A 57,671-nucleotide genomic window follows, 5' to 3' on the forward strand; every position below is an offset into this window, starting at 1 on the left:
TCTCGGAATGTGATAGGCAATCGCTTTCCGTCAGAACGACGGCCGGGGCGAACGCAGACGGGTGCCGCGGGCCTCGGTTGCCCGCTCCGTCTGCGGGCGGCGGGAAAGAGGGCAGCCGCAGCTCACCGCGCGACCCCAGGCGAATGTCCGCGACGCCCCTGACGGGCGAGCCGGCGCGCGAGCCGACGCGAACGGCGCTCTACCCGACGCCGAGACGACGATTCGCGTCGGGTCGTCGTTCGTCGACGACGGCGCGATCCGCACGCTCCCCACAGCCTCGGGTGCGCGCGACGCGCTCGCCCGGGCACGGGCGAGCTGAGACGTCGACGAGAGAAGAGCAGTCTTCGGTCCGTTCGCCGCGATGACGGCATGCGCAAGCGCCGCCAGGTGAGCGATATTCGCGTCGTCGCCGGGTAACCGTCGAGGTTGTCTCGCCTTGTGGGTCTCGGACTCAGCGAATGGTCTCGGTGACGGTGTCGGTCGACACGGCCTCCCCCGCGCCCGCCGCGACCGGCCGGGGCGCCGCGACGGTCTCGGACTCGACGAGCGGCATCTGCACCGTGACGGCGCGACCGGCCTGCACGAAGATCCCGCGGCCCTCGGGGAAGTCGCTGCGCTTGACCTTCGGGAACGGCACCTTGAACACGGCGTCGCCGTCGAAGGCCTCCGGTTTGAGGATGATGCCCTTGCGGCCGCCCTTGAAGTCGCCCACGAGGCCGAAGCCGCTCGTGACCTGCGTGACGTCGGCATCGCCGATGAGCAGGTGGTCGCTGCGGTTGACCGCCTGGAACAGGGCCTTCAGCGGGCGCTCCGCCGGCGAGTCGGCGAACTGCGGCACGTCTTCGACGACGATGAGGATGCGGCGTCCCAGCGTCTCGTCGGCGACGAGTTCGGCGAGCTCGGTGGCGAGTTCCTTCGCATCGTCGGGCGTCGTGGCGCTGCGCACCCACGGCGCGAAGTCGCGCAGCTGCGAGCGCCGGCCGCCGAAGTGGAACAGCGTCACCTCGGGGTCGAGGCGCGTCATCGACGTGATGATGGCCTTCATCGCGGTGGTCTTGCCCGCCATCGGCGGGCCGGCCACGACGAACGTTCCCACGGGGTCGAACTCGCGCGCGGCCAGGGTGTCTTCCGCGACGCCGAGCACCGGGAACTCGCCGATGCGGTCGGGAAGGTCCGCGGGCGCGAGACGCGTCGGCAGCGAACCGATCTCGGCGACCTCGCGCACGCCGCGCGAACGCAGCTCGTCGGCGAGCTGACCGAGCAGCTTCGTCTGCTCCGCGACGTTCGGCGTTCCGCCGAGGACGGCGATCTGCGTCTCGAAGCCGTCGACGATGGCGCGTCCGGGCGCGGATCGCTCGTCGAGCACGTCCTTCGGCGCGTTCAGCAGCGCGTAGGCGTTCTCGTCCGAGAGGCGCAGCACGACGCGGCGCGAGATGTTCGAGCTGACCGCCGTCGGCACCGACCCCGAGCGATCGGCGGTCGCCACGACGTGGACGCCGAGCGGGCGGCCCTCGCCGAGGATCCGCATGAACGCCTGGTAGAACGGCATCCGTGCCGTGGTGGACTCCCACTCGGCCCGGAACTGCGGCAGCCCGTCGAGGAGCAGCACGATGCGCGCCTCGTCCCGGCCGGTGAGCTCGCGGTACTCGGCGATCGTCGACGCGTTGGCGGCGCTGAAGCGCTTGCCGCGGTCGTCGAGCACCTTCCCGAGCGAACGCATGATGCGCTGCACGCGCTCGGCGTCGTCGCCGGGGATCACCGAACCGACATGCGGCAGGGTCTCGAGGCTCTTGAGCGAGCCCGATCCGAAGTCGAGGCCGTAGACCTCGATGTTCTCGGCTCGGCGGCCGGTCGTCGCGGCGGCGATGGCTATCGTGCGGAGCACCGTCGATTTGCCCGAGCCGCTGGTGCCGTACACGAGGAGCGAGCCGTCGCGGTCGGGCTCGAAGTACACGGCCTCCTGAAGCTGGCGTTCGGGGATGTCGCTCTTACCGATGAGGATCGACCCGGCGCGGCCCGCGGGCAGCGAGCGGATGTCGACGGTCGTCTCCAGGTCGTCGAGCCACGGCCGTCGGGGAGCCGGAATGGCCGCGCGGTTGGCCGCGGCGACGAGGGTGGCGACGATGCGCTTCTGGTCGTTGGGACCGGGATCGACCTCGGCGGCCGGGTCTTCGGGCTTCTCGTCGACCTCCCAGCGCTGCACGGATCCGAACCGCAGCTCGGCGACGCTCACATCCGCGGCGACGACCTCGTCGGTGCTCCAGCCACCGGCGTAGGCGGACTGGAAGGGAACGAGACGTCCGGGGCCGGTCTTGGCGATACCGCGGCCGGGGATGCTGGGATCGAATCGGGCCGCCACCGGGTCGTCCACGACATCCTTCGAATCCGACTCGTCGGCCATGCGGAGCGCGACGCGGAGGTTGGTGTTGGCGCGGAGGTTGTCCTTGATGACGCCGGCGGGGCGCTGCGTCGCCATGATGAGGTGGATGCCGAGGGAGCGACCGCGCTGGGCGATGTCGACGACGCCGTCGACGAACTCGGGCACCTCGCCGGCGAGCGCGGCGAACTCGTCGATGACGAGGACGAGCGCGGGCGGGGTCTCGGGGTCTCGGCGCTTCTCGAGCTCGAGCAGGTCCTTCGCCTTCTTGCGATTGAACAGGTGCTCGCGGTGGTGCAGCTCGGCCCGGAGGCTCGTGAGCGCGCGCCGCACGAGGTGCGGGCTCAGGTCGGTGACGAGGCCGACGGTGTGCGGCAGTTCGACGCAGTCGGCGAAAGCCGATCCGCCCTTGTAGTCGACGAAGAGGAAGGTGACACGGTCGGGGCTGTGGGCCGCAGCCATGCCGAGCACCCACGCCTGCAGGAACTCCGACTTGCCGGCACCCGTCGTACCGCCGACGAGGGCGTGCGGGCCCTGCGTCCGCAGGTCGAGCGTCATGGCGTCGGTGGCCCCCTGGCCCACGATCGCGCGGAGGTTGCCGGCTTTCTTCAGGCGGGGCATCGCGGCGCCCGACCGGTCGAGGATCGTGTTGTTCTCGCGCCAGCGCTCGACCGCGAACGTGGGGTCGGTCGCGAGCTCCGAGCCGACGAGCGAGAGGAACATCACCGAGTTCGGGATGTCGGAGGAGTCCTCGACGATCGTGCTCGCGTCGGTGACCGGTGCGAGCCGCTTCGCGAGCACCGTCATGAGCTCGTTCGAGACGCCCTCGACCTCGGTGACGGGATACTCGACACCGCTGCGCACCGTGCCGACGCGCGCCGCACCCAGGCCGGCCGAGACGTCGACGAACGTGCGGCAGACCGCCGGCAGAGCGTCGACGACGGGCGCGACGAAGATGCCGTAGACGCCGACGTCGGCGCCGCGCTCGAGCACCTGGATGAGTCGCGCGCGGTCGACCGGCGCATCGGAGGTCACGATGACGAGCACCGCGGTCTGCCCCGGGAAGGTCGCCTCCTCGGCGGCGCGCCGGACATCGGTGCCGTAGCGCATCGGGTCCCAGTCGTCGTCGAACGGCAGGCGCGGGGCGGCTGCCGCCTTCGACCGGCGCATCACGAGCTCCTCGAGCCCCGAGAGCAGGGCGGCACCGGTGGAGGCCGAGTCCGACAGCGGCATGTCGCGGAAGGGGCTGCGCTCGCTCGAGGTGTGAGGCAGCCATTTGAGCCACTCGAGCTCCTTCGCCCACTCGGGCTCGGTCAGCGCGACGGCGGCCAGGTCGTTCGGGGAGTGCAGACCGAACAGCTGCACGGCCAGTCCTCGAAGGGCGTCGGCCGCCTCACGAGCACCGCCGGCGACGCCCAGGACACCGACGCTCTGCAGTGACTCGAGCACCGGGACGCCGTCGATCAGGCGGTAGCGCTCACGCAGCCGATCGACGCGTTCGACGTACTCCTGAAGCGCGTCGGGGTTCTCGGCCCGCTTGACGCTCGTGCGCGACGGGGCCTCGGAGGTGCCCATGCGCACCGAGAGGAAATTCCAGTGCTCGGGGCGCCGAGTCCACAGCATCGGGCCGAGCTGCATCGCTTCCTCGAACACGACCGCCACCGGCGGCACCTCGGTGTTGCGCACCTCGCGCTCGCGCGGGCGCAGCCGGTACAGCTTCTCCTCGAGCTCCTCGAAGGTGCGCTCGAAGATCTCCACCTCCTTGCGCTGACGCTGACCGAGCTGCGTGCGCTGCGAGACGAAGTTGCCGAGCAGCATCATCGGCGTCATGAAGATGATCAGCAGCGTGCGGGGCTGATTGGTGATCGAGAACATCGCGATGCCGAGGATCAGCGGGGCGATGAGCATCGGCCACGGGAAGAGCCGCGAGACCGGGTCCTTCGGCATGCGAGGCTCTTCGAGCTCCTCGCCGACGTAGCGCGCCTCGACCCGGGGGCTGCGGTTGAACAGCAGGCTGCCGCCGCGCTCGAGGACCGGGTCCTGCTCGACCGGAGCGAAGGTCTCGGCCATCGAGACCACGAGCTCGGTGTCGCCCAGCTGGAAGCGCTGACCGGGGATGACGCGCAGACGCTGCACGAGACCGCCGTCGATCACGATGCCGTTGGCCGAGTTCAGGTCGACCAGCTCGACGGAGGCACCGATCTCGATACGGGCGTGGCGCTTGGACACCAGCCGGTCGTCGAGCACGATGTCGTTGCCCTGCGAGCGGCCGATCGTGAAATGGCCCTGAGGCAGCGAGAACTCGCGTCCTGCGAGCGGTCCGCCGACGACGTGGAGGATGGCGGCCACGGGGCCGCCGGCTCCGCGAGTGGCGACGTAGTCCGCGCCGAGGTTCGTCACGGAGGCGACGAAGCCCGAGCCGATCGGCGCGTCGCTGACCAGCATGTGCGGGTCGAGCATGACGAAGTCGGGCGACGTGGGCGGGGCCACCGTCAGCGTCAGGACATCGGAGTCGCCCGCGGCGACCTCGCGCCGCGGGTCGCTGTCGACGATCCGGCGCGCGACGTCGTGGACGGTCGCCGTCGAGTCGGACGTGACGACGATGTCGGTGCCGGTGTGATCGCGGCGCTGGAGCGTCAGCTTGAGTCTCATCGAGGATTCCTGTCAGCCGTGCGACGTCGGTCGGCGGGGAGGTCAGCGGATGGCGACGACCGCGGAGCGATCGCCGAAGCGGATGGTGTCGCCGTCGTGCAGCTCGACGGGCTGGCCCGGGACGAGCGCCTGCTCTCTTGAGCCTCGGACGAGCACGCTGCCGTTCGTCGAGCCGCGTTCGACGGCGACCACTCGGGCATCGACGCGCAGCAGCGCCCAGTGCGTCTTCGAGATCGATCGGGTGTGGTCGACGACGGGCACCGGTGCGACGTCGCGGTCGTCGGGGCCGGTCGCCGGGGCACGCCCGAGCACCACCCCGCCCCCGGGCACCGCGATCGTGTCGCCCGAGTCGAGCGTCAGCTCGACGACCGCCGGGGATGCGGATGCCGGTCGAGCCGGTGACTCAGCGGCCGGTGCCGCGGGTGCGGGCGGCGCGGCCGCGGGTGCGGCCGGCGCAGCCGCGGGTGCGGGTCCTTCGAGGAGGGGCGGCGGCGTCCACGGGGCCGACCCGGCCCCGGGCGGGACGATGGCTCCGGGGGCGACGGCGGCGGGCATGGGTGCGGAAGCGGCCGGGACCGCGGGCGCCGGGGCCGGCGACGCCGGGGGCAGACCCGGCGCAGGCGCCGCGAACGGCGCGGGGGCCACGGTGGTGGGGATGCCGGGGCGCGCTTCCTCCTCGGCGGCATCCGTCTCGCCGATGATGCCGCTGCCGGGGGCGGACCGCACCGCGCCGAGGACACCGCCCTTGTTGCGCGCGAGGGGCACGTAGGCCTCCGCTCCGCCTGAGGCGACCGGCGTGGCCAGCGAGGGGAGCTCGGCCTTGACGTCGAGCAGATCCGTCGCGACGGTCTTCCGAGCGATGCGCATGCGCTTGTCGTCGTAGGGGTTGAGCCCGCGCTTGACGTCGACGAGCCAGACGGCGGCGGCGAAGTCGGGCCAGCTGCGACCCCGGCGGTCGGGGTCGAACAACGGCGACAGTGCGATGACGAGCAGGGGGCCGAGGACCGGAACGATCATGCTCGCGCAGAGGACGAGGTAGCGCACGACCGCTCCGCGCCAGAATCCCGGCCGCTCGAGGGTGCGGACGTTGACGGCCCGCAGTCCCGTGAGCGCCTTGCCCAGGGTGACCCCGCGACGGCCGAGCAGGATGAGCTGGGTCAGGAGGAACGCGGTCGAGAGGCCGGAGCTGACGGCGGCGAGGATGATCAGCAGCACGACGTCATCGCGTGCCGTGAGCGCCTCGACGGGGTCCGTCGCCAGAGCGACGGTGGTCAGCGCCGGGACCACGACGATCAGCATGGGCGACTGGATCAGCAGCAGGACCAGGGCTTCGATGACGGTGGCCAGCGTGCGTCTGCCGAACGGAGCGCGGCGCAGCCCGAGTGACGCGGCGTACTCCGGCCTCGGGCGACCGTCGGCATCGAGCCCCTCGATCGTCCGAGCGCGCTCATCGATCTCCCAGATCACTCGTTCCTCCCCGAAACGCTCCACACCCGAAGCGACCCTATCGCCCGTTGCGGGGCCGCCGATCACCTGTTGACTCGACGGGCCCGCAACGGTCAGCGGAAGACGCCGGCGTGTCAGTGGAAGAAGTGGCGCTCGCCCGTGAAGAACATGGTCACTCCCGCCGCGCGAGCCGCGTCGACGACCTCCTGGTCGCGCACCGAGCCGCCGGGCTGGATGATCGTCTTGATCCCGGCGTCGATGAGCACCTGGGGGCCGTCGGCGAAGGGGAAGAAGGCGTCGGATGCCGCGACCGAGCCGGCCGCACGGTCGCCCGCGCGCTCGACCGCCAGACGGCACGAGTCCACGCGATTGACCTGGCCCATTCCGATCCCGACCGTCGCCGAGCCCTGGGCGAGCACGATCGCGTTCGACTTGACGGCCCGGCACGCCTTCCACGCGAAGATCATGCCCTCGAGCTCGGAGGGGTCGGGGCGCTCGCCAGAGACCAGCTGCCAGTCCTTCGCGACCGACTCGATGTCGTCGGGGAACCGGTCGGCGTCCTGCAGCAGCAGCCCGCCCGAGACGAGGCGGACGTCCATGCGCTCCTGCCGCCAGTCGGCGGGCAGGCGCAGCACCCGCAGGTTCTTCTTCAGCTTGAACACCTCGAGCGCCTCGGGCTCGAAGTCGGGGGCGACGATCACCTCGGTGAAGATGTCGCGGAGGTTCTCGGCCATCTTCAGCGTGACGGTGCGGTTGGCGGCGATCACACCGCCGAAGGCCGACACCGGGTCGCACTCGTGCGCGCGCAGGTGCGCGGACGCGATGGGGTCGAGCGCCTGCGGGGCGGTGACGGCGATGCCGCAGGGGTTGGCGTGCTTGATGATCGCGACGGCCGGCTTGACCATGTCGAAGGCGGCGCGCAGGGCGGCATCGGCGTCGACGTAGTTGTTGTACGACATCTCCTTGCCCTGCAGCTGCTCGGCCTGGGCGATGCCGTGGCCGCCCGCGCGCGTGTAGATCGCGGCGCGCTGGTGCGAGTTCTCGCCGTAGCGCAGCGTGGCCAGGCGCTCGGCGCGGATCGTCAGGTGCTGCGGCAGCTCGTCGCCCTCGAGCGTCGACTCGGCGAACCACGTCGCGACGGCCCGGTCGTACTCGGCCGTGTGCGCGAAGGCGCGGGCGGCGAGGTCGCGACGCTGCGCGAGGCTCGTGCCACCGGCAGCGACCGACTCGATGATCGCGGGGTACGACGAGGGTGAGACGACGATCGCGACGTTGGCGAAGTTCTTGGCCGAGGCGCGCACCATGGCGGGTCCGCCGATGTCGATCTGCTCGACGACGTCGTCGGGCGCAGCCCCCGACGCCACGGTCTCCACGAACGGGTACAGGTTCACGACCACGAGATCGAACGCCGAGATGCCGAGTTCTCCGAGCTGGGTCTCGTGGCTCTCGAGACGCAGGTCGGCCAGAAGCCCGGCGTGCACGCCGGGGTGCAGCGTCTTGACGCGTCCGTCGAGCGACTCGGGGAACCCGGTGACCTCGGCGACATCGGTCACCGCCAGACCGGCGTCGCGCAGGAGCGCCGCCGAACCGCCGGTCGAGACGATCTCGACACCGGCGTCGGCGAGGGCCTGCGCGAGCGGCAGGAGGTCGGTCTTGTCGCTCACCGAGATGAGCGCGCGGCGGACGGCGACGAGGTCGCGCGCGCGGTAGAGGGCGGGGTCGTGGCTCGGTCCGGCCATGGCGGTTCTCCTCGGGTGCGGTGTGGGGCCTGCGGTGCGTCAGGCCGTCGGAGCGGTCGGGTTCGGGGAAGCGGGCGCGGCGAGGTCGATCTCGCCGGTCGCGATGCGGCGGACGACATCGATCAGCAGACGGCGCTCGACGGGCTTGATGCGTTCGTGGAGCGTCGTCTCATCGTCGCCGGGCAGGACGGGAACGCGCTCCTGCGCCAGGATCGGTCCGGTGTCGACGCCGGCGTCGACGACGATGACGCTCGCGCCGGTCCGATCGGCGCCTGCGGCCAGAGCATCGCGAACACCGTGGGCGCCCGGGAACTCGGGGAGGTACGCCGGGTGGGTGTTGATGATGCGGGGCGACCACGCGTCGACGACGGCGGCCGGCAGCAGACGCATGAGACCGCTGAGCACGATGAGGTCGGGAGCCCAGGCCTCGAGCTGGCGGAGGAGCTCGTCGCCCCACTCCTCCCGCGTCGCGTACTCCCGGAACGGAACCGCGAAGGTCGGGATGTTGAAGGCGTCGGCATGAGCCAGGCCGTCGGCGGGCCGGTCGGCTCCGACGACCACCACACGGGCCGGGAAGCCGGGCTCGGCCGCGGCATCCAGGAGGGCCCGCAGATTCGACCCGCCACCGGAGATGAGGACCGCGACCGTCAGCACCGTCCTACTCTACCCGCGCCGTTCCGGCCAGCCGTGCGGCGTCGTCATCCCCCGCTGCGGCGCCCTCGTCGCGCGTGTCGACGCGGTGCGACGAGCGCGGGCCGAGGAGCGCGATCGTCGCACCGATGCCGATCTCGACGGCGAACGCGAGGCCGACCGCACCGGCCGACGGGCCGATCTGGTCGAGTCGTCCGGGCCCGAAAGCACCGGAAGCCAGGAGAGAGAGCGCGGCCGCGGCGACGCCGGCCCCGACTGCCACGATCGCCGCGGCGGCCAGGCGGGGCAGGACGGGGTCGGCGGCAAGAGCGGATGCCGGCGCGGGCAGACGGCGGCGCGCCGCAGCACCGGCGACGAATCCGACCGCGACGAAGAGCAAGGCGACGAGCAGGAGCACGGGCGGCGTCGTCGGCGGTATCGCTCCGAGCACCGGAATCCCCGGCACGACGCCCAGCTGGGTGCCGGAAGCCGCCACCGTCGAGCCGGCGCCGAGCGAGAACCCGGGGCCTGCGGCGAACGCTCCACCCCACACGAAGAACGTCGGCAGATACGCCGTCTGGCCGAGGGTGACGACCGTCGCACCGATGGCATCGACGTTGGCCGCCTGGAACAGCGAGACGATCTCTCCGCCGCGCACGAGCACAGCGACCCCGACGAGGAATGCTCCGACGCCGACGAAGCCGGTGACGGCGATCGCCAGCCCGCGGGCGCCGGCCGACACCGCTGCCGCATAGCCGGTGCGGTCGAGCCGGACGAACAGCGAGTCGACGGGCCCGTCGTCACCGTCGCGCCACGCGCGGGTCACGGCTCCGAGCAGGGCGGGAACGGCGAAGACGAGCGTGGGCAGCAGAACGGCCTGCCAGGTCTCGACGACGGCGTACGGGGTTGCGGCGGTGGCGGCCACGACGGCCGAGGCGACAGCGACCGTCAGCGTTCCCGCGAGCACCCCGGTGAATCCGGCGCCGGCTCCGGCGGCGCGCGCGCCCGAGCGTGCGGCGAACAGGGCGATGAGCAGCGCGACCGCGAGCGGCGGCAGCGAGAGCGAGAACGAGACGGCGTCCGTGCCGATCCCGGTTCCGACCGTGTACTCCTGCGGGAGGGTCACCTGCAGCGGCACGAGATTGCCGAACTGCCACAGACGCACCGATGCGGGCCAGAGCGACGACCAGTCGGCTCCCCCGCCGAAGGCGACCGCCCACAGGACGGTCAGCGGCGCCAGGGCCGCGGCAACGCCGACGGCCACCGCGACGAGGGCGTCGAAGGCGGAGAGGAGGGCGACGAGCAGGCGATTCATGCCTGATCGACCCTACCCAGCGAGTCTGTGCGTGTCGGGCTGACGCGCGCGGGGGCGCTACCGTCTTCTCGGAGGATTTTGTGAACACTACGCAATCGCGCGCGCCCCAGGGTGCCATCGACCGCTTCTTCGACATCAGCCGACGCGGCTCGACGATCGGCACGGAGGTCCGCGGCGGCCTCGTGACCTTCGTCACGATGGCCTACATCGTCATCCTGAACCCGATCATCCTGTCGGGCAAGCCGGATGTGGCGGGGACGAGCCTCGACTTCGCGGCGGTCAGCGCCGCGACCGCGCTGACCGCGGGCGTCATGACGATCCTGTTCGGTCTCATCACCCGCCTCCCCTTCGCATTCGCGGCCGGGCTCGGGATCAACGCCTTCGTCGCGTTCGGCGTCGTCGGCGAGGTCACGTGGGCCGAGGCGATGGCGCTCGTCATGATCAACGGCGTCATCATCGTGCTACTGGCTGCCACCGGCCTGCGCAAGCTCATCTTCGATGCCGTCCCCGTGCAGCTCAAGCTCGCGATCACGGTGGCCATCGGCCTGTTCATCGCGTTCATCGGCTTCGTCAACTCTGGTTTCGTGACCTCGACCGGACAGGCCTCTCCCCCGGTCGGTCTCGGTGTCGGCGGCTCTGTCGCATCGGTGCCGACCCTGATGTTCGTCATCACCCTCCTGCTGACCGGCGTCCTCGTCGCTCGCAAGGTCAAGGGCGGCATGCTCATCGGCATCGTCACGGGCACGGTCCTGTCGATCGTCGTCGAGGCGATCTGGCACCTCGGCGCGGCGACCGAGAACCCCGGCGGGTGGGGACTGACCGTCCCGGCGCTCTCCGGCTCTCCCGTCAGCGTCCCCGATCTGAGCCTCATCGGCGCCGTCGACTTCGGCTTCGACCTCGGCAAGGTCAGCATCGTGACCCTCGTGATGCTCGTCTTCACGCTCGTCTTCTCGAACTTCTTCGACGCGATGGGCACCATGACGGGACTCGCGAAGGAGGCGAACCTCGCCGACGCGAAGGGGGACTTCCCGCGCATCAAGTCGGCGCTGATCGTCGAGGGTGTCGGGGCGATCGCGGGTGGCGCGACGAGCTCGTCGTCGGCCACGGTCTTCGTCGAGTCCGGCTCGGGCATCGGCGAGGGGGCGCGCACGGGACTCGCGAACGTCGTGACGGGCCTCGTCTTCCTGCTCGCGATGTTCTTCACCCCGCTGACCTCGATCGTCCCGACCGAGGTCGCCGCCGCAGCGCTCGTCATCGTCGGAGCGATGATGCTGTCGCAGATCGCGCACATCGACCTGACCGACTTCCGCGTCCTGCTGCCGGTGTTCCTCACGGCGACCGTCATGCCGCTGACCTACTCGATCGCCAACGGCATCGGCGCGGGGTTCATCTCGTGGGTGCTCGTCAACGCGCTGTCGGGACGCGTCAAGCAGATCAGCCCGCTGCTGTGGGTCGTCGCCGGCGGCTTCGTGATCTTCTTCGCCCGCGGCCCCCTCGAGGCGCTGCTCGGGGTCTGATAGCCGCCGAAGGCCGCTTCGGAGAACAGCGAAGGGGCGGATGCCGCAGCATCCGCCCCTTCGTCGTGTCCGGGAAGCGTCAGAGCTTCTCGATGATCTCCCGCATGAGCGCGGCGGTCTCGGACGGCGTCTTGCCGACCTTGACACCGGCGGCCTCGAGGGCCTCCTTCTTCGCCTGTGCGGTTCCCGCCGAGCCGGAGACGATGGCGCCGGCGTGGCCCATCGTCTTGCCCTCGGGGGCGGTGAAGCCCGCGACGTAGCCGACGACCGGCTTGGTGACGTGCGCCTTGATGTACTCAGCCGCGCGCTCTTCGGCGTCGCCGCCGATCTCGCCGATCATGACGATGGCCTTCGTCTCGGGGTCGGCCTCGAACGCCGCGAGAGCGTCGATGTGCGTCGTGCCGATGATCGGGTCGCCGCCGATGCCGATGGCGGTCGAGAACCCGAGGTCGCGCAGCTCGAACATCATCTGGTAGGTCAGGGTGCCCGACTTCGACACGAGGCCGATCGGGCCCTTGCCCGTGATGTTCGCCGGCGTGATGCCCGCGAGAGCCTCGCCGGGCGTGATGATGCCGGGGCAGTTCGGCCCGATGATGCGGGTCTTGTTGCCCTTCGACTTCGCGTAGGCCCAGGCCTCGGCCGACTCGCCGACGGGAACGCCCTCGGTGATGACGACCAGCAGCGGGATCTCGGCGTCGATGGCCTCGACCATGGCGTCCTTGGTGAACGCGGGCGGCACGAACGCGACCGAGACGTCGGCCCCGGTCTTCTCGATCGCCTCGGCGACCGAGCCGAACACGGGCAGCTCGACGGCGTTGCCGTCGGCGTCGGTGTGCGAGACCGTGGTGCCGGCCTTGCGCGCGTTGACGCCGCCGACGATGTTGGTGCCCGCCCTGAGCATCAGCGCGGTGTGCTTGGTGCCCTCACCGCCCGTGATGCCCTGGACGATGACCTTGGAGTCCTTGTTGAGGTAGATAGACATGTCGTTGGTCCTTTTCGCGTCCGGAGCTCAGGCGTTGGCCAGCTCGGCGGCCTTGTCGGCGCCCTCGTCCATACCGGCGGCGAGGGTCACGAGCGGGTGGTTCGCGTCGGCGAGGATCGCGCGGCCCTCGTCGACCTGGTTGCCGTCGAGACGCACCACGAGCGGCTTGGTCGCCGAATCGCCGAGGATCTCGAGCGCCTTGACGATGCCCTCCGCCACGGCGACGCACGAGGTGATGCCGCCGAAGACGTTGACGAAGACGCTCTTGACCTGCTCGTCGCCGAGGATGACGTCCAGACCCGAGGCCATGACCTGGGCGTTGGCGCCACCACCGATGTCGAGGAAGTTGGCGGGCTTGACGCCGCCGTGCTTCTCGCCGGCGTAGGCGACGACGTCGAGGGTGGACATGACCAGGCCCGCGCCGTTGCCGATGACGCCGACCTGACCGTCGAGCTTGACGTAGTTCAGGCCCGACTCCTTGGCCTTGGCCTCGAGCGGGTCGGCGGCGCCCTTGTCCTCGAGCTCCTCGTGCTCGGGGTGGCGGACCTCGCTGGCGTTCTCGTCGAGCGAGACCTTGCCGTCGAGGGCGACGATGTCACCGGCGCCCGTGCGGACGAGCGGGTTCACCTCGACGAGGGTCGCGCCCTCGCCCGTGTAGACGGCGTAGAGCTTGACGAACACGTCCGAGACCTTCTCGACGAGGTCCTCGGGGAAGTTCGCGGCGCGGGCGATCTCGACGGCCTTGGCCTTGTCGATGCCCTGCAGAGGGTCGACCTCGACGCGCGCGAGCGCCTCGGGACGCTCGACGGCGAGCTCCTCGATCTCCATGCCGCCCTCGACCGAGCACAGGCTCAGGTACGAGCGGTTGGCGCGGTCGAGCAGCACCGAGAAGTAGAACTCCTCGGCGATGTCGGCGCCCTGCGCGACCATGACGCGCTGGACCACGTGGCCCTTGATGTCGAGGCCGAGGATGGCCTCGGCCGCGGCGAACGCCTCGTCGGGGGTCTTGGCGACCTTGACGCCGCCGGCCTTGCCGCGACCTCCGGTCTTGACCTGAGCCTTGACGACCACGACGCCGCCGATCTTCTCGGCCGCCGCCTTCGCCTCCTCAGGGGTGTCGGCGATGATGCCGGCGAGCACCGGCACCTCGTACTTCTCGAACAGGTCTCGGGCCTGGTACTCGTAAAGGTCCACTGCAATCCTTCGCTGGGCGACGGTGGGTGATGGGGCGTGAGAAATCTCGATGTCGAGATATCGCCCGATCGGAAAGCCTACTACCCGTGTCTGACGGCCCCGTGCCCGATCCCCGCCGAACGGAGGGGACGGCGTCAGATCCAGCCGCGCTCGCGCGCCATGATCGCCGCCTGCTGCCGGGTGGCGAGATGGAGCTTGCCCAGCACCGACGAGACGTGGTTGCGGACCGTGCCCGCCGACAGATGCAGCGTCGCCGCGATCTCGGCGATCGTCTCGCCTCGGGCACCCGCCCGCAGCACGTCCAGTTCCCGGTCGGTGAGGGGGCTGCGCTCGTCGCTCAGCGCATCAGCGGCGATCTCGGGGTCGACGTAGCGCCGCCCGGCGGCAACCTCGCGGATGACGGCGGCGACGTCGTCGGCGCGGCGCGACTTCGGCACGAAGCCGTCGACGCCGGCGCTCAGCGCGCGGCGGAGAACGCCGGGCCGCGCGTGCCGGGTGACGACGACGCAGCGCGCCGGCACCCGCTGCCGGATGCGGGCGGCCGCCTCGACCCCGTCGATGCCCGGCATCTCGAGGTCGAGCAGGCAGACGTCGGGACGCAGCTCGAGCGCTCGCTCCACCGCGCTCTCGCCGTCGCGGCACTCGGCGATCACCTCGAGGTCGTCCTCGAGACGCAGCAGCGCGGCGAGCGCCGAACGGATCATGTCCTCGTCATCGGCGATGAGCACGCGGATCATCCCGGCATCCCCTCGCCCGCCGGCTCCCGGGTCGCGCCAGCGGCAGTGCCGGGCGCTCCCGCGGGGACCGAGACGACGACCTCGAACCGCCCGTCTTCACGGCGGGATCGCAGGTCGCCGCCGGCCACCCCGACCCGGTGCGCGATGCCGGCGAGGCCAGAGCCCGCCCCCAGCGCGGAATCCGGGCCCGGGTCGTTGGCGAAGGCGACGCGCCAGTACCCGCCCTCGCGATCGAGCCTCAGCTCCGCCCATCGACCGCCGCCGTGCTTGAGCACGTTGGTCGTGCACTCCCGGATCACGGGGCCGAGGATGTCGGCGGGCGCGAGCACCGCGTCGGCCGCGACCTCGAGCCGCACCGCGAGTCCGGCCGCGCGCAGCAGGTCGGCGGCGTTGGCCAGTTCGTCGGGCAGCGGCACGCCGCGGAAGCGCCCGGCGAGCTCGCGCGTGCCCGTGCGGGCTGCGTCGACGGAGGCGCGGGCCAGGCGGATCTGCTCGCCCGCGGCATCCGGGTCGCGCCCCAGCATCCGCTCCGCGAGCTCCAGCTGCAGCGCGATCACCTGCAGATGGTGCCCCTGCAGGTCGTGCAGCTCGCCCGCCAGGCGCAGCCGCTCCTGCGTCGCGGCGAGGCGCGACTCGGTCGCGCGCGCACGGTCGAGCTCGAGCACGACATCCCACGACCACAGCGACAGGGCGATGGACGCCGGCAGCGCGACCGCGAAGACGAGCAGCGCGAACGTCAGCGATCCCACGCCCGCGAGGGCGCCCTCGATGCGTGCCCGCTCCGCGAACCACAGCGCGACGAGCGCTGCCTCGACGAGGATCACGCCCCGCCAGCGGATGCCGGGCCCCCAGCGCACCAGGCACAGGATCGTCGCGAGGACCGAGGCCCCGAACAGCACCGTCATCGTCGTCGCGCCGAGGAGCAGCGACCCCGCCACGCCCAGAAGAACCGGCCACGACAGGAAGCGGCGCAGGCGCGGCGGACGATCGGCCTCCCCCACGTCGCCGTCGGTGCGGTATCGAACGAGCAGCACGACCGTCGAGACCAGGACGGCGACCGAGCCGGCCGCGTACCCGACGATCACCGCCGGGTCCTCCAGGCGGGTGCGGACCTGCAGCGCCCACAGGCTCCAGATGCCGAGCGCCGAGATCATGAAGAAGACGATGGATACGGCGATGTACCACGAGGTGGCCGCGACCTCACGGGCCAGTGCCGTGCGGCGCGGCGCGGATGCCGTGCGGGGGTCGCGGTCGTTCACGAGGCCCACAGTACGGCCATGACGTTTGTCACGGTCCGGGTCGCGGAACCTCCCGGGCACCGGTGACGCCCCGACACTGCCGCGGACTTCCGGGCGCCGCTGGGATGGATCCATGACCAACCCCCTCGCAGACCTCATCCTCGGCTTCCAGGACCTCGTGGCCCGGATGCCCGACATCCTTCAGCCCGTCATCGTCGCCCTCGCCGGCGCGGTGCCGTTCATCGAGGGCGAAGGCGCGGCCGGCATCGGCATCATCGGCGGCATCCACCCCGTCGTCGCCGCCCTGGCCGGCGCCATCGGCAACTTCGTCTGCGTCGCCGTCGTCGTGCTCGTGGCCGCCCGCGTGCGCACCGCCGTCACCACGCGCGGCGGGGCCCCCGAGAAGCCGAAGTCGGCCCGCAGCGAGAAGTTCCAGAAGGCGTACCACCGCTACGGCACCCCGGGCGTGAGCCTGCTCGGTCCGCTTCTGCTGCCCACGCAGTTCACCGCGGCCGCCCTGACCGCCACCGGAGTGCCCCCTCGCACCGTCCTGCTGTGGCAGGGAGCGGCGATCGTCATGTGGACGACGATCATCACGCTGTTCATCACCGGTGTGCTCTACGTCGCGACCTGACGCGGCGGAGCACGCCCGATAGGCTCCGCTCGGCGACACCGACACCGACACCGAGGAGACGACGATGACCACGCTCGAAGAACGCCTCGACGCCCTCGTGGCCAATGCTGTCGTCCCGGTGCTCAAGCCTCGCGGGTACCGCAAGAAGCGTCTGGTCTGGACTCGGGAGACGCCGGGGGTGCTCCACGAGGTGACGTTGCAGCGCAGCCAGGGGAACGCCGCTGGCCACCTCCGCGTATACGTCGAGGGCGCCGTGTACGTCGCAGGCTTCGACGAGGCGATCGGCAGGACAGCGCCCTCACCCCTCTCGCGCGCCACGCCGCAGTACCGCCGTCGATTCGAGGACATCGTCGGATGGCCGGCGCAATGGATCGACCTCGAGACGTGGTCCGACGACGAGCTCGTGCCGCGTCTGCACGAGGCGATCGGCACGCTTGCGGACCACCTCGAGCGCATCGACTCCGCCGAGGGACTCGCCCTGGCGAAGCAGGAGTCGGGCGCGGGCCTCGACCTCGATCTGTTCGCTTGGTGGTGCGCCGCCGGCGACGACGCGGCACGCAAGGCCCAGCTGGCGCAGGCGCACGCGGGTTTCGGGCACGAGGAGCGCTGGCCCCGCCTCCTCGCCGGGTTCGTGCGGGTGGGCGAGCGCTACGGCGTCACCGTCGCGGTCTGACCCGCGCGGACGCGGCGCCACGGGACCGCCCCTCTCGCGGACCGGCCGATCGGCGCGAAACCGGCGCCGTATTCAGCGGCGGGCATGTCGCGGAATGCAGGATGGGGACATGACCGCCCTCGAGTCCCGCCCGTGGCTGTCGGCCTACGCCGACGGTGTCCCCGCCGAGATCGACGAGGTGACGCAGACCCTGCCGGAGATGCTCGCCGCGACCGTCGCCCGACACGGCAACCGGACCGCCCTGGAGTTCTTCGGCGCCACCACGACGTATCGCGAGCTCGACGAGAGCGTCGACCGCGCCGCGGAAGGCCTGCGCAGGCTGGGGGTGACCGCGGGCGACCGGGTGGCGATCGTGCTCCCGAACTGCCCGCAGCACGTCATCGCGTTCTACGCGGCATTGCGCCTCGGCGCGATCGTCGTAGAGCACAACCCCCTCTACACCGCGCGTGAACTGCGCCACCAGTTCGAGGACCACGGCGCACGGTTCGCGATCGTGTGGGACAAGACCGTCGACACCATCGCCGACTTCCCGACCGACCTGCGGGTCGAGCGCATCATCAGCGTCGACGTCACCGAGGCGCTTCCGCGCGGCAAGCGGATGCTGCTCCGCCTGCCGCTCGCGAAAGCGCGGGAGTCGCGCGCCCAGCTGACGGCGAAGCCGCGAGCGAAGGATGCGCTGCCGTGGTCGAAGCTCGTCCGACACCGCCCCCTGTCGCGTCGTGCGGCGGGACCGACGCTCGACGACACGGCACTGCTGCAGTACACCAGCGGTACGACCGGCATCCCCAAGGGCGCCGTCCTGAGCCACCGCAACCTGCGGGCGAACGCCATGCAGGGTCGCGCATGGGTTCCCGGTCTCGTCGAGGGCGAGGAGACGTTCTACGGCGTCCTGCCGCTCTTCCACGCCTACGGCATGACGCTCTGCCTGACCTTCGCGATGAGCATCGGGGCGAAGCTCGTGCTGTTTCCGAAGTTCGACGTCGGCCTCATGGCGGACGCCGCCAAGAAGAGCCCGCCGACGTTCCTCCCCGCGGTGCCGCCGATCTACGACCAGCTCGCGCGTGCGGCATCGCGTGGCGCGATCGACCTGTCACGCGTGCGGTTCGCGATCTCGGGAGCGATGAGCCTGCCGGTCGCCACCGTCCGCCGGTGGGAGGACACCACGGGCGGGCTCCTCGTCGAGGGTTACGGCATGACGGAGTCCTCCCCCGTCGCGCTCGGCAATCCCATGGGCCCCTCCCGCCGTCCGGGCACGGTGGGAGTGCCGTTCCCGAGCACCGACATCCGCATCGTCGACCCCGACGACCCCTCGGTCGACCGCGAACCGGGCGAGGAGGGCGAGCTGCTGCTGCGCGGCCCCCAGGTCTTCTCGGGCTACTGGCGCCGCCCCGCCGAGACCGCGGACGCACTGCTTCCCGGCGGCTGGCTGCGCACGGGAGACATCGCCGTCGTCTCGCCCGACGGCTTCGTCACGATCGTCGACCGGCTCAAGGAGCTCATCATCACGGGCGGGTTCAACGTCTCACCCAGCGAGGTCGAGGACACCCTGCACGCGCACCCCGACGTCGAGGCCGCGGCCGTCGTCGCCGCTCCCCGTTCCTCGGGCGGAGAGGAAGTCGTCGCCGCGGTCGTGCTGCGCGATGGGGCCGAGCTCGACGTCGAGGGTCTGCGCGACTTCTGCCGGACGCGCCTGGCCGCGTACAAGGTCCCGCGCCGGATCGTCGCGGTCGACGACCTTCCCCGGTCGCTCATCGGCAAGGTGCTGCGACGTCAGGTGCGCGAACAGCTGCTCGCGCGGGACTGACCGCTCGGGTCAGCGCAGACGCCGCAGGCCCGTCGAGGCGGGACCCTCGATGCGCTCGCCGTCCGGGGTGAACCGCGACGCGTGCAGGGGACAGTCCCACGTGCACTCGAGGTCGTTCCACTCCAGCACGCCGCCCAGGTGGGGGCAGATCGCGCTGACCGCCCGCGTCTGACCGTCGATCGTCGAGACGCCCACCGGCCGGGCATGGTGCTGCGCGACGGTTCCTTCGCCCTCCGCGGGCTGCGCCACCGGGGTGGACCGCCTCGCGGCCGAGGCCCAGCCGCGCGCCGCGACGGCGCCGATCTTGGCGTTCTCGGCCGCGCCGCGGGCGAGATCCGCGGGCACCGTCAGCCGCGTGCCGATCACCGTCATCCACGTCGGGCGCTCGCGCATCCTCTCCCCGCGGAGTTCGCTCGCGATCCGCAGCGCCGCCGCGGGCGCGTTCGTGAGCCCCCATTTGGCGTATCCGGTCGCGAACCGAACGCGACCGAGCGAGCGGGGCATCGCGCCGATGAACGGCACGAGGTTGTGCGAGGTGTAGTCCTGCGCCGACCAGCGGTGGGTCTCCGCGCCCACGGGGAACGTGTCCCGAGCCCACGCGACGAGCTCCTCGAGCTTCGCGAGCTCGCTGTCGGTCCGGCCGACGGGGTGTCCGGCGCCGCCGACGACGAGCTGCGGCGACCGCTCGGGGCCGCCCGCACCGTCTGCCGCCGTCACGGTGCGCACTGACCGGGTGGGGCTGTCGGCCGACAGGTACATGCCCTCAGGCACTTCGCCCTCGAGGTCGAACGAGACGCACGCCGACCGCATGCCGCTCACCTTGGCGAAGTACAGCCCGCGGTCGGTGATGGGCGCGCCCGTGGCGAGCACGATCTTCTCGGCGAACAGCGGCCCCGCCTCGGTGTCGATCCGCGGCCGCGGCACGACCCGCACCCGTCGCACGGCCGTGCCCAGGTGGAGCCGGCCTCCGGCCGCGACGAAAGCGGTCGCCAGTGCCGTCAACAGGCTCATCGGGTCGATCGCGCGCTGCTCGTCCAGAGCGACGGCGCTGGTCATGCGGACGGGGCCGGCGGCGAGCTCGTCGGCACCCGCGAGTCGCACGTCGAGGCCCGCCTCTCGAGCCGCCCGGTACTCGTCGGTCACGGCCGCGACACCCTCGGCGCCCTGGGCGTGCGTGTACGCGGTGCGGGTGGTGGTCGAGACCCCGAGCTCGTCGGCGGCCCGGGTGATCCACTCGAAGCCGTCGCGGTTCGCGTCGACGTAGGCACGGACGAGGGATGCCGGGTGGTGCCGGCGCAGCGACGACAGCGTCGTGCCCTGCAACAGCGAGATCTTGCCGGTGTTCGAGCCCGAGGCGAGCTCGCCGATGCCGCCGCGCTCGACGATCGCGACGTCCATCCCGCTGCGCACGAGCTCGAGCGCCGTCGCGAGGCCGGTCAGCCCTGCCCCCACGATGACCACGTCGTGGCGCCGTCCCGGCTCGAACGGCGCTCCGGCGGGCACGGCGACGTCGGACTTCCACAGCGCGGTCATTCCCGCAGTCAACGCCGCGCACCGGACGGCGGCAAGCGACTTGACACTAGGCTCGGTGCCCATGACCGAGGCCTCCCGCACCCCCGGCGACCCTCTCGTGGCCGCGGCGGTCGCGCTGTTCGACGAGCAGGGGTACGAGCGCACCTCGGTCGACGACATCGCGCGGGCCGGCGGCCTGTCGCGCTCGACGTTCTTCCGGCAGTACGGCGGCAAGGACGATGTGGTCTTCGCCGACCACGACGTCGCGATCGCGGCTCTGCGCGAGCTGCTCGAGAGGCCGAACGAGAGCCCGTGGCGGGCCGTATGCGACGCCGCCCTCGCGGCCTTCGACCACTTCGCCGCCGACGTCGAGCTGGCGCGGCGCCGCTATCGCGTGGTCCGCGGAGTCCCGGCGTTGCGCGAGCGCGAGATCGTGATGGTCTTCCGGTACGAGCGGCTCTTCGGCGATCATCTGCGCGGGCGTCTGCCCGACCTCGATCCCGCCGAGGCCGTCGCCTTCAGCGCCGCGGTGACCGCCGTACACAACCATGTCCTGCGCCGGCTCCTCCGCGGCGAGGACGCCGTCGCGCGGGCCACGGTGGAAGCGGCGCTCGACGATCTGCTGCGTCGGTTCGGCGTGCATCCCGACGGCGGGACACCCGCCGACGACGACGTCGTGGTGGCCGTCTTCCCGCGCCGGATGCCGCTCGCCGAGGTGACCCGCCGCCTCCGCGCCGACCTCTCCTGAGCAGACGCGGTGACACCCAGTGTCATTCGGGGTGATACTGGATGCCATGAGCGATGAAGCCGACCGTGACCTCGACGCGCTCCCCGGCGAGCGCGTCGCGTCCTACGCCCTCACGAGCCGCCGCGACACCGATTACTACGGCGTCTTCGCCGACGTCGACGACGAAGACCGCGCCGCCTGGGATCGCGCCGGGGCCTTCGTCGATGAGGTGGGCGAGCGGATGCAGCACGCCTGGGACACCGCGACCTACCCCCTCGACCTCGTCCGCCGGATGGGCGAGCTCGATCTCTTCGTCGACGGCATCGACCACCCCGAGCTCACGCGCATCACGCCACTCGGCGCGGGCCTGGTGACGATGGAGATCTCCCGCGGCGACGGTTCGCTCGGCACGGCGCACGCGGTGCAGGGCGGGCTCGCGTTGCGCACCCTCGCCCTCTTCGGCTCCCCCGCTCAGCAGGAGCGCTGGCTGCGGCCGCTCGCCGCGGGCGAAGTGCTGGGCGCCTTCGCGCTCACCGAGCCCGACCACGGCTCCGATTCGGTCTCGCTCGAGACGGTCGCCCGCCGCGAGGGCGACGAGTGGGTGCTGCGCGGGGCCAAGAAGTGGATCGGGAACGGGGCATCGGGCGGCATCACGTTCGTGTGGGCTCGGGTCGACGATGAGGGCGACGAGCTGCACGGTGCGGTGCGCTGCTTCCTCGTCGAGCAGGACCGCCCGGGCTACACCGGCACCGTCATCGCGGGCAAGGCGTCGCTGCGCGGCATTCATCAGGCTCACGTGGCGCTGCGCGATGTGAGGCTGCCGGCCGATGCTGTCCTCGAGGGGACTCGTTCGTTCCGGGATGCCTCGACCGTGCTCTACGCCACGCGTTCCGGGGTCGCGTGGTCGGCGCTGGGTCACGCGACCGCGTGCTACGAGGCTGCCGTCACCTACGCCGGCGAGCGCATCCAGTTCGGGCGTCCGCTGGCCCGCTCGCAGATGGTGCAGGAGCGGCTGGCTCAGATGCTCGACGAGCTCACCGCGATGCAGCTCTACTGCCGCCGCCTCGCCGACCTCGAGACCTCGGGCGGCCTGCGTCCCACCCAGGCCTCGCTGGCGAAGTACCACAACACCCGGGCCGCGCGACGGATCGCGCAGATCGCGCGCGATCTGCTCGGGGGCAACGGCATCCTGCTCGAGAACGGCGTCATGCAGCACATGACCGACATCGAGGCCATCCACACCTACGAGGGCACGGAGAGCGTCCAAGCCCTCCTGCTCGGCCGCGACATCACGGGCGTCGGCGCGTTCGCCTGAGCCGCCGGCCGGCGAACTGCGACTCAGCGCGCGCGCCGGCGCACCACGATGACCGCCGCGAGCGCGATGATCCCCACACCCGCCGCGAGGACGGCGATCGACGACCACGGCACGGCCGGTGATGAGAACCCCGAGGATGCCGCTTCGGGGAGCGGCACCCGATCGTCGCCGAGCGAGATCGGGGTCACGGTGACCTCGCCGGCGGCGAGGAGCAGCGGCGCGAGCGGCAGCTCGATGCGCTGCGTCGCCGTGCCGCCGGGCAGCACCTCGAACGCCTCGGCGACGCCACCGCCGGGAAAAAGCCCCAGCGGGCCCGCAGCCTCGGCGGCACCGCTGGCCCCGAAGCGGACGTTGCCGATGTTGGTCACCTGGTACTCCACCGTCAGGGTGCCGGGAGCGAAGGGGATCCACGAGGGCGTGAAGCTCGCGGTGGCCGCGTCGATGCGGAGCGCCGGAGCGATGTCACCGGCGACCTGCAGGTGCACGCGCACCCCGACGCGGTGCGTCACCGTCACCTCCGATCCCTCGGCGCTGAGCCCCACGACGATCCCCGCGGGGTGATCTCCCGGCGTCGCATCCGCCGGCACCGTGATCGTGACCGGGAGCACACGGGTCTCGCCCGCAGCGAGCGCGAGGCCGTCGCCGTCGAGCCCGCCGACGTCGATCCACGCTCCGCCCGCTTCCGGATCGTCGGCACGGACGTCGTACGCGCCGTCCGCGCCCACCACGCCGTCACCGGCGGCGACGGTGAACACCGCGGGCTCGACGGAATGGTTGGTGACCGCGATGGCATCGGTGATCGCGGCGCCCGGGTCGATCGTGTGGCGCAGCGACACGCGGCCGTCGGGGCCGGCGGCGTCGGCGGGGACGACGCCCCACTCGATCGCGGGCGGCTCCGGCGCCGCGGCCGATGCCGGGACGACGGCGAGCGACGCGGATGCCGTGAGCGCGGCGAGCACGCCGACCGCCAGCAGCACGGCACGGACGGGAAGGATGCGGGGCATGAGGTCTCCGGTGAGCTGGGGGCGGGGACGGGCCGAAGCCCGCCCCCGCCGATGCATCGCTGTCGCGCGGACCGGTCAGTCCTGGGCGAACAGGGTGAGCGTGATCTCGCTGCCGTACCGGCCGCCCGCGGCGTCGGCCGGTACCGTCAGATCCAGATCGGCCCCGATCACCGTCGAGCCCAGGCGCGACGTCCGGTCGGCGGTGGCGAGCGTCGCGGGCGCGGCGAGCGTCGCCCGGCCGCCCGCGGCGGCACCCGCCTCGGATCGGACGATGCGCGGCGCCCACGCGAGGTTCTCAGCCGACAGCGTGCGGTTGCCGGCCACGAAGTCCGTCGCCGTTCCCGCGAGCGTCCAGCCACGCCCCTGGGCGCGGACCTCGTTGCGCGTGTCGGCGACGGTCACGAGCGGCAGCGTGGCATCCAGATCCGCCCCGGAACCGCCGAACGAGACGCGCTCCCCGTGTCCGGCCACGCTCAGGCTGAGCGCGCCGTCCGCCGGCTGGCCGGCGATCGTGGCCTCGAGCGCGACCGCGTCCGCCGAGCTGCGTTCGCCGTGGCCGAGGACGTCGAAGATCGTCTCGCCGATCGCGGTGTTGTCGAGGTAGGCGCCGCGGACGAGATCCCACTGGTCGGCCCGGGCTTCGAGCACGTCGGCCCCGGCACCCTTGGCGAAGAGCGGGACGAGCGCGTTCGTGTGGCCGCCCGAGTGCCACGTCAGGTCGGGGAGCTGCCCCGCTGCCCCCGTCATCGGCGTCCATCCGGTCTCGGCACCGGCACCCGCGCCGGCGAGGTAGCCGGTCTCGTGGTCGGCGGTGACGATGACGAGCGTCTCGTCCCAGCTGCTGTTCTCCTCGACCCACGACTCGACGGCCTCGACGGCGTCGTTGAAGGCGATCTGCTCCTCGACGAGGCGCGTGGTCTGATTCGCGTGGCCGGCCCAGTCGACCGCGCCGCCCTCGACCATGAGGAAGAAGCCCTCGTCGCCCGTGTCGAGCACGTTCAGCGCTCCCCGGGCGAGAGTGTCGAGGTCGGCGACGTCATTCGCCGGATCGGTGTACGGCAGCGCGGTGTCGTTCGCCAGCCCGGGGCGGTTGTACTGCAGGGTCTCGGCGACCTGCGCGAGACCGAACACCTTGTCGGGGACGGCGGTGCCGGCGGCGAGAGCGTCGAAGTCGGCTTTGTCCTCGATGAAGGTGAACGGCGTCGCTCCGGTCGAGACGCGCTCGTAGTCGCGCTGCGCGATCCACGTCCAGTCGGCGGGGCGGGGCTCGTGTGCGTCGGTGTACATCGGGTGCCCGCCGCCCATCAGGACGTCCACGCCGCTGTCGATCATCTCGGCAGCCAGGCCCTGGTAGTCGTTTCGGTCGGCGTTGTGGGCGATGAAGCCCGCGGGGGTGGCGTGGTTGAACGGTACGGAGGTGACGAGCCCGACCTTCTTCCCGACCTCCTGTGCCTGCTCGCCCACGGTGAGCAGGCGATCACCGCCCGGTGCGAAGCCGAGCGTCCCGTTGTTCGTCTTCACGCCGGTTCCGAGTGCCGTGCCCGCCGCAGCGGAGTCGGTGGCGCCCGAGGCGACCCAGCCGAAGTCTCCCCACGCCTTCTCGGTGACGTACTCCGCCCGGCCCGACGCCGAGTAGTGAGACTGGGCCACCTGGACGGGCCAGGTCTCGTAGACCTGACCGGGCGTGGCCGCCTCATGCGCGATCGCGCCGGTCGCGGGATCGACGGCGACCTGGTGCGCGCTCGTCCCGTGCTCGTAGAGGCTCGCGGCGTCGAACTGGTTGTAGCCTGCGCCGTCCGAGATCATCAGGATGACGTTCTTCGGAACGGATGCCGCGTCGGCATCGGCCGCGCTCGCGGCGACGGCCGGGACCGACGCGAGGACGAGACCGGCGGCGACGCTCGTCGCGGTCAGGGTGCAGGCGCGCGTATGCGCTCTCCGGTGCATGGAGATCCTCTTTCGTATCTGGGGGGAGGTGCGAAAGCCGCCGCGTGCGGGCGGCACCTCCACCGTCCTCGGCGGGGGTGGCCGCGCGGCGACCTCGAGGCGACGCGAGGGTGAACGGGAGCAACCGCGGAGGTGACCACGATGAATCGCGCCCTGCCCCGCGCGCGGCTCGAGCGCAACCCCGCGTCCGGGGCGGCGCGGTCCGCTAGCGTCGTCGTCATGAGCCTGTTCCGACGCAGACCGCGGCCCGAGATCGTGCTGGCGGATGCCATCGACCGCGACGCCGAACGCCCCCCCGCGGGCCTGTGGGCCGACGGCTTCGGCCGGCTCGCGATCCGCGGCGTGCAGATCATCGTCCTCGTGATCATCGCGATCGGCGTCGTCTACGTGCTGCGGCAGGTGTCCGTCGTGGCCATCCCGCTCATCCTCGCGCTCATCTTCGCGTGCGCGTTCGCCCCCGCCATGGGCTGGATGCGCCGCCACGGCGTACCGTCGCTGCTCGCGACGATCATCACCCTCCTCACGATCGTGGTGCTGCTGAGCGGCCTGTCGTGGCTCATCGTCTGGGCCGTCCGCGACCAGTGGGACGACCTGTACTCGCAGGCGGAAGAGGGCTTCCAGCAGCTCGTCGCGTGGGCGCAGACGCTTCCCTTCTCGATCGATCAGGAGCAGATCGACGAGTGGCTGGGCGCTCTCGGCGATTTCGTCACCAGCGCTCAGTTCGGTTCGGGCGCCATCGCGGGTGTCAGCGCCGTGGCGACCTTCATCACCGGAGCCGTGCTGCTGGTGGTGATCCTGTTCTTCTTCCTCAAGGACGGACCCCGCATGTGGGAGTTCCTGCTGCGCCCGTTCCGCGGGGCGAACGAGATGCGCGCCCGTCGCATCGGCGACAAGACGGTGGTCGTGCTCGGCTCCTACATCCGCGGCACCGCGGCTGTCGCCTTCGTCGACGCGGTCGGCATCTTCATCGCGCTGCTCGTGCTCCAGGTGCCCCTCGCCATCCCCCTCGCCGTGCTCGTCTTCCTCCTGGCCTTCATCCCGATCGTGGGTGCGACCCTGGCCGGCATCCTGGCCGCACTCGTCGCCCTCGTCGCGAACGGCCCGCTCAACGCCGTCCTCGTCGTCGGCGCCGTCGTGCTCGTCAACCAGCTCGAGGGCAACTTCCTCCAGCCGGTCCTCATGGGCCGCACCATGAAGCTGCACTCGTTCGTCGTGCTCGTCGCTCTGACCGCCGGCACCGCGATCGGCGGCATCCTGGGCACCCTGCTCGCCGTCCCGATCACCGCCGTCGTGTGGGGCATCGTGCAGGTGTGGGACGGCCCGAACCTTCCGGCCCGCTGGGCCCGGCCCAAGCCCCGCGAACAGCTGCAGGCCTGAGGGATCGCGATGACGTACGACATCCCCGCCCCGATGCTCGCGAAGGCGGTGCCCGCGATCCCGGATCCGGGCCGCTATGAGGCGGGGCTGTCGTTCGAGCCCAAGTGGGACGGATTCCGTGCGATCGTCTCGTGGGACGGCGAGAGCGTCGAGATCGGCAGCCGAGGGGCGAAGCCTCTCACCCGCTACTTCCCCGAGCTCGTCGACGCGTTCGCGCGGCTGCTTCCCGAGCCGTGCCTCATCGACGGCGAGATCGTCGTGGCGACCGACACGGGGGCCGGCCGGCGGCTGCAGTGGGAGGCACTGTCGCAGCGGATCCACCCCGCGGCCTCGCGCGTGGTTCTGCTCAGCCGGCAGACCCCGGCGATGTTCATCGCGTTCGATCTCCTGGCCCGCGGCGAGCACGATCTCCAGGGCGATCCCTTCTCGCGGCGACGCAGCGAGCTCGTCGATCTGCTTCGCACCGTGCCCGATCCGATCCACGTGACGCGCGCGACGGACGACGTGGACACCGCCCGCCGCTGGCTCGCCGAGTTCGAGGGCGCGGGGCTCGACGGCGTCGTCGCCAAGCCCAACGATCAGCCGTACGCCCCGGGCAAGCGCACGATGCTCAAGATCAAGCATGCCCGCACCGCGGACGTCGTCGCGATCGGATACCGCATCCACAAGTCCGGCACAGGCGTCGGCTCGCTCCTCGTCGGTCTCTACGGCGACGACGGCGAGCTGCACGGCGTCGGCGGCGTTTCGGCCTGGAGCGACAAACGGCGCCGCGAGCTGATCGACGAGCTCGAGCCGCTGGTCGAGCGGGATGCCGCAGGGGAAGCGGTCACCGGTGAGTCCGACCGCTCGCGCTTCGCGTCGTCGAAAGACGTCTCGTTCGTCCGGCTGCGTCCCGAGCTCGTGCTCGAGGTGCGCTACGACCAGCTCGAGGGACGGCGGTTCCGGCACACGGTACAGTTCGAGCGCTGGCGCCACGACCGGGACGCCCGCTCGTGCACGTTCGACCAGCTCGAGACGGTCGCGGCCTACGACCTGGCCGACGTCTTGGACTGACCGCGCGGCCGACACCGCCCGTTCACTCCGCGGCCACCGGTCGTTGCGCGCCCCTTCCTAGCGTGCGGGAGTCGCTCTCCCCCGCACCCGAAGGACCGCCGCATGCCTCCCGCTCCCTCCCGTCCGCAGTCGCGCCCGCGTCGCACCGCCGTCCCTGCTGCAGCCGTTGCCGCGTTCACCGCCGCGTGTCTCACCCTCGGCACCGCGGCGCCGGCCGGCGCCGCCGACGGAGAACTCCTCGACGACGGTGCGATCGCGCCGCACGCAGCCCCCTACGGCACGTTCGTCGACACCTACACGGCGAACAGCTCCGCCAACGCGACCCCCGAGACGAACCCCGCGATCGGCGTGCTCTCGGGCATGCTCGACCTCTGGCAGCCGGGCGCCACATGGGACAGCGGGCGGGCGACGGATGCCGGCGCACCGGTGCTCGACGCCAACATCGCGCGCAACGTCGAGGTGGCGCGCACGCGCACGGCAGCGCAGGAGTCCGCCGCCTGGGTGTTCGACCGCCGCCACCAGAGCTACAGCGCCGTCGATGGGCTCGGTTCCGCCGCGGCCGCCTTCCGCGAGGCGATGAACGCCGGCACCACGATCGCGGGCACCGTTCCCGGCGATGCCACGACCGTGCGCTACGACGACGGCGGCAACTCCGCGGGACGCTGGGCCGACCCCGACTCCGAGCTCGGTTCGGTCGTGTCCCTCGTCGACACGGTCCGCGGGCCCGCGGCATCGTCGAACCCGTCGAAGAACTTCTTCGGCTACAAGCGGCCGTTCCGGTGGGTCGACGACTCGATCATCGTCCCCGCGCTGCTGCCGGTGCGCAAGCCCGACAGCGAGGCGGCGAGCGACGGCGGCTTCCCGAGCGGTCACACCAACGCCGCGTACCTCGCGTCGTTCGCCCTCGCCGACGCGGCGCCGCAATATCAGGACCAGCTCATCGCGAACGCCGCCGAGATCGGCGACAGCCGGATCGTGGCGGGGATGCACTCGTCGCTCGATGTCATCGGCGGCCGCGTGCTGGCGACCGCCCTCGCCGCCGCCAGCCTCAACGATCCGGCCAACGCCGAGCTGCGTGCCGCCGCGTCGGCCGAGGCGCAGGGGCTGCTGGCGACGCTCCCCGCCGCGGCATCCCCGTCCGTGCTCGACGACGCCGGGTACGACGCCCTCGCGCAGGAGTACCGCGAGCGCATGACGTACGGGTTGCCGACGACGGGCGACACCGGCCGAGCGGCGCGCGTGCCGGCCGGTGCGGAGGTGCTTCTCGAGCACCGGCTGCCCTACCTCGACGCCGAGCAGCGCCGCTGGGTGCTCTTCTCCACGGCCATCGACTCCGGCCACGCCGTGCTCGACGACCCCGAGGGCTGGGGGCGGCTCAACCTGTTCGAGGCGTCGAACGGATACGGTGCCTTCGACACCGATGTCACGGTGACGATGGACGCCGACGCCGGCGGCTTCGCGGCGGCGGACGAGTGGCGCAACGACATCGACGGTGCCGGGTCGCTGACGAAGGACGGCTCGGGCGCCCTCATCCTGTCGGGCGAGAACTCCTACGCGGGCGGCACCGTCGTCGCCGCCGGAACCCTCCGGGCCGCGGCGCCCACCGCGCTCGGTGCGGGAGACCTCACGGTGGCCGGCGGCTCGCTCGTGGAGACGACGTCGGAGCTGACCGTGGGCGGCGACTTCGCGCAGGCGGAGGCCGCCACGCTCGAGCTGTCGGTCGACGACGCAGGCCCCGCTCTCGCGATCTCCGGTACGGCCAGGCTCGGGGGGACCCTCCGCGTCGATCTCGCCGGGGCCGCCCCGGTCTCGCCCCTGCGGCTGATCTCCTACGGCTCCCGTGCCGCCGACACCAGCTTCGACGCGGTCGAGCTCACCGGCGCCGGGGCGGGCTTCGACGCCACGCTGGAATACCGCGCCGACGGCGTCTACCTGGTCGAGGCCGCGGCCCCCGGCGAGGTGCCGGGTGAGACGCCCGGCGAGATCCCGGGACAGACCCCGGGCGTCCCGGCGCCCGCCGACCCGGATGCCGACGGAAGCGGCTCGGCCGCTGCCGTCGGCGACGGCGACGCAGCAGGGCCCGCCGCCGACCGCATCGCTCGAACCGGCGGCGAGGGGGCGCCGATCGGCTTGATGATCGGGGGCGTCCTCCTGGCAGCGGGCGGCGGGGCCGTGCTGCTCTCGCGCGGCCGACGTCCGGCGCGGCGCTGACCGGACCGCGACCGGATTGGTCCGGCTGATCCTCCCACCCGAGCCCACGCCGCGGGTGGGAGGATCGAACCATGCGGGATGACCAGCGCGACGACGTCCCCGACGGCACCGCCGAACTGCACCTCGAGCCGCTGCGATTCATCGCACGGACGGATGCGGTGCTGCGCCTCGGGACGCTCATGCTCGGCGCCGGAGCCTCGTCGGCGCGCGTGCGCGACACGATGGACCGCACCGCCCACGGGCTCGGTCTCGAACGCCTGGAATCCCGCGTCGGGATGACCGACATCGTCATCACCGCCCAGCGGGGACAGCTGTTCCGAACGCGCGTGGCCGAGGTGCGGCATCCGGTCGTCAACTCCGAGCGCATCGCCGAGGTCATGCACCTCTCGCACCGGGTCGCGGGAGGTGTCACCGCCGACGAGCTGCAGCGTGAGCTCGACCGGATCGAACGGATGCCGCCGCGCTACCCGGCCGCGGTGCGGGTGCTCGCCGCGGCCGCGGCCTGCACGGCCTTCGCGTTCCTGAACAACGGCGGCTGGGCGGAGTGCCTCAGCGTCGCGCTGGCCGTCGCGCTCGGCCAGTACGTGCGCATCCGCGGAGCCCGGCTGCAGGTCAACGAGTTCCTCCTCGTGTTCCTGTCGGCCTCGGCCGCGCTCCTGGCCTTCCTCGGCGTCTCGCACCTGATCGAACTGCTCGGCGCGCCGTCGCCGCAGTACGGCGCTGCCCTGACGAGCGCCGTGCTCTACCTCGTCCCCGGCTTCCCCCTCGTCACGGGCGCGCTCGACCTCGCCCGACTCGACCTCAACGCGGGGGTGAACCGCGTCGTGTACGCGTGCCTGGTGCTGCTGTCGACGGGGTGCGCGGTGTGGGCGGTGGCCGCCGTCTTCCAGACGAGTGCCGTCGCCGTCGCCGCCCCGGAACTGGGCGAGCCGCTGCTGTCGCTGGGACGCCTCGTCGCGGGGTTCGTCGGCGTCATGGGCTTCGCGCTGCTGTTCTCGACGCCGTGGCGCATCGCTCTCGCCGCGGCGGCGATCGGCACGATCGCCAACGTGGGCCGTCTGCTCATGATCGACCACGGCGCGATGCAGCCTGTCGCGGCAGCGGCCGCCGGCGTCGCCGTCGGATTCGGGGCCTTCGCCGTCTCGCGCTTCGTGCGGGCGCCGCGCATCACGCTGACCGTGCCGGCCGTCCTCATCATGGTGCCGGGAGCGTCGGCCTACCGCGCGATCGTCGGCACCATCGAGGGCGACACGATCAGCGCCGTGCAGTACGGGGTCACCGCCGTGTTCGTCGTCGTCGCTCTGGCGGTGGGTCTCACCGTCGCCCGTGTCGTCACCGAGCGCGAATGGCAGCGCCCCTCCGCACGGTGACGCGAGCGGTTCGCGCCGCCGCTGCGCCGGCGCCGGCGCCGCTGTGGCTACTCGGGCTGCCGAGCGCGGCTGGGCTGCACGCGCGGCGGCTCGCCCGGCATCTTGGGGAACTCCGGCGGGAACGGCAGCTCGCCGAGTCCGGCATCCAGATCGCGCTGCCACCACTCCAGGAGGGTGTCGATGCGGCCGGGCGCGGCCTGCAGCTCGGCCCAGGGATCGACGATCTCGGCCAGCCGCTGCGGCACCGAGCGGACCGTGAACGATGACGGGTCGACTCCGGCCTCGAGCTCGTCCCAGGTGATCGGGGTGGCGACGGTCGCCGCCGGCAGCGCCCGCGCACTGTAGGCACCGGCCATCGTGCGGTCGCGGTTGGCCTGGTTGAAGTCGACGAAGATGCGCTCGCCCCGCTCCTCCTTCCACCAGTTCGTCGTGACGCGGTCGGGCATCCGGCGCTCCAGCTCGCGTCCGGCGGCGATGACCGCGTGACGGACGTCGAGGAACTCGTGCGTCGGCTCGACGGGGCAGAACACGTGCAGCCCGCGGTTGCCGCTGGTCTTGAGGAACGCCGTCAGCCCCGCCTCGGCGAGGACCTCGCGCAGGGCGGGTGCGACGGTCGCGGCATCCCCGAAGTCGGTCCCCGGCTGCGGGTCGAGGTCGATCCGCAGCTCGACGGGGTTGTCGGTGTCCGCGGCGAGCGACGCCCACGGGTGGAAGACGACGGTGTTCATCTGCACCGCCCAGACGACGGCGGCGGTCTCGCTCAGAACGACCTGCGGATGCCGCCGCCCGCTGTTGTAGGTGCACACGACCTGATCGACGTAGCCCGGAGCGCCCTTCGGCGGATTCTTCGAGAAGAACCGCTCGCCGTCGATGGTGTCGGGGAAGCGCTCGAGCGAGACGGGGCGATGGCCGTTCGCGCGGAGGAACGGCTCGGAGACGACGATCGCATACTCGGCGTACTCGTGCTTGGTGATCCCCAGCTCAGGCCACAGCACGCGATTGGGGCTCGACAGGCCGACCTCTCGGTCACCGTCAGGGCCCGGCACGGTCAGGGTGATGCGCTCGCTCGCCATGGCCCGACCCTAGGCCGTCGGGCTCGGATGACGTACCCCCTGGACAATCCCCTCGGCGGAATGCTCGGCGACGGAGCCGACGTATCGATACACCTGTCGGATCGGCGGTGCTGGTTGTGCCTCGAGCCGGGAGCCAGGGCTCACGAGCCCCGCCGGCCCGACGGATGTATCAGCGCGACGGCGTCGTCAGGATGCCGGTGGCTCGGTGGCCGGCTCGGGAGCCGGCTCGGCCGGCGCAGGCGCGGGGTCGGGCTCGTCGGCGCGCGCGAGGACGGGGCCGAGATCGGCCCGATCGACGTGGATCCACGGCCCACCCGGGTCGACGATGACGCCGCTCAGTGCGGGGTTCGACTGCAGAGCCCGTCCGAGCTGCGCGGCGGTGACCGGCACCGGACGGTCGCCGCGCTGAAGCACGAGCACCTCGAGCGGGTGCGAGTAGACCTCGAGGCGCCGCTCGCCCGACGCGGTGCGCGACTCGGCGAGGCCGAGCTGACCGCTGTCGCCCGCGGGACCCGCGGCGACCCACAGCGGCGCCTGCGCGAGGGCCTCGCCCACGGCGGCAGCGGTCTCGGCGCTGCGCGGTCCGGCGAGCAGGTTCTTGATCGTGAAGGCGGGATCGCCCTCCTCGAACGCCTTCGTGATGAGCTGCACGGGAAGCACGATGCGCGAGCCTGCGACCGCGTGATCGATAATGAGCCCCTCGTACGGCCCCTCGATGGCGTTGCGGAAGACGTTCGCGACCGGAAGCCCGAGCGCCGAGGTGTCACGATCGCCGTCGGCCTCGACGCTCGCGCGAAGCGACGCGCCGCCGGTGAAGGCGAGGAGGAAGCGGGCGCCGTCGATCTGCGAGACGGCCAGGGTGATCGGCTTGCCCTCGGCCGTGAGTGCGCGCGCATCGCCGCGCACGCGGACGTACATCGTGCCCTGCATGCTCTGGCGCATGACATTCATGACGTCGACGTTGCCGGGCTTCTCGGGCAACGAGGCCAGCGCCGCCTGCACCAGCGTGTTGTCGGGCATGCCCGTCACCGTCTCGGTGCGAGCGGGCGCCTCTGCCGGCGGGCGGGTGACCGTTCGCTGGGGCTGGGCCGGAGCGGCGGGCTGAGCGGGCGCGCCGAACGTCGACATCGAGATGCCCACGTGGGGCACGCTCTCGACCGGCGCCTCCTCGGCGGCGGGTGCGGCGGCATGCCCGTCGACGTCGGCGTCGACCTCGTCGGCGTTCGTGGTCTGGCTCGTGGTGTCTCGCGCGGAGCGCTTGAAGATCGCCATGCCTTCGAGCCTAACCCGCACCCCCGGCGCATCGCCGGGGGGTTGCGTCACAGCTTGACGATCGGTGCGATCTTGATGAGCAGCTTCTTCGGGCCGGCCGAATCGAAGCGGACGTGCGCAACGCGCTTGGCCCCCTCGCCCGTGACCGCGTCGACCCGGCCCTCGCCGAAGTCGTCGTGCTTGATGCGATCGCCGGGTCCGAGCTCGAGATCGCCGTTGTCGCGGACCTTGGCCGGGATGCGGTTGGCGAACTTGGCGATGTCGCCGCTCTTCTCCCGGCGCGGGAGCGGCACGAGATCGTCGCCGTAGCGCTTGCCCGACCCGCCGAATCCGCCGCCGGAGCCACCCGTCCGCCGTCCGTTGAGCGCGCGCGACTGCGCGCCGCCGCGCGAGTTCACGTCGCCGGGGGACTGCCGCCAGTCGATCAGGTCGTGCGGGATCTCCTGCAGGAAACGGCTCGGCATGGCGGCGGAGACCTCACCGAACTGCGCCCGGGTCATGGCGAGCGAGAGGTGCAGGCGCTTGCGCGCTCGGGTGAGCGCGACGTAGAAGAGGCGTCGCTCTTCCTGCGGACCGCCGGGCTCGTTCGCTGAGATGCGGTGCGGGATGAGGTCCTCTTCCACGCCCGTGACGAAAACGGCGTCGTACTCGAGGCCCTTCGCGGTGTGCATCGTCATGAGCGACACGGTTCCCGAGGCGTCGTCGAGATCGTCGGCGTCGGCGACGAGCGCGACCTCGGTGAGGAAGTCGAGGATGGTGCCCTCGGGGTTGTTGCGGGCGAACTCGCGCGTCACCGCGATGAGCTCGTCGAGGTTCTCGAGGCGCGCCTCGTCCTGGGGGTCGCGGCTCGCGCGCAGCGCATCCATGTAGCCCGACTTGTTGAGCAGAACCGTCAAGCCCTCGGTCACGGCTGTCGGCGGAGCGATCTCGCCCGAGCTCGGCAGCATGATCTCGGACGCCTCGGCGAGCACGGCGTCGAGCTGCGCGATCGCGGCCTGGATCTTCGGCCCCACACCCAGCGCCGAGGCGTTGGCGAGTGCATCGCGGAAGGTGATCTGGTGGTCGGCCGCGTACCGGGCGATGGACGTCTCGGTCACGTCGCCGATCCCGCGACGCGGACGGTTCAGGATGCGGCGCACCGCCAGTTCGTCGGCGGGGTTCGCCACGGCGACGACGTAGGCCAGCGCGTCCTTGATCTCGGCACGGTCGTAGAACTTCGTGCCGCCCATGATCTTGTACGGGATCGCCGCGCGGATGAAGATCTCTTCCAGCGCGCGCGACTGCGAGTTCGTGCGGTAGAACACAGCCATCTGCGAGTACGGCACCGACGAGCGGTGCAGCGCTTCGATCTCATCGGCGACGAACTGGGCCTCGTCGTGCTGCGAGTAGCCGGTGAAGCCGACGATCGCCTCGCCGGCGCCGACATCCGTCCAGAGCTTCTTGTCTTTGCGGTCGAAGTTGTTCGAGATGACGGCGTTCGCGGCCGAGAGGATGTTCTGCGTCGAGCGGTAGTTCTGCTCGAGGAGCACGACCTTCGCACCGGGATAGTCGCGCTCGAACTCGGTGATGTTGCGGATGTCGGCGCCGCGGAACGCGTAGATCGACTGGTCGGAGTCGCCGACGACGGTCAGCGAGGCCGCCTCGACCTCGGGGGCCGACTCGGGCTCGAAGATCATCATGCCGCCCGATGAGAACGCGTCGCCGCCCTGTCCCTGAACGGGACGGGTCAGCTCGTGGATCAGCGCGTACTGAGCGTGGTTGGTGTCCTGATACTCGTCGACGAGGATGTGCCGGAACCGCTTGCGGTAGACGTCGGCGACGTGCGGGAACGCGCGGAACAGGTACACCGTCTGGGCGATGAGGTCGTCGAAGTCGAAGGCGTTGGCGCGCTGGAGGGCGGACTGGTACGCGCCGAAGAGTTCGACGAAGACGCGCTCGGCGGGATCGGACATGTTCGCCTGGCGCGCGTACGAATCGGCGTCGGCGAGCTCGTTCTTGAGCTTCGAGATGCGGCTCTGGACACCAGCGGGGGTCAGACCGAAGGCGTCGGCCTCGTGCTCTTTCACGAGACGCTTGATGAGCGCGCGCGAGTCGCCCGAGTCGTAGATCGTGAAGTTCTTGGTGAAGCCGAACTGCTGCGCCTCGCGCCGGAGGATCCGCACGCAGGCCGAGTGGAACGTCGAGATCCACATGCCCTGCGCACTGTCGCCGATCAGCTGCTGCACGCGCTCGCGCATCTCGCCGGCAGCCTTGTTGGTGAAGGTGATGGCGAGGATCTGGCTCGGCCACGCCTCTCGGCCGCGTAGAAGCGACGCGATGCGATGAGTGAGCACCCGCGTCTTGCCGGAGCCGGCGCCCGCGACGATCAGCAGGGCCGGGCCGCGATAGGTCACAGCTTCACGCTGGGGCGGGTTGAGACCCTCGAGGAGGACGGCGTCGGGACGCTCGCCCGAGGAGGCGCCGGGGCGCGCGGATGCGGCGGACCCGACGATGACGGGCTTGATGGGCTCTGGCATGACTGTTCGATTCTACGTTCGGCCGCCGACACCCGCCCGGCGGCTCAGAGCAGGCGACGGGCCGTCGCCCAGGCGGTCAACTCGTGCCGCGACGACAGCTGCAGTTTGCGCAGCACCGCGGAGACATGCGTCTCGACCGTCTTCACCGAGATGAACAGGTCGGCCGCGACCTCCTTGTAGGCATAGCCGCGCGCGATGAGGCGCATGACCTCCTGCTCGCGCGACGACAGCCGGTCGAGCTCGTCGACCGCCGTCGCCGTCTCGCCCGCCACCGCGCCGAACGCGTCGAGCACGAAACCGGCGAGGCGCGGCGAGAAGACGGCGTCGCCGCCCGCCACCGCCACGACGGCCCGGCTCACCTCGTCACCCGACGACCCCTTGGTGATGTATCCCCGCGCACCGGCTCGGATGACGCGGACGACGTCGTCGGCGGCATCCGACACGCTCAGCGCGAGGAACCGCGCCGGTGTCGGGGCGGTCCGGCCGATCACCTCGGCGCCCCCGGCACGGTCCTCGCCCGACCCGCCGGGAAGATGCACGTCGAGCAGCACGACGTCGGGCTCCGTTCGCGCGATGACCTCGACGGCGGACTCCACGTCGGCCGCCTCGCCGACGACGGCGATCCCGGCGGACAGATCCGCGCGGAGCCCCGACCGGAAGATGGAGTGGTCGTCGACGATGACCACGCGCAGCCGATCAGCCACGCGCATCTCCGGGAGCGCCGACGTGGAGGTGGATCTCGGAGCCGCCCGATGCCGCCGTCCGGACCGTTGCCGATCCCCCGGCGCGCCGCATCCGGCCGATGACCGACTCACGGACGCCCAGCCGATCGTCCGGGATCGCGGTCACGTCGAACCCGGGGCCGCGATCCCGGACGTACACGTCCACCCCGCGGGATCCGCCCTCGATGTAGACCGAGACGTCGCCGCCTGCGTGGCGGGCGGCGTTGAGCATCGCCTCGCGCGCCGCCGCCGCCAGTTTGCCGCTGGCCTGCTCCGCCGACAGCCCGGCCGAGACCACGTCGATCCGCACCGCGTAATCGAGCTCGAGCGCGGCGGCGTAGTCGCGCAGGTCGGTGACGAGATCGCTGTCGGGATGCGCCTCGCCGTCGAAGAGCCAGGCGCGGAGCTCGCGCTCCTGCGCCCGGGCGATGCGGGCGGCCTCGCTCGAGGCGCCCGCCGTGTTCTGGATGAGCGCGAGAGTCTGCAGCACCGAATCATGCAGGTGCGCCGCCATCGCGCTTCGCTGCTCCTCGCGGATGCGCCGCACGCGCTCCCCCGACAGATCACCCCACCGGCTCGCGAGGGCGGACCCGACGAGCGCGATCAGTCCCGCGACGGGAACGGCCAGGGCAGGAAGCGCCACGATCCCGTCGGAGTCGACGCGCGGCAGCATCGCGAGGAGCACGACGAACAGGATGCCGGCCGCGGCGGCCCGCACCGCGACGGCGTGTCGGTCTCCGCGATCGACGTCACGCCGGTCGACGAGCTCCGCCCAGCATCCGGCGGCCGTCGCGAGCACGCTCACGAACGCGACGACGGCGGCGAGCGCCGGCGAGAACGACCGTGACGTCCAGGCGTCACGCGCCTCGACGGCCAGCACCGCGACGAGGACCGGCAGTGCGACGGTCGCCGCCGACACACCGATCCACGCCATCGGGGCCCGGCGTGTCGGCGCGGCCGGACCCGGCTGCCACGGCACGAGGACCCAGAGCCACAGGTACAGCAGCGGCCCCGCCCCCGCGACGAGCGTCAGGACGACGAACAGCGCACGGATGCTGCCCGCACCGACCCCGAGGTGCCTCGCGAGCCCCGCGCTGACGCCCGAGACGATGCTGTCGCGCGAGCGCTCCAGCGGCGGTCGCGCGCCCGGGCCGATGACCGGTCGCGGGGGCGGAGGTCCCGGGTGCACGGCGGGAGTCGCGAGAGCGGAGGACATGGCCACATCCAATCACTCCGGTCGCGGCGGCACACCGGCGCCGGAGCAGGATCAGGGATGCCTCAGGGCGATCCCCCATATCGTCCGGCACCCCGTTCGCCGCAGGATCGGATCATGACTTCCGCGCCACCCCTCGCCGCCCCGCCGGCTCCCGATCCCACGTCATCGACGGAGGGCGGGTTCTTCCGCTGGGTCGATGCCCTCGGCGTCGCCCGCCGAGACGGGTGGATCGGCGGGGTGTGTGCGGGAGTGGCCGCACGATGGGGCATCGACCCCGTCATCGTGCGCGGTCTCGCCGGCGTCGCGACCGTCATCGGTCTCCCCGCCATCGTCGCCTACGCCGCCGCCTGGGCGATCCTGCCCGATATGTCGGGGCGTTCCCACGCCGCCGACCTCGAGCGCGGCCGGTTCTCGTACGCTCAGAGCGCGATCCTCGCCGTCGCCATCATCGGCGTGCTCCAGGTCCTCGGCCTGCTCGTCACCGCCGTGGCGCTCGCGACCGGCACGAGCGCCGGAGCCGTCGGGACCGTCCTCGTGGCGCTCGTCCTCGCGGGCGGAACCGTGCTGACGGCCGCCGTCATCGCGCTGCTGGTGCGCAGAGCCCGCCGGGCCCCGCATACCGAGGAGGCCCCAGGCGCGTCGGCCGGCGGGTCCCGCGTGGATGCCGCCGCCGGTGCCGGCCCCGGCGCGGCGGAGGCCGCGGTCGCGCTCACCGAGCCCGCGCCCCCGAGCGACGACGCCCACCCCGACGACCTGGCCGCCTGGCGCAGGCAGCACGCGGCCTGGAAGGAGCGAGATCGCGCCTGGCGTCGCGAGCAGGGCGACGCCGATCGCGCGGCTCGCACCGCCGAGCGGGAGGAGCGCCGCGCCGCCGCCGCAGTGTTCGCGCGCGAGGCGGCGGAGCGTCGCCTCCTTCGCCGCGCCGAGCGCCCGCGCACGAGCATCGCGTTCCTCGCGGTGACGGCCGGCGCTGCCGCCGTCACAGGCACGATCGCTGCGCTCACTGCTTCGGGCGAGGCGGCGGTGGCGCTCGGGCTGTTCGCCGCGGCCACCGTCACCGCGCTCGCCATGATTGTCGCCGGAGCCATCCGCCGGCGGAGCGGCTTCCTCGCCTTCGCGAGCGCGTGCATGCTCATGGGCGGAGGCCTCGCCCTTGCCGTCTGCGTCGCCGAGGAACTGCACATCGGCGTTTACGAGATCTCGAACGTCTCATCCGAGGCCGGGGCGGAGACCTACCGGCAGACGTTCGGCGAGCTCCGCGTCGAGCTGGTCGATGCACCCGATGCGGCGCCGCTGACCATCGAGAAGGGGGCGGGCTCGACCTACGTGACGGTCGCCCCCGGTGTCGAAGTGACGCTGCACGCATCCGTCGGCGACGAGGCGTCGCTGATCCTCTCGGAGGGCGACGAATGGACCGTGCTCACCGACGGCCCCGACGCACGAGATTCCGGCGCTAGCCGAACCGCGGTCGATACGACGATCCCCTCTCGAGGAGAAACGACGACGCGTCAATCGGTCGCCCTCGACCAGGAGAGCGGCTACATCGAGATCCGCATCCTCGAACCGAAGGAGACCGACCGATGACCGACATCGTCATGACCGAAGACACAGCGTTCCCCTCGCCTCCTGCTCGTCCCCGGGTGCGGTGGGCCGGCATCGTGTGGGGCCTCGCGTTCGCGACGCTCGCCATCGCGGGCATCGTGCTCACCCGGTCATCGGACGCCTACGGCGGGCTGATCGAGTGGGTGACGGCCATCTCGATTCCGACGCTCGTCGCCACGGCGCTGTTGAGCGCGGGCCTCGCGGTCCTCATCGCGGGGATCGCCGGCATGCTGCGGCACGCTCAGCGCTCGCTGGCGGCGCGCCGCGCCACCGGGCCGGGCGCGGACCCCGGCGGCGAGATGGCCGCTCGTCACACGACGTAGCACGACGACTCCGGTCTTCACACCTCTGGCGACCCGGCGGGGCGCCCACGTAGCGTGAGGGCATCGCGGCGATCCGGGTGGTCCCGGGCATCGGCTCATAACCGATCGCGTTGCGGGTTCGACTCCCGCCGTCGCGTCCATTCGGGTCTCAATCCCCATCGAGCGCATCAAGCCGTCGCAGCGCATCCCGCGCCCGGGCGAGACGGTCGGGCTCGGGCTCGTCCCACCAGTACGGGCCGCGCTCCCCCAGGCCGTGCTTGGCGAGGTCCACGCGCTCGCGTGCTGCGGCGACCGCGTCGTCGTCTCCGCGACGCTTCGCAGCTCCCACTGCGGACCGGCCCCGTCCGAGATGGGATGTCAGCGCGGCGACGACATCGTCGGGCAGGGACGGGTCGGTGCGCCGCCAGCGCCGCCCGTCCACGACGAGCCAGCGCTCGGAATCGACATCGGCCACGGACTCAGTATGAGCCGTGGCCGATGTCGACGTGATGCTGCGGATCAGGCGCGACGGAACTCCGCGCGCATGGGGCAGTCGAACGGGTCGCGGGCGGCGAGCCCGACACGGTTGAGGTAGTCGATGACGATGGCGTAGGAGCGCCAGAGTGTGGTCTCGGTGTACGGCACGTTCAGGGCGTCGCACTGGTCCTTGACGATCTCGCGAGCCCGGGCGAGTGCCGGACGCGGCATGTTCGGGAAGAGATGGTGCTCGATCTGGTAGTTGAGACCGCCCATGAGCCACGTCGCCCACCAGCCGCCGCCGATGTTGCGCGAGGTGCGGACCTGCTTGCTGAAGAAGTCGAGCTTCGCGTCGGGCGCGATGATCGCCATGCCCTTGTGGTTCGGCGCGAACGAGGCGCCCATGTACAGCCCGAAGACGGCGACCTGCACCCCGAAGAACGCAAACGCCATGCCGATCGGCAGGAAGATGAACACCGGAGCCACGAAGAGCGCGAACCGCGCCAGGATCAGGGTGATCTCGAGCGCGCGCTTCTTCACCGGGCCGCGGCTGACCAGGTGGCGCATCGACAGCGCGTGGAGGTTGAGGCCTTCGAGCAGCAGCAGCGGGAAGAAGAACCAGCCCTGGCGCTGGGTGATGAACCGGCGGATGCCGCGAGCGGTCGCGGCGTCCTCTTCGATGAACGAGATCGTGTCGATCTCGATGTCGGGGTCCTTGCCCACCTTGTTCGGGTTGGAGTGATGCCGGGCGTGCTTCGACGTCCACCACGACAGGCTCATGCCGACGACGCCGACGGCAAGGAAGCGGGCGAGCCGGTCGTTCGCGGGGCCGGAGGCGAGCACCTGACGGTGGTCGGCTTCGTGGGCGAGGAACGCGACCTGCGTGAAGACGATGCCGAGCGCTGCGGCGATGAGCAGCTGGAACCAGCTGTCTCCGAGGAGGACGAAGCCGGTGACGCATCCGCCGATCGCGAGGACGAGGGCGAGGCCGACGAGGCCGTAGAACCACGGCGTGCGGCGAAGAAGACCCGATTCACGGACGACGCGCGAGACATCGGTGAAGGCGTGGGCCATCGGAGGGAAATCGGCTGTTCCGGCATAGGTGGTGCGGACGGGGCCGAGACGCGACTCGACGACGGATGAAGCGATGGGAGCACCTGCTGACTCGTTCGTGACCGGGATGGTCGGGGAGCGGAAGGCGGATGCCGACGGCTGCGGCCCACACTACGGAGCGGTGGATCGCCGCAGCGGTATATGCCCCACTCTCACCGGTGACGCACGGCTGTCGCTCAGGCGGGTTCGACCCGTCGGTCACTCCGAGCCGTCGAGGAACGTGCCGTTACGGGGCGAGTCCGGCGGCTCCGGCACGACGTAGAGCCCCGTCGGGGAGTTGGCGGTGTAGGTCAGTGCCTCGAGCCACGCGCGATTGAGCGACGGCGTCCGGCTGCCGTAGTACTTGAAGACGAGGCCGCAGCCCGGGTGCAACCACACCGTCGTGCGGCCGTCACCGATGCTGATGTCGTCTTTCCACGTGAGCGTGAACGCCTCACCGCGCCGCAGCTTCGTCGTGATGACGGTCTGAAGGTGCGCGAGCGTCCGATCCTCGAAATCCGCTCGGATCTGGTTCTCATAGATGAAACGGCCCATCGCGTCTCCTTCCGGTCCGGCCCGAACCTAGTGCCCGCTGCGCACGGCCGGCATCCCCTTGTGCTCGACGCCCGAATCGGTAGTCTCGCCTGACGCGGCGTGCTCGACGCCGCTGCGATGAAGGGGGAATGCCGTGTCCAAGAGAGTCGACGTGTTCTACGGCGGTCGCCCCTACAGCATCGGGGGCCGCAACATCGACGACATCCGCGCCGAGATCGCCGCCGCCCTCGCGCTGGGGCACGGCTGGCTCACCGTCAACGACGGCGAGGGCGTGGCGCTGACGACCGATCTGCTGATCACCCCCGGCGTCGACGTCACCCTCGCCGACATCCCAGGCGAGTGAGCGTGTTACGTACTCGACCGTAAAAGTCAACCCCCTCCCCACTTCCTGACAACTGCCTGAAATCTGCGGTGGCACAGCACGTCTGTGCGCGTCGCGGATCGAGTGCGCGCGGAACGGATTCTTCCGCACGACCCCCCGAGTCGATCGCGGAAGCTGTTGATCGCGCCGTTGGGCGCGCAAGGAGGAATATTGGGCAGGTTTGTTTACGACGGCAACAATCGCGCCGAGATCGAGGACCGTACGCTCGCACACCTCCAGATGACCATCGGGGCGAAGCTCCGTCGCGGCGAGGCATTCTTCTTCACCTGGAAGGACGACGTCAGCGTCGGCAAGGGCCGCACGACCGTGTGGATGCACGCCGGCGCATCGCTCGTCTTCACCTTCCACGGCAGCCGCACCCCGGCGATCAACCGCGCCTGGCTCGAGGCGCTCATGTACACGGCGAACTCTCCCAGCGGGCTCTACATCGTCCCCGAGCCGGCGGAGTCGGCATCCGACAAGCTCGGTGTTGAATAGTCAGCCCAATCGGCGGGGGTTGCAGACCGACGACCCCGGTCGGGCACAGGAATCGGTCAGCTCGCTGTTCGCGACCCCCGTGTCGCTCGCCGTCGACGGGGCAGCGCCGTTCCGGTACGAGATGGCGGCGCTGGACCACCCGGCCGCCGCCGCAGCCGCCATGCGGTTCACCGGGACGATGCGCTCGGGCACACGGGCTTTTCCGCGTCTCGTGGTGGCGCACGCGGCGCACGGGAACCACCGCTGGCAGATCGGCAGCGAGTCGGGCGACGGCCGGACCCCCTTCATCGTGCCTCCGGACACGGAGTTCGCGGCCGAGTTCGGTCAGCTGCACCTGCGCACCTTCAGCATCACGACCGAGACGCTCGACCACGTGCTCCGGGCGATGCTCGGCGACGACCCACGCCACCTGCAGTTCTCGGGCCTGAACCGCCGGGCCGAGAACCCGAGGCTCGTCGCCGAGACCCTGCGCTTCCTCGAGGCAACCGTGCTGGCCGACGAGAAGGTGGCCGCTTCGCCCCTCATGCGCACCCAGCTGGTGCACCAGGCGGTCGCGTCCCTCGTGACCGCGTTCCCCCTCATCGACCCTGACGACGGGGAACGGCGCCGCCCCACGGCGCGAGCCGTCCGTCGCGCCGTGGCGTTCATGGAGGAGAACGTCAGCAACCCCATCAGCATCAGCGATATCGCGGTGGCATCCGGGACGTCGGTGCGCGCGCTGCAGAGCGCGTTCCACAAGGCGTTCGAGATTCCGCCGAGCACATACCTGCGCCGCCTGCGGATCGAGGGTGCGCATCGCGAACTGCGCGCGGCGCCTCCCGGATCGACGACCGTCCGGGATGTCGCCCTGCGCTGGGGCTTCGCACACACGGGGCGCTTCGCTCAGCTGTACGCCGCGATGTACGGGGAACACCCGTCGCATACGCTCCGTCGCTGAGGACGGTTCCGTCAGGCGGCCGTCGGATCCGGGATCAGGATCCACACGCGCGCGCCGCCGAGGGGTGAGTCGTCGAGACCGATGCGCCCGCCGTGTGCTTCGATCACACGGCGGCAGGTCGACAGTCCGATGCCGAGCCCTTCGGCGTCGGAGTCGCCGCGCTCCATGAGGGCGAAGACGCGTTCGCGGTCGGCCGGCGGCACACCCGGACCGTTGTCGTCGACGGTGATCCGCCACCCGCCGTGGACGGCATGCGCCCCGACTCGCACCTGCGGAACCCGCCCCGCCGTGGCCGTGAACTTCAGGGCGTTGGCGACGACGTTCTGCAGGACCGCGCGCAGAAGGGTGGGGTCGCCGACGGGGTCGACCTCGAGGGCCTGGCGAATGTCCGCACCCGACGCGGTGATCTGCGCGTCGAGATCCTCGACGACGGCGTGCATGACGGCGTCCAGGTCGACCCGCGTCCGCTGCGGGCTCGCACCGCCGACACGAGCGTAGGAGAGGATGTCGGAGATCATGGCGTTCATGCGGTCGGCCGCCGACTCGGCGCGAGCGAGCACCCGGGCCGCCTCGGGGGCGTTGTCCATGTCGGGGCTATCGATCGCGAGCTCGAGGAAGCCGGTCAGGGCCGTCAGCGGATTGCGGAGGTCGTGGCTGATCTGCCCCGCGAACCGCGAGAGCTGATCGTTCGACGCGCTGAGCTCGCGACTGATGCGGCGCAGTTCGAGCAGATCGACCACCTGATGGGCGAGCAGGTCGAGCGCCTCGCGAGACGACTCGTCGAGGTCGCCGACCGAGTCGTTGAACACGCAGAGGGTGCCGATGGCGACCCCCGCCGGCGTGATGAGCGGACTCGAAGCATAGAACCGCACGTGCGCGATCTCGCCGGTGACGAACGGATTCGCGGCGAAACGCTCGTCGAGTCGCGCGTCGGGCACGACGACCCGGCCGGGGCGCGCGATGACCGCGGCGCACATCGAGTCCTCGCGCGAGCAGACGGCGGGTTCGAAGCCGACCGCGGCGATCTGATGCTGCGAGCGGTCATCGATGATGTTGATGACCGCGGTATCGACGCCGCAGACCGTTGCGGCCAGGCGGACGATTCCCTGCAGGTCGGGCGCGGGCGCCTCGCCGATCACGTGGTAGGCGTCGATCGCCTCACGTCGGGTGATGTCGAGTTGCGTGATCATGACACTCTTACGCTATCCGCGTTCCGGGCGGCAGGCTCCGCGCCGGCGTCCTCGTCCGCGACCATGCCCCCGCCACCAGCAGACCGGCGACGATCACCTGTCCCCCGAGCCCGACGAACCAGCTCGGCACCGTCCGATCGCGAATCTCCGCGGGGGTCGGGAAGACCTCGTCGAGAGCCGGACGGCACTCGTCGAAGCCGGTCTCGAGATCCGGCGCGATCTGCGCCTGACGGACCCCCGATGCGATCTGCCCGAACAGGTCGACGGGGTAGCCGGACCGGTCGTATTCGGCAGGGGTCGCGTCGGCGAGGATGACGAAGGGATTGGCCGCGAGCACCCACCAGACGCGATCGAACCGCGGCACGGTGTAGGTCGACTCCTGCGGCTCGCCGCACACCATGCGGGCCGGATCGTTCCAGCACTCGTCCGTGCCGTCGACGCACTGCGGCGACCCGTCGGCGTTGTACATCGCGGGGCGATAGGTCGTCGTCGCCTCGCTCGAGAAGGCGGTCGCGCCGAGGCCGAACGCGATGAGCGTTCCGAAGACGAGTGCGGAGACCACGAGATACGTCGCCGCCACCGAGAAGAGCGGGCGGGCGATGAGGCCGCTCAACCCGACGCCGATCGCGGCGATGATGCCGATCTCGATCACGAGGACGGCCAGCGAGACCACCACGACGACGGGGTCCACTCCCCCGGCCAGGGTCGCGATGACGAGGAACGGGGCCGCCACAGCGGCGAAGGCGAGCCCCGTGATCCAGGCGGCGAGGACTTTCCCGAGCAGGATCTCGGAGGTGCGCGCGAGGGTCACCTGGACCGGAGCCAGGGTCGCGGCATCCCGGTCGCCGTTGACGGAGTTGCCGCTCAGTGTCGGCGAGACCAGAACGACGAGCAGCAGCGTGATGATGACGATCGTGGAGTAGATGCCGGCACCGCGCTGGTCCGCTTCGGTGACGATCCCGCCGAAGGCCAGGAATGCGAGCGCCGTCACACCGATGAGCAGCACGGCGAAGATTCCGAGCAGCACGTACCACGACACGGTGCGCACGCGCTGGAGCAGCTCGAGCCGAGCGACGGTCCACAGCCGGGCGATGCTCATGACGCCTCCTTCCCCTCGGCGCCGAGATCGAGGAAGGTGTGCTCGAGCATCCCGGTCGCCGCCGAGAACTCGGCGACCGCGACGCCGGCATCCACCAGCGTCCGCAGCCCCGCGGCCGCCTCATCCTCGGAGGCGAACGGGATCAGCACGTCGCGACGATCGATCGGCACCCGCGCGACATCGAGCCCGAGGGCCGTTGCGACCGGGAGCACCGCGGCATGCGCGTCGAGGTCGGCGACGCGGACCCGCCAGGCGCGGGTGCGGCGCGCGGCGGCGGCGACCCGATCGGGGCTGACGGTCGCGCCGTCGAGGAGGAACACCGCGTCGTCGACGACCTCCTCGAGCTCGGAGAGGATGTGGCTGGATATCAGCACGGTCTTCCCGGCCGCGGCGAAACCGCGCAGGAGCCCGCGCAGGTCGACCCGCGCTTGGGGGTCGAGTCCCGAGGCCGGCTCGTCGAGGAGGAGGACGGACGGGTCGTGCACGAGCGCGCGCGCGAGTCCGAGCCGCTGCTTCTGCCCGCGTGAGAGCACGCGAGCGGGCGACCCGGCCAGCCCCGCGAGTCCGACCTGATCCAGAAGCTCTCCCGCGCGGCGAGCCGCGGCGGACGTGTCGAGATCGTAGAGCCGGCCCGTCATCTCCAACGTCTCGCGCACCGTGAGCGACCCCCAGGCCCCGAGGGCATCGGGCATCCATCCGAGCCGCGAGCGGGCCTGCGCGGGGTCGGCGACGGGGTCGATGCCGGCGATCCGGATGCTGCCGGCGTCGGGCTGCAGCAGCGACGCGAGCATCAGCAGCAGCGTCGTCTTGCCGGCGCCGTTGGGGCCCACGAGCCCGGTGACAGCCCCGGCTCGCGCATCCAGGTCGACGCCGCGGACGGCTTCGACCCGCCCGAACGAACGACGGACATCACGGACGCTGATCCCGGCGGTGAGCATGTCCGACACCCTAGGGGACGGCGATGGCGGGATCGAGCGGCGGATCCGAGAGGGGCGCGTCAGCCCGCGGGAGCCGGACGACCGCGGTGGTGCCCCGCTCCGCTCCGGGCAGCAGGCGGATGTCGCCGCCGTGGGCGCGGGCCAGCCCCCTCGCGAGCGAGAGCCCGAGGCCGAGGCCCTGCTCGGCGCTCCGGCGCGACCGGGCGGTGCGATAGAACCGCTCGAAGGCCTGTCGGCGCTCGGCGGGACTCATGCCCGAGCCCGAATCCGCCACGGCGATCGCGACCTCTTCCGGGGCGGTCGTGATCGTCACCGACACCTCGCTGCCGGGAGGTGACGCCTGCCGGGCGTTGCGCAGCAGCTCGGTGATGATCGAGTGCAGATCGCGGGCGCCGATCCTCGCGTGGGTCGGAGCGCCCGACACCAGGACCCTCGCTCCGGGGTCGCCGTCGCCCACATCGTCGACGGCACGCTCGACGACGGCACGGACGTCGCACGACGACGGTCGGGGCGCCACGTCCGCGCGACCGGTCGCGAGCATCAGTTCGACCGTGTGCTCCAGGCGCTCGGCCGCGCGATGGACGGTCTCCCAGCGGTCGCGATGCTCGGGCATCGCCCCGGCGACGGCGAGCTCGGCGTTGCCGAGGATCACCGTGAGCGGGGTGCGCAGCTCGTGACCGACCGTGTCGAGAAAGCGGTCCCGCACGTCGACCGCCTCGACCAGCTCGGTCACGTCCTGAGCCACGACGAGCACTCCGATGGGCTCGCCGCCGAGGGCGATCGGCCGCGCCACGAAGCGCAGTGCCACCTGATCGCCCGGCTGACCGACCCACACGCGACGCGGTTCGGCGAGTTCACCCGAGAGGATGACGTCGCGGAGCCAGGGGCCGAGCCCGACCGGGGTGATCCGGTCTTCCTCGTAGACGAACGTCCTTCCGTCCTGTTCGAGCGAGATCGCGATCCCGGCGCGTCGTGAAAGCGCGCGTGCGGGGGCGTTCGCGAGCAGCACCGCGTCGTCGTCGCCGAAGACGACGATCGCGTCCGGGCTCATGTCGAGCAGTTGTTGCAGCGCCGCGTCGGTCCGGCTCGACGAGTCGATCGCCTCGGCCATCCGGTGTCTGGCGCGCCTGGCGTTCGTCCGCTGGCGTCCGAGATCGACCGCCACGAAGCGGGTGCCGATCGCGAACATGCCGAGCAGCGCCGGCACCGTCACCAGCGACACCCATTCGCCCAGCCCCGAGGGGACGGCGGGCGACGCGGCAAGAGGAAGCAGCCCCGCGATGACCACTCCGAGCGCCGTGACGAGGGGCGGGAACGCGAACGCGAGCCAGGCGATGGGGAATATCACGAGCATCCCGGTCACCGGCAGCAGATCGATCGCGCTGCTGCGCAGCGGCGCGCAGGCGAGGATCGACGCGAGCGGCACGATGCACACCCAGACGGTTCCGCGGGTCGGCTTGTCGTGCCAGACCAGCGCCATGGCGATGCAGGCTGCCAGGATGACGCCGACGCCCGCGACATACATCCCGGTGATGCGCGCGGGGTCGACCATCGCGACGGTCGTGGAGATCATCGCGGTCGACGCCCCCATCAGATACTGGGCGTACGGCTGGATCCGGGGTCTGCTGAGCATCGGGCCTCATCCGCGGGCATCCGCTCGCCCGACGACGATCACCCTCCCGATCAGGCGGCTCCGCTGTCAAGTCCGTGACAGTCCGACGTGTCAGTGCCCGAAGACCTCGACCCCGAGATCAGGGTGGTCGACGAACACGCCGTCGACACCGGATGCGGCCAGTTCACCCCACTCGCCGCGGTAGTCCCCCCACGCGGCCCGCCCGCCGGCTCGTCGGTGGCGGCGGACGAGGAACGCGTTCTCGGGCCGGGCCGTCCACGTGAACACGATCAGCTCGCGCTCATGCGCGGCGCCCACGAGGTCAGCCCCGTCCGCGCCGCGCGGGGGGTCGAGGATCATCCGCTTGTCGAGGCTCACACCGGCGACGCGTCCGCGGAGAGCGTCGAGTCCCGCCGGCGAGGCCCACTCGCGGTAGCCGCGGGCCCGGCCGCCCTCGGTGGCGACCAGGTCGTACGGTGCGCCGTCGGATTCGAGGAGGAAGATCCGAGTGCCCTCCACCCCGGCGTCGGCGAGGCGGTCGAGGATGGTCAGCTCGAACGACTCGATCCACAGCGGGAGGTCGGCCGCGTCGAGCCGAGCCGCCGCGAGCTCGGCGCCGATGAGCGCGGCGACGTCGAAGCCCGCGCCCGCGAAGAACGTGGCGTGCTTGAGCTCCACGACGATGCCGGGTCTGCGCCCCGACGCCTCGGCGAACCTCGCGACCAGATCGAACAGATCCCGCAGCCGCATCATCGGCTCCGCCCCGTCGTTCCGGGCGCTATCGGGCCGAAGCCGCGGGAGTCGCTCGCGGCAGCGCAGCCGCGACAGCTCGTCCCACGTGAAGTCTTCGGCGAACCAGCCCGTGACCTCGATGCCGTCGACCGTCTTCGTCGTGCGTCGCGGCGCGAACTCCGCGTGGTCGGCGACGTCGGTCGTCGAGCCGATCTCGTTCTCATGGCGGATGATCGCGACGCCGTCCCGACTGAAGACGACATCGGGCTCGACGGCATCGACCCCGCTCTCGAGCGCGAGGAGATAGGACGAGCGCGTGTGCTCGGGACGATACCCGGGCGCACCTCGGTGGCCGATCACGAGCGGGCGGGTCACGGTCCCAGGCTAGGGCCGGGCTCGCCCGGTTTCGCTGAGGGCGATCGGCTTCATGGCCTGCTCACAGCAGGGAACGTACACCGCGGGAACCGGTTCCCGTAGGCTGGGTGAACACGGCATCCAGCTGTGTCGACCCTCGACTTGGAGTGTGAGAGCAGTGGCCCTCAATAACCCCGCATTCGACAATCCCGCGTTCAAGGAGCAGCGGCCGGGTCTGACGCCGCCCGCCGCCCCCGGCATGCAGACCGCTTCGGCGCAGCACGCCGGTGTGGACGTCGCCTCCCAGGCGCAGCTCGAAGGCATGTACGCGGCACCGGCCGCCGGTGCCCGCGAGACCTCCCGCATGACGGTCGAGGACACCGTCGTCAAGACGCTCGGGCTCTTCGCCATCCTGCTGGCCGCGGCCGTCGTCGGCTGGGTCTGGACGCTCTCGCCGGTGACGCGCGACAACCCCGCCCCCACGATGATGCCCTGGATCATCGGTGCGCTCGGCGGCTTCGTCCTCGCGATGGTCGTCACCTTCACCTCGCGCAAGAAGGTCCGCCCCGGCCTGATCTTCGGCTACGCCGCGTTCGAGGGCCTCTTCGTCGGCGGTATCTCCGCCTACTTCGAGTTCATCTGGCAGGGCATCGTCATGCAGGCGACCCTCGCGACGCTCGCCGTCGTCGGCGTGACCCTCGCCCTCTTCGCCAGCGGCAAGGTCCGCGCGTCGGCCAAGGCCACGAAGATCTTCATGATCGCGATGCTCGGCTACCTCGTCTTCTCGCTGCTGAACGTCGGCCTGATGCTCTTCGGCGTGTTCCCGAGCGGCATGATGTTCGGCCTGCACAGCCAGACAGTCGCCGGTATCCCGCTCGGCCTCATCATCGGCGTGCTCGTGGTCATCATGGCCGCGTACTCGCTCGTGCTCGACTTCGACAACATCCAGCGGGGCGTCCGCAACGGCGCGCCCCGTCAGTACGGCTGGGTCGGCGCGTTCGGCATCATGGTGACCGTCGTCTGGCTGTACGTCGAGATCCTCCGCATCATCGCGATCCTGCGCGGCAACAACTGACGCTCCCCCGCGATCCTCGAAGGCCCGTCCGGTTCGCCGGGCGGGCCTTCGTCATGCGCCTGCGCAGTATGGTTCGACGGGAGGAACCATGAGACGCGGCTCGAACCTGCCGGCCGTCGGCACGTACAACCAGACGCTCGTGCTCGACCTGATCCGGCGCTCCCCCGACGGCATCAGCCGCATCGAGCTGGCCGCCCGCACCGGACTCTCCGCGCAGACGCTCAGCAACGTCGCCCGCCGTCTCGTCGCGGAAGGGTGGGTGCGCGAGGGCACTCCCGTCGTCTCGGGTCCCGGCAAGCCCCGCACCCCCCTCCAGCTCGACCCCGCGGCGCGCTGCGCCGTCGGCATCCATCTCGATCCGGCCGTCGAGACGGTCGTGGTCGTCGACCTGCTGGGCCAGGTCGTCGCACAGACCGAGCGCACCCCGCGGCCCGATGCGACACGGGAGCAGATCCTCGGCGACCTCGTGGACACCGTGGAGTCCCTGCTCGCCGAGGGCGGCAGATCACGCGCATCCGTGCTCGGGATCGGCGTCGCAGCCCCCGGCCCGCTCGACGCGGAGGCGGGCGTTCTGTTCGAGCCCCCGCTCCTGCCCCCGGTCTGGCACGACCTCGCCCTGGGGTCGCTGCTGCACGCGGCGACGGGGCTGCCGACGACGGTCGAGAAGGATGTCGTCGCGGCGATGGTGGGCGAGCTCTGGCGGGATGCCGCCCAGGAGCTGCAGGACTCGATCTTCGTGTACTACGGGGCCGGCGTCGGGGCGGGTCTCGCCGTGGACGGGACGCCGATCCGGGGCCGCACGGGCAACGCCGGCGACGTCGCACACCTCGTCGTCGAACCCGGCGGCCCGGCGTGCGGATGCGGTCAGCACGGGTGCCTCGGCGCCGCCATCGCACCCGAGCGGCTGCTCATCGACGCCGGCGTCATCGACGGCGGAGAGCCGGTGGCCGCCTCCGCCCTCCGCGAGCACGTGCGCGATCTCGCCACACGCGCGCAGGGCGGGGACGACCGCGCCGTGGCCGCTGTACGACGCGCGGGGGCGAGCCTCGCGCGGGCCGTCGTGCAGATTAACAACCTGCTCGACGCGGATGTCGTGGTCGTCGGCGGCCCGCTGTGGACGCTGCTCTCGGCGACCGCGGGTCCCGCCCTCGTCGAGGCGGTCGCCTCCAGCACCGAGACGGCGACGGTCCGCGGCATCCGGGTGCTCGAGAGCGGCCTGGCCACCGACGCCGCCGCTGTCGGCGCCGCGTGCCTGGTGCTCGATGCCGCGATGACGCCGCGCCCGACCGACCTCATGATCGCCGGCACGGCGCACTGATCTCGGCGAGAAAGGTCCGGCGAAGCCTTGTCCTTTTATTCCATTTGGTTTAGAAAAGACGTGCGCGCGCACCAGCGCCCTCGTCAAAGCAAAGGAGCTTCGACCATGAAGAGATCCACCACGACCGCGGCAGTCGTCGGAATCGCCGCGTTCTCACTCGCTCTCACGGGCTGTGGCAGCGGTGGCGGGGGCGGCGAGGCGTCGTCCGACACGATCCGGGTCGCCTACCAGAAGACCACCTCGTTCACGGCGATGGACGAGCTGATGAAGAAGGCGAAAGAGGAGTACGAGGCCGCGAACGAGGGGATGACCGTCGAGCTCGTGCCGATCGAGGCCGAGCAGGACCAGTACTTCACCAAGCTCGCCCTGATGAACGGGTCGGCGGGGACCGCCCCCGATGTCATCTACGAGGACACCTTCCAGATCCGGTCGGATGCCGCCGCCGGGTACCTGCAGCCCATCGACGACTACCTCGCCGACTGGGACCAGTGGGAGCAGTACGACGACGGCGCCAAGCAGGCCGGCCTCGGTGACGACGGCAAGACCTACGGCGTCTCACTCGGCACCGACACCCGCGGGCTCTACTTCAACAAGCAGCTCTTCGCCGCCGCGGGCCTGCCCGAGGACTGGGCGCCGGAGAGCTGGGACGACGTGCTCGAGGCCGCTCGCACCATCAAGGAGAGCAACCCCGACGTCATCCCGTTCAACATCTACGCCTCGCAGGCGCTGGGCGAGGCCACCTCGATGCAGGGCTTCGAGATGCTGCTCTACGGCACGGAGGACGAACTGCTCGACACCGACACGAACAAGTGGGTCACGGGGTCGGCCGGGTTCCTCGACGCACTCGAGTTCTACCAGACCGTCGCCGACGAGAAGCTCGGTCCCGACCCCGCTCAGGCGCTCGACGCCGGCTGGGGAACCAAGGTCAGCACCGAGCTCCTCCCCCAGGGCGGCATCGCGATCGCCCTCGACGGTTCGTGGCTGCCGAGCAACTGGATCGACGGCGAGAACGCCTGGCCGGAGTGGGAGCAGACGATGGGCTTCGCCGCGATGCCGACGCAGGACGGCGGCGGTGACGGCTTCACCTCGATGTCCGGGGGCTGGACGCTCGCGATGGGGTCCAACGCGAAGAACCCGCAGGCCGCGTTCGACTTCATCGCGCAGGCGCTGACGTTCGAGAACGCGCTGATGTACCACCAGGAGGCCGGGCAGATCGCGGTGCGCAAGGATGTCGCCGCCAGTCAGGAGTACCTCGACTACAACCCGTCGTTCGAATTCTTCTCGTCGCTGGTGCCGTACACCCACTTCCGGCCGGCGACGCCCGACTACTCGCAGATCTCAGCGAACATCCCACGCGCGACCGAGTCGATCTTCACCGGTCAGGCGACCCCGCAGGATGCGCAGGCCGCGTACGACTCCGCTCTCGTCGGCATCGTCGGCGAGGAGAACACGCAGGCGGGCTGATCCAGCGATGACCGCGACCGCCACCGTCACCACCGGCGGGCGGCACCGTCCGGGCCGGGACATCACCTCCCGGTCCGGCCGGTCGGCCGGCCGTGCCGCCGCACGACTGCTCCCCCTCCTGCCCGCGGTGCTCCTGCTGCTGGCGTTCATGCTCGGGCCGATCGTCTATGCGCTGTACGGCTCGCTGACCGACCGCGCGATGACCGGCCCGCGCGCCGCGAACCCGCAGTTCATCGGGCTCGACAACTACACGGCCCTCTTCGCCTCGGGAGAGTTCTGGCTCTCTCTCGGGCTCACGGTCGTGTTCGTGCTCGCGTCCGCCGTGATCGGCCAGAACGTCCTCGGGATGCTGCTCGCCGTCCTCATCCGCAGCTCGGTGAAGCCCCTGCGCTCGATCGTCGGCGGTCTCGTGGTGCTCGCCTGGGTGCTGCCCGAGATCGTCGCAGCCTTCGCCCTGTACGCCTTCTTCCAGACCGACGGCACGCTCAACACGTTCCTCGGCTGGTTCGGCCTCGAGGGCACGAGCTGGCTGTACTACTTCCCGATGCTCGCGGTGATCCTCGCGAACATCTGGCGGGGCACCGCCTTCTCGATGATGGTCTACAACGCCGCGCTGTCCGAGGTGCCGCCGGAGCTGATCGAAGCGGCGACGATCGACGGCGCGGGAGCTTGGCAGCGGTTCATCCGCGTCACCCTCCCCGTCATCCGCCGCTCGATCTCGACCAACCTGCTGCTGACGACGCTGCAGACCCTCGGCGTCTTCACGCTCATCTGGGTCATGACCGGGGGCGGCCCGGGAACGCAGTCGTCGACGTTGCCGGTACTCGCGTTCCAAGAGGCGTTCAAGTTCGCCCAGGTGGGCTACGGCACCGCCATCGCGGTCGTGACGCTCCTGATCGGCGCGGTCTTCTCCGCCGTCTACATTCGCATCCTCAAACCGGAGGTCGACTGACATGGCCACCATCGCCACCTCCGTCTCGGCGCCGCGGAAGCGGGCCCAGACCGTGCTGTCGTCGGTCATCCTCGCCGCGATCGGCGTGCTCTTCCTCGTTCCGCTGCTGTGGATCGTGTTCGCCTCGTTCGACGGCGACGCGAAGGTCACGATGAAGGTGCCCGACACCTGGACGCTCGAGAACTACACGCAGGTGATGACGTGGGAGCTCACGTTCCAGCCCCTGCTGAACTCCATCCTCGTCTCGCTCGGAACCGCCGTCATCACCGTCGTCGTCGGCGTGCTGGCGGCCTACCCGCTCTCGCGCTACGCGATGCGGTTCCAGAAGACCATCATGTACGCGATCCTCTTCGGTACCGGACTGCCGATCACCGCCATGATGGTGCCCGTCTACGCGCTGTTCGTCTCGTTCGGCCTCCTCGACTCGGTCTGGGGCGTCATCGTCTTCATGGCCGCGACATCCCTGCCGATGGCGATCTGGATGCTGAAGAACTTCATGGACTCCGTGCCGATCTCGCTCGAGGAGGCCGCCTGGGTCGACGGCGCCGGATCGATGCAGGCCCTCGCTCGCATCGTCATCCCGCTCATGCGCTCGGGCATCGGCGTCGTGTTCATCTTCGTCTTCACGACCGCGTGGGGAAACTTCTTCGTCCCCTTCGTCCTGCTGTTCACCTCGTCGAAGTTCCCGGCCGCGGTGTCGATCTTCAACTTCTTCGGGCAGTACGGCTCGATCGCCTACGGCCAGCTCGCCGCCTACTCGGTGCTCTACGCCGCACCGATGGTGGTGCTGTACGTCCTCGTCCAGCGCTTCTCCGGCGGGGCGTTCGCGCTCGCCGGCTCCGTCAAGGGCTGACCCGCTCCTCCCTCGAAAGGCCCCTCATGCACGACCGCTCCGCCCTCGCGCTGCTGCGCATCGACCGCTTCATGCGCGAGCGTCTCGCTCCGGCGATCCACCGCGCCTCGCATCCGCTCTCGGTCACCGCCTGGGACGCGCCGGGCGAACCGGTGGCCTTCGAGGAGGCACGCGCGGGCGAGTACCGCCCGATCGACGTCGGCCAGCCTTGGGGACGCCCGTGGGGGACGACCTGGTTCCGCGTCACGGGCGACGCGCCGGCCGACTGGTTCGACGACGGCCAGCCGATCCCGGGGACGCGGGCCGAGCTCGTCGTCGACCTCGGCTTCACGACCGGACAGGCGGGCTTCCAGTGCGAGGCGATGGTGTGGTCGGTCGACGGCCGGCCGCTGCGCGGTATCGCGCCGTTCAACAACGCGGCGGCCGAGGCGGTCCCGCCGGGCGGAGCGATCGACGTCTTCGTGGAGGGCGCCTCCAACCCCGACGTCGGGAGCATCTTCACCTTCGCGCCCACGCCGGTCGGCGACCGGGCGACGGCCGGAGAGGACCCCGTCTACGTGCTGCGAACGGTCGACGTGCGACTGCGCGACCTCGAGGTCACGGCTCTGCTGGCCGACACCTCGGCGCTTCGGGGACTCGCGGCGCAGCTCGACCCGGCGTCGGCCCGCCGTGCCGACATCCTTCTCGCCTTGGAGCGGATGATCGACGTCGTCGATCCGCACGACGTCGCGAGCACCGCGGCTGCGGGCCGTGCCGTGCTCGCTCCCGTTCTCGCGGCTCCGGCCTCGGCGAGCGCGCATACGCTGCACGCCGTGGGGCACGCCCACATCGACTCGGCGTGGCTGTGGCCGGTGCGTGAGACGGTGCGAAAGGTCGCGCGCACGTTCTCGAACGTCCTCTCGCTCATGGACGAGGACCCCGACTTCGCCTTCGCCGCGTCGTCGGCGCAGCAGTACGCGTGGGTGAAGGAGTTCTACCCCGACCTGTTCGAGCGCATCCGCGCGCGCGTCGCGGAGGGCCGGTTCGTGCCGGTGGGCAGCATGTGGGTCGAATCCGACACGAACCTGCCCGGCGCCGAGGCTCTGGCCCGGCAGTTCATCGCCGGCAAGGGGTTCTTCCAGCGCGAGTTCGGCATCGACACCCCCGAGGTGTGGCTTCCCGACTCGTTCGGCTACAGCGGCGCCCTCCCGCAGATCGCGAAAGCGGCGGGCGCGCGCTGGTTCCTCACGCAGAAGACCTCGTGGAACGAGACGAACCGGATGCCGCACCACACGTTCCGGTGGGAGGGCATCGACGGCACGCGGCTGTTCACCCACTTCCCGCCGGTCGACTCGTACAACTCGGTCGTCTCGGCGGCCGAGCTGGCACACGCCGAACGCAACTACGCCGACAAGGGACGCGGCACCGTCTCGCTGCTCCCGTACGGCTTCGGCGACGGCGGCGGCGGACCCACCCGCGAGATGACGGCGGCGATCTCCCGCACCACCTCGCTCGAGGGCTCACCCCGCGTCGTTCACTCGACGCCCCGGCGGTTCTTCGAGACCGCCGAGGCCGAGTACCCCGAGCCGGAGGTCTGGGTGGGCGAGCTGTACCTGGAGTTCCACCGCGGCACCTACACGAGCCAGCTCGCCACGAAGCAGGGCAACCGCCGCAGCGAGCATCTGCTGCGCGAGGCCGAGCTGTGGGCGACGACCGCGACCGTGCGCACCGGCGCGCCGTATCCCGCCGACAGGCTCGCCCGCGTATGGGAGACGGTTCTGCTGCAGCAGTTCCACGACATCCTGCCGGGCTCGTCGATCGCGTGGGTGTACCAGGACGCCGAGCGCAACTACGCCGCCGTCGCTCGCGAGCTCGAGGAGATCATCGGCGACGCGTTGACGGCTCTGGCGGGCGCGCCCGAGCCGGGAGAAGCCACGCACGAGCTCCGGGTCAACGCGGCGCCGCATGCCCGCGGCGCGGTCGCGGCCCTGGGTGCCGCACCTGCGGCACCGGCATCTCGCGTGCGCC

General features: G+C 71.2%; 46 protein-coding genes and 1 tRNA gene (1 of these 47 running past the window's edge). 22 read left to right on the forward strand and 25 right to left on the reverse strand.

What is annotated here, in order from left to right; all coding sequences use genetic code 11:
* Positions 1-451: 451 nt before the first annotated feature.
* The 5 genes from C3481_RS15420 to C3481_RS15440 form a co-directional block, all read right to left on the reverse strand.
* Positions 452-5,029: an FtsK/SpoIIIE domain-containing protein gene (locus C3481_RS15420; RefSeq protein WP_023955674.1), complete on the reverse strand. Its 4,578-nt coding sequence runs from the start codon at positions 5,027-5,029 to the stop codon at positions 452-454.
* A gap of 42 nt (positions 5,030-5,071) precedes the next feature.
* Positions 5,072-6,496 (reverse strand): RDD family protein, encoded by a 1,425-nt coding sequence (locus tag C3481_RS15425; protein WP_181021957.1) that lies wholly within the window; start codon positions 6,494-6,496, stop codon positions 5,072-5,074.
* Between the two features lie 113 nt (positions 6,497-6,609).
* On the reverse strand, positions 6,610-8,214 hold the full coding sequence (purH, locus tag C3481_RS15430; protein ID WP_103843213.1) for a bifunctional phosphoribosylaminoimidazolecarboxamide formyltransferase/IMP cyclohydrolase: 1,605 nt from the start codon (positions 8,212-8,214) through the stop codon (positions 6,610-6,612).
* Between the two features lie 39 nt (positions 8,215-8,253).
* Positions 8,254-8,868 (reverse strand): phosphoribosylglycinamide formyltransferase, encoded by a 615-nt coding sequence (gene purN, locus C3481_RS15435; protein WP_023955679.1) that lies wholly within the window; start codon positions 8,866-8,868, stop codon positions 8,254-8,256.
* 4 nt (positions 8,869-8,872) lie between these two features.
* Positions 8,873-10,159 carry a DUF6350 family protein gene (locus tag C3481_RS15440; RefSeq protein ID WP_181021958.1) on the reverse strand — a complete coding sequence of 429 codons (1,287 nt, stop codon included), beginning with the start codon at positions 10,157-10,159 and terminating at the stop codon, positions 8,873-8,875.
* An 80-nt stretch (positions 10,160-10,239) separates the two neighbouring features.
* On the opposite strand from C3481_RS15440, the gene C3481_RS15445 reads away from it, so the two are divergent.
* Positions 10,240-11,676, forward strand: coding sequence for an NCS2 family permease (locus tag C3481_RS15445; protein ID WP_023955684.1), 1,437 nt, complete (start codon positions 10,240-10,242; stop codon positions 11,674-11,676).
* A 79-nt stretch (positions 11,677-11,755) separates the two neighbouring features.
* On the opposite strand, the gene sucD is transcribed toward C3481_RS15445, so the two are convergent.
* The 4 genes from sucD to C3481_RS15465 all read right to left on the reverse strand — a co-directional run bounded on the left by sucD (position 11,756) and on the right by C3481_RS15465 (position 15,848).
* A complete protein-coding gene (sucD, locus tag C3481_RS15450; RefSeq protein ID WP_103843215.1) occupies positions 11,756-12,658 on the reverse strand; it encodes a succinate--CoA ligase subunit alpha in 903 nt (300 codons plus the stop codon).
* Positions 12,659-12,685: 27 nt separating this feature from the next.
* The gene (gene sucC, locus C3481_RS15455; protein ID WP_071919175.1) at positions 12,686-13,852 is read right to left on the reverse strand and encodes an ADP-forming succinate--CoA ligase subunit beta; all 1,167 of its coding nucleotides are present in this window, start codon (positions 13,850-13,852) and stop codon (positions 12,686-12,688) included.
* A 134-nt stretch (positions 13,853-13,986) separates the two neighbouring features.
* Positions 13,987-14,589: a DNA-binding response regulator gene (locus C3481_RS15460; protein WP_023955690.1), complete on the reverse strand. Its 603-nt coding sequence runs from the start codon at positions 14,587-14,589 to the stop codon at positions 13,987-13,989.
* Positions 14,586-15,848: a sensor histidine kinase gene (locus C3481_RS15465; RefSeq protein ID WP_071919513.1), complete on the reverse strand. Its 1,263-nt coding sequence runs from the start codon at positions 15,846-15,848 to the stop codon at positions 14,586-14,588. The genes C3481_RS15460 and C3481_RS15465 overlap by 4 nt, the downstream gene beginning before the upstream one ends.
* Before the next feature lie 112 nt (positions 15,849-15,960).
* Between C3481_RS15465 and C3481_RS15470 the strand changes: the two genes are divergently transcribed.
* The 3 genes from C3481_RS15470 to C3481_RS15480 all read left to right on the forward strand — a co-directional run bounded on the left by C3481_RS15470 (position 15,961) and on the right by C3481_RS15480 (position 18,938).
* Positions 15,961-16,461: a hypothetical protein gene (locus C3481_RS15470; protein ID WP_064955110.1), complete on the forward strand. Its 501-nt coding sequence runs from the start codon at positions 15,961-15,963 to the stop codon at positions 16,459-16,461.
* A 64-nt stretch (positions 16,462-16,525) separates the two neighbouring features.
* On the forward strand, positions 16,526-17,134 hold the full coding sequence (locus tag C3481_RS15475) for a DUF4304 domain-containing protein (RefSeq protein WP_103843220.1): 609 nt from the start codon (positions 16,526-16,528) through the stop codon (positions 17,132-17,134).
* 109 nt (positions 17,135-17,243) lie between these two features.
* Positions 17,244-18,938 (forward strand): long-chain-fatty-acid--CoA ligase, encoded by a 1,695-nt coding sequence (locus C3481_RS15480; RefSeq protein WP_103843223.1) that lies wholly within the window; start codon positions 17,244-17,246, stop codon positions 18,936-18,938.
* Between the two features lie 9 nt (positions 18,939-18,947).
* Here C3481_RS15480 and C3481_RS15485 read toward each other — a convergent pair whose 3' ends face one another.
* On the reverse strand, positions 18,948-20,471 hold the full coding sequence (locus C3481_RS15485) for an FAD-dependent oxidoreductase (RefSeq protein ID WP_064955113.1): 1,524 nt from the start codon (positions 20,469-20,471) through the stop codon (positions 18,948-18,950).
* A 61-nt stretch (positions 20,472-20,532) separates the two neighbouring features.
* Here C3481_RS15485 and C3481_RS15490 point away from each other — a divergent pair, with 61 nt between their 5' ends.
* A complete protein-coding gene (locus tag C3481_RS15490; RefSeq protein ID WP_064955114.1) occupies positions 20,533-21,198 on the forward strand; it encodes a TetR/AcrR family transcriptional regulator in 666 nt (221 codons plus the stop codon).
* A 46-nt stretch (positions 21,199-21,244) separates the two neighbouring features.
* A complete protein-coding gene (locus C3481_RS15495; RefSeq protein WP_103843225.1) occupies positions 21,245-22,492 on the forward strand; it encodes an acyl-CoA dehydrogenase family protein in 1,248 nt (415 codons plus the stop codon).
* A gap of 23 nt (positions 22,493-22,515) precedes the next feature.
* Here the strand turns inward: C3481_RS15495 and C3481_RS15500 are convergent, their stop codons facing one another.
* Both C3481_RS15500 and C3481_RS15505 read right to left on the reverse strand, forming a co-directional pair.
* On the reverse strand, positions 22,516-23,496 hold the full coding sequence (locus tag C3481_RS15500) for a hypothetical protein (RefSeq protein ID WP_103843227.1): 981 nt from the start codon (positions 23,494-23,496) through the stop codon (positions 22,516-22,518).
* A 75-nt stretch (positions 23,497-23,571) separates the two neighbouring features.
* A complete protein-coding gene (locus tag C3481_RS15505; RefSeq protein WP_103843229.1) occupies positions 23,572-25,443 on the reverse strand; it encodes an alkaline phosphatase in 1,872 nt (623 codons plus the stop codon).
* Between the two features lie 219 nt (positions 25,444-25,662).
* Here C3481_RS15505 and C3481_RS15510 point away from each other — a divergent pair, with 219 nt between their 5' ends.
* The 4 genes from C3481_RS15510 to C3481_RS15525 all read left to right on the forward strand — a co-directional run bounded on the left by C3481_RS15510 (position 25,663) and on the right by C3481_RS15525 (position 31,454).
* A complete protein-coding gene (locus C3481_RS15510) occupies positions 25,663-26,820 on the forward strand; it encodes an AI-2E family transporter (RefSeq protein ID WP_036306219.1) in 1,158 nt (385 codons plus the stop codon).
* A 9-nt stretch (positions 26,821-26,829) separates the two neighbouring features.
* Positions 26,830-27,873 (forward strand): ATP-dependent DNA ligase, encoded by a 1,044-nt coding sequence (locus C3481_RS15515; protein WP_103843231.1) that lies wholly within the window; start codon positions 26,830-26,832, stop codon positions 27,871-27,873.
* 102 nt (positions 27,874-27,975) lie between these two features.
* The gene (locus tag C3481_RS15520) at positions 27,976-30,084 is read left to right on the forward strand and encodes a phosphatase PAP2 family protein (RefSeq protein ID WP_103843233.1); all 2,109 of its coding nucleotides are present in this window, start codon (positions 27,976-27,978) and stop codon (positions 30,082-30,084) included.
* A gap of 71 nt (positions 30,085-30,155) precedes the next feature.
* Complete coding sequence (locus C3481_RS15525; protein ID WP_023955711.1) at positions 30,156-31,454, forward strand: threonine/serine exporter ThrE family protein; 1,299 nt, start codon at positions 30,156-30,158, stop codon at positions 31,452-31,454.
* Between the two features lie 47 nt (positions 31,455-31,501).
* On the opposite strand, the gene ligD is transcribed toward C3481_RS15525, so the two are convergent.
* From ligD to C3481_RS15550, 5 genes are all read right to left on the reverse strand, one after another.
* On the reverse strand, positions 31,502-32,527 hold the full coding sequence (ligD, locus tag C3481_RS15530) for a non-homologous end-joining DNA ligase (protein WP_103843235.1): 1,026 nt from the start codon (positions 32,525-32,527) through the stop codon (positions 31,502-31,504).
* 186 nt (positions 32,528-32,713) lie between these two features.
* Positions 32,714-33,799: an SseB family protein gene (locus C3481_RS15535; protein WP_146053671.1), complete on the reverse strand. Its 1,086-nt coding sequence runs from the start codon at positions 33,797-33,799 to the stop codon at positions 32,714-32,716.
* A gap of 47 nt (positions 33,800-33,846) precedes the next feature.
* A complete protein-coding gene (locus C3481_RS15540; protein WP_103843239.1) occupies positions 33,847-36,315 on the reverse strand; it encodes an ATP-dependent helicase in 2,469 nt (822 codons plus the stop codon).
* 44 nt (positions 36,316-36,359) lie between these two features.
* A complete protein-coding gene (locus C3481_RS15545; RefSeq protein ID WP_167366996.1) occupies positions 36,360-37,025 on the reverse strand; it encodes a response regulator transcription factor in 666 nt (221 codons plus the stop codon).
* Positions 37,012-38,253 carry an ATP-binding protein gene (locus C3481_RS15550; protein WP_103843241.1) on the reverse strand — a complete coding sequence of 414 codons (1,242 nt, stop codon included), beginning with the start codon at positions 38,251-38,253 and terminating at the stop codon, positions 37,012-37,014. The genes C3481_RS15545 and C3481_RS15550 overlap by 14 nt, the downstream gene beginning before the upstream one ends.
* Positions 38,254-38,367: 114 nt before the next feature.
* Here C3481_RS15550 and C3481_RS15555 point away from each other — a divergent pair, with 114 nt between their 5' ends.
* From C3481_RS15555 to C3481_RS16600, 3 genes are all read left to right on the forward strand, one after another.
* Complete coding sequence (locus C3481_RS15555; protein ID WP_181021959.1) at positions 38,368-39,837, forward strand: PspC domain-containing protein; 1,470 nt, start codon at positions 38,368-38,370, stop codon at positions 39,835-39,837.
* Entirely contained in the window at positions 39,834-40,178 is a 345-nt protein-coding gene (locus tag C3481_RS15560) for a hypothetical protein (RefSeq protein ID WP_103843245.1), read from the forward strand. The genes C3481_RS15555 and C3481_RS15560 overlap by 4 nt, the downstream gene beginning before the upstream one ends.
* Positions 40,179-40,242: 64 nt before the next feature.
* Positions 40,243-40,318 (forward strand) — tRNA-Met (locus C3481_RS16600).
* An 8-nt stretch (positions 40,319-40,326) separates the two neighbouring features.
* On the opposite strand, the gene C3481_RS15565 is transcribed toward C3481_RS16600, so the two are convergent.
* The 3 genes from C3481_RS15565 to C3481_RS15575 all read right to left on the reverse strand — a co-directional run bounded on the left by C3481_RS15565 (position 40,327) and on the right by C3481_RS15575 (position 42,281).
* The gene (locus C3481_RS15565; RefSeq protein WP_023955727.1) at positions 40,327-40,632 is read right to left on the reverse strand and encodes a hypothetical protein; all 306 of its coding nucleotides are present in this window, start codon (positions 40,630-40,632) and stop codon (positions 40,327-40,329) included.
* A gap of 44 nt (positions 40,633-40,676) precedes the next feature.
* Positions 40,677-41,783, reverse strand: coding sequence for an acyl-CoA desaturase (locus tag C3481_RS15570; RefSeq protein ID WP_036305975.1), 1,107 nt, complete (start codon positions 41,781-41,783; stop codon positions 40,677-40,679).
* A 162-nt stretch (positions 41,784-41,945) separates the two neighbouring features.
* Positions 41,946-42,281 (reverse strand): ATP-dependent DNA ligase, encoded by a 336-nt coding sequence (locus C3481_RS15575; RefSeq protein ID WP_023955733.1) that lies wholly within the window; start codon positions 42,279-42,281, stop codon positions 41,946-41,948.
* Between the two features lie 133 nt (positions 42,282-42,414).
* On the opposite strand from C3481_RS15575, the gene C3481_RS15580 reads away from it, so the two are divergent.
* The 3 genes from C3481_RS15580 to C3481_RS15590 all read left to right on the forward strand — a co-directional run bounded on the left by C3481_RS15580 (position 42,415) and on the right by C3481_RS15590 (position 44,077).
* Positions 42,415-42,624: a hypothetical protein gene (locus C3481_RS15580; RefSeq protein WP_023955735.1), complete on the forward strand. Its 210-nt coding sequence runs from the start codon at positions 42,415-42,417 to the stop codon at positions 42,622-42,624.
* Between the two features lie 258 nt (positions 42,625-42,882).
* Positions 42,883-43,140, forward strand: coding sequence for an ATP-dependent DNA ligase (locus C3481_RS15585; RefSeq protein ID WP_308457288.1), 258 nt, complete (start codon positions 42,883-42,885; stop codon positions 43,138-43,140).
* Between the two features lie 19 nt (positions 43,141-43,159).
* The gene (locus C3481_RS15590) at positions 43,160-44,077 is read left to right on the forward strand and encodes a helix-turn-helix transcriptional regulator (RefSeq protein ID WP_103843247.1); all 918 of its coding nucleotides are present in this window, start codon (positions 43,160-43,162) and stop codon (positions 44,075-44,077) included.
* Positions 44,078-44,088: 11 nt separating this feature from the next.
* Here C3481_RS15590 and C3481_RS15595 read toward each other — a convergent pair whose 3' ends face one another.
* The 5 genes from C3481_RS15595 to C3481_RS15615 all read right to left on the reverse strand — a co-directional run bounded on the left by C3481_RS15595 (position 44,089) and on the right by C3481_RS15615 (position 50,023).
* Positions 44,089-45,267 carry an ATP-binding protein gene (locus tag C3481_RS15595; protein ID WP_103843249.1) on the reverse strand — a complete coding sequence of 393 codons (1,179 nt, stop codon included), beginning with the start codon at positions 45,265-45,267 and terminating at the stop codon, positions 44,089-44,091.
* A gap of 7 nt (positions 45,268-45,274) precedes the next feature.
* Positions 45,275-46,366 (reverse strand): ABC transporter permease, encoded by a 1,092-nt coding sequence (locus tag C3481_RS15600; protein WP_103843252.1) that lies wholly within the window; start codon positions 46,364-46,366, stop codon positions 45,275-45,277.
* The gene (locus C3481_RS15605) at positions 46,363-47,304 is read right to left on the reverse strand and encodes an ABC transporter ATP-binding protein (protein ID WP_088380622.1); all 942 of its coding nucleotides are present in this window, start codon (positions 47,302-47,304) and stop codon (positions 46,363-46,365) included. Before C3481_RS15605 ends, C3481_RS15600 begins: the two co-directional genes overlap by 4 nt.
* Positions 47,305-47,314: 10 nt before the next feature.
* The gene (locus tag C3481_RS15610) at positions 47,315-48,937 is read right to left on the reverse strand and encodes a HAMP domain-containing sensor histidine kinase (protein ID WP_103843254.1); all 1,623 of its coding nucleotides are present in this window, start codon (positions 48,935-48,937) and stop codon (positions 47,315-47,317) included.
* 90 nt (positions 48,938-49,027) lie between these two features.
* Positions 49,028-50,023, reverse strand: coding sequence for a glycerophosphodiester phosphodiesterase family protein (locus tag C3481_RS15615; protein ID WP_103843256.1), 996 nt, complete (start codon positions 50,021-50,023; stop codon positions 49,028-49,030).
* A gap of 157 nt (positions 50,024-50,180) precedes the next feature.
* On the opposite strand from C3481_RS15615, the gene C3481_RS15620 reads away from it, so the two are divergent.
* The 6 genes from C3481_RS15620 to C3481_RS15645 form a co-directional block, all read left to right on the forward strand.
* The gene (locus tag C3481_RS15620) at positions 50,181-51,077 is read left to right on the forward strand and encodes a Bax inhibitor-1/YccA family protein (RefSeq protein ID WP_172407824.1); all 897 of its coding nucleotides are present in this window, start codon (positions 50,181-50,183) and stop codon (positions 51,075-51,077) included.
* 88 nt (positions 51,078-51,165) lie between these two features.
* Entirely contained in the window at positions 51,166-52,395 is a 1,230-nt protein-coding gene (locus tag C3481_RS15625; protein WP_103843258.1) for an ROK family transcriptional regulator, read from the forward strand.
* Positions 52,396-52,500: 105 nt separating this feature from the next.
* The gene (locus C3481_RS15630) at positions 52,501-53,859 is read left to right on the forward strand and encodes an extracellular solute-binding protein (RefSeq protein WP_023955746.1); all 1,359 of its coding nucleotides are present in this window, start codon (positions 52,501-52,503) and stop codon (positions 53,857-53,859) included.
* A 7-nt stretch (positions 53,860-53,866) separates the two neighbouring features.
* Complete coding sequence (locus tag C3481_RS15635; protein WP_023955747.1) at positions 53,867-54,811, forward strand: carbohydrate ABC transporter permease; 945 nt, start codon at positions 53,867-53,869, stop codon at positions 54,809-54,811.
* 1 nt (position 54,812) lies between these two features.
* Positions 54,813-55,664 (forward strand): carbohydrate ABC transporter permease, encoded by an 852-nt coding sequence (locus C3481_RS15640; RefSeq protein WP_103843260.1) that lies wholly within the window; start codon positions 54,813-54,815, stop codon positions 55,662-55,664.
* A 26-nt stretch (positions 55,665-55,690) separates the two neighbouring features.
* A protein-coding gene (locus C3481_RS15645) for a glycoside hydrolase family 38 C-terminal domain-containing protein (RefSeq protein ID WP_103843262.1) crosses the window boundary here: on the forward strand, positions 55,691-57,671 show its 5' portion. It continues 1,049 nt past the right edge of the window; the window shows 1,981 of its 3,030 coding nt (coding positions 1-1,981); it begins with the start codon at positions 55,691-55,693; the stop codon falls past the right edge of the window.

The sequence above is a fragment of the Microbacterium sp. Ru50 genome (assembly GCF_002920555.1).
In the GTDB taxonomy this organism is placed as follows: Bacteria; Actinomycetota; Actinomycetes; order Actinomycetales; family Microbacteriaceae; genus Microbacterium; species Microbacterium arborescens.

Coding starts and splice junctions, on each gene's coding strand:
- C3481_RS15480 (WP_103843223.1), top strand. CDS start 17,244: ATGACCGCCCTCGAGTCCCGCCCGTGGCTGTCGGCCTACGCCGACGGT.
- C3481_RS15600 (WP_103843252.1), bottom strand. CDS start 46,366: ATGAGCATCGCCCGGCTGTGGACCGTCGCTCGGCTCGAGCTGCTCCAG.
- C3481_RS15490 (WP_064955114.1), top strand. CDS start 20,533: ATGACCGAGGCCTCCCGCACCCCCGGCGACCCTCTCGTGGCCGCGGCG.
- C3481_RS15610 (WP_103843254.1), bottom strand. CDS start 48,937: ATGCTCAGCAGACCCCGGATCCAGCCGTACGCCCAGTATCTGATGGGG.
- C3481_RS15555 (WP_181021959.1), top strand. CDS start 38,368: ATGACTTCCGCGCCACCCCTCGCCGCCCCGCCGGCTCCCGATCCCACG.
- C3481_RS15585 (WP_308457288.1), top strand. CDS start 42,883: ATGACCATCGGGGCGAAGCTCCGTCGCGGCGAGGCATTCTTCTTCACC.
- sucD (WP_103843215.1), bottom strand. CDS start 12,658: ATGTCTATCTACCTCAACAAGGACTCCAAGGTCATCGTCCAGGGCATC.
- C3481_RS15460 (WP_023955690.1), bottom strand. CDS start 14,589: ATGATCCGCGTGCTCATCGCCGATGACGAGGACATGATCCGTTCGGCG.
- C3481_RS15420 (WP_023955674.1), bottom strand. CDS start 5,029: ATGAGACTCAAGCTGACGCTCCAGCGCCGCGATCACACCGGCACCGAC.
- C3481_RS15475 (WP_103843220.1), top strand. CDS start 16,526: ATGACCACGCTCGAAGAACGCCTCGACGCCCTCGTGGCCAATGCTGTC.
- C3481_RS15520 (WP_103843233.1), top strand. CDS start 27,976: ATGCCTCCCGCTCCCTCCCGTCCGCAGTCGCGCCCGCGTCGCACCGCC.
- C3481_RS15515 (WP_103843231.1), top strand. CDS start 26,830: ATGACGTACGACATCCCCGCCCCGATGCTCGCGAAGGCGGTGCCCGCG.
- C3481_RS15635 (WP_023955747.1), top strand. CDS start 53,867: ATGACCGCGACCGCCACCGTCACCACCGGCGGGCGGCACCGTCCGGGC.
- C3481_RS15605 (WP_088380622.1), bottom strand. CDS start 47,304: ATGCTCACCGCCGGGATCAGCGTCCGTGATGTCCGTCGTTCGTTCGGG.
- C3481_RS15560 (WP_103843245.1), top strand. CDS start 39,834: ATGACCGACATCGTCATGACCGAAGACACAGCGTTCCCCTCGCCTCCT.
- ligD (WP_103843235.1), bottom strand. CDS start 32,527: ATGGCGAGCGAGCGCATCACCCTGACCGTGCCGGGCCCTGACGGTGAC.
- C3481_RS15525 (WP_023955711.1), top strand. CDS start 30,156: ATGCGGGATGACCAGCGCGACGACGTCCCCGACGGCACCGCCGAACTG.
- C3481_RS15510 (WP_036306219.1), top strand. CDS start 25,663: ATGAGCCTGTTCCGACGCAGACCGCGGCCCGAGATCGTGCTGGCGGAT.
- C3481_RS15485 (WP_064955113.1), bottom strand. CDS start 20,471: ATGACCGCGCTGTGGAAGTCCGACGTCGCCGTGCCCGCCGGAGCGCCG.
- C3481_RS15540 (WP_103843239.1), bottom strand. CDS start 36,315: ATGCCAGAGCCCATCAAGCCCGTCATCGTCGGGTCCGCCGCATCCGCG.
- C3481_RS15640 (WP_103843260.1), top strand. CDS start 54,813: ATGGCCACCATCGCCACCTCCGTCTCGGCGCCGCGGAAGCGGGCCCAG.
- C3481_RS15575 (WP_023955733.1), bottom strand. CDS start 42,281: ATGGGCCGTTTCATCTATGAGAACCAGATCCGAGCGGATTTCGAGGAT.
- C3481_RS15625 (WP_103843258.1), top strand. CDS start 51,166: ATGAGACGCGGCTCGAACCTGCCGGCCGTCGGCACGTACAACCAGACG.
- C3481_RS15595 (WP_103843249.1), bottom strand. CDS start 45,267: ATGATCACGCAACTCGACATCACCCGACGTGAGGCGATCGACGCCTAC.
- C3481_RS15495 (WP_103843225.1), top strand. CDS start 21,245: ATGAGCGATGAAGCCGACCGTGACCTCGACGCGCTCCCCGGCGAGCGC.
- C3481_RS15535 (WP_146053671.1), bottom strand. CDS start 33,799: ATGGCGATCTTCAAGCGCTCCGCGCGAGACACCACGAGCCAGACCACG.
- C3481_RS15545 (WP_167366996.1), bottom strand. CDS start 37,025: ATGCGCGTGGCTGATCGGCTGCGCGTGGTCATCGTCGACGACCACTCC.
- C3481_RS15630 (WP_023955746.1), top strand. CDS start 52,501: ATGAAGAGATCCACCACGACCGCGGCAGTCGTCGGAATCGCCGCGTTC.
- C3481_RS15505 (WP_103843229.1), bottom strand. CDS start 25,443: ATGCACCGGAGAGCGCATACGCGCGCCTGCACCCTGACCGCGACGAGC.
- C3481_RS15500 (WP_103843227.1), bottom strand. CDS start 23,496: ATGCCCCGCATCCTTCCCGTCCGTGCCGTGCTGCTGGCGGTCGGCGTG.
- C3481_RS15550 (WP_103843241.1), bottom strand. CDS start 38,253: ATGTCCTCCGCTCTCGCGACTCCCGCCGTGCACCCGGGACCTCCGCCC.
- purH (WP_103843213.1), bottom strand. CDS start 8,214: ATGGCCGGACCGAGCCACGACCCCGCCCTCTACCGCGCGCGCGACCTC.
- C3481_RS15440 (WP_181021958.1), bottom strand. CDS start 10,159: ATGAATCGCCTGCTCGTCGCCCTCCTCTCCGCCTTCGACGCCCTCGTC.
- C3481_RS15470 (WP_064955110.1), top strand. CDS start 15,961: ATGACCAACCCCCTCGCAGACCTCATCCTCGGCTTCCAGGACCTCGTG.